The 54,923-nt window shown below is 59.0% G+C and carries 60 protein-coding genes and 10 pseudogenes; 38 read left to right on the plus strand and 32 right to left on the minus strand.

Annotated features, from left to right (window positions below; genetic code table 11):
• The first annotated feature begins 866 nt into the window (after window positions 1-866).
• From H0241_RS31445 to H0241_RS31455, 4 genes and pseudogenes are all read left to right on the plus strand, one after another.
• The gene (locus H0241_RS31445) at window positions 867-1,304 is read left to right on the plus strand and encodes a terminase small subunit (RefSeq protein WP_328824924.1); all 438 of its coding nucleotides are present in this window, start codon (window positions 867-869) and stop codon (window positions 1,302-1,304) included.
• 210 nt (window positions 1,305-1,514) lie between these two features.
• A pseudogene (locus H0241_RS35910) lies at window positions 1,515-1,684 on the plus strand (PilZ domain-containing protein); the annotation flags it as partial.
• Between the two features lie 93 nt (window positions 1,685-1,777).
• Window positions 1,778-2,032 (plus strand): hypothetical protein, encoded by a 255-nt coding sequence (locus H0241_RS31450; RefSeq protein WP_181061655.1) that lies wholly within the window; start codon window positions 1,778-1,780, stop codon window positions 2,030-2,032.
• 54 nt (window positions 2,033-2,086) lie between these two features.
• A complete protein-coding gene (locus H0241_RS31455; protein WP_181061656.1) occupies window positions 2,087-2,284 on the plus strand; it encodes a hypothetical protein in 198 nt (65 codons plus the stop codon).
• Window positions 2,285-2,640: 356 nt separating this feature from the next.
• Here H0241_RS31455 and H0241_RS36610 read toward each other — a convergent pair whose 3' ends face one another.
• The 4 genes and pseudogenes from H0241_RS36610 to H0241_RS31470 all read right to left on the minus strand — a co-directional run bounded on the left by H0241_RS36610 (window position 2,641) and on the right by H0241_RS31470 (window position 5,738).
• Window positions 2,641-3,390 carry an IS3 family transposase gene (locus H0241_RS36610; protein ID WP_456238139.1) on the minus strand — a complete coding sequence of 250 codons (750 nt, stop codon included), beginning with the start codon at window positions 3,388-3,390 and terminating at the stop codon, window positions 2,641-2,643.
• Window positions 3,391-3,679: 289 nt separating this feature from the next.
• Window positions 3,680-3,820 (minus strand): annotated as a pseudogene (locus tag H0241_RS35925) (Crp/Fnr family transcriptional regulator); the annotation flags it as partial.
• Window positions 3,821-4,736: 916 nt separating this feature from the next.
• A complete protein-coding gene (locus tag H0241_RS31465) occupies window positions 4,737-4,919 on the minus strand; it encodes a hypothetical protein (RefSeq protein ID WP_235984585.1) in 183 nt (60 codons plus the stop codon).
• Window positions 4,920-5,495: 576 nt separating this feature from the next.
• Complete coding sequence (locus H0241_RS31470) at window positions 5,496-5,738, minus strand: hypothetical protein (RefSeq protein ID WP_181061657.1); 243 nt, start codon at window positions 5,736-5,738, stop codon at window positions 5,496-5,498.
• A 207-nt stretch (window positions 5,739-5,945) separates the two neighbouring features.
• On the opposite strand from H0241_RS31470, the pseudogene H0241_RS31475 reads away from it, so the two are divergent.
• Together H0241_RS31475 and H0241_RS31480 are read left to right on the plus strand one after the other, a co-directional pair.
• Window positions 5,946-6,200: pseudogene (locus tag H0241_RS31475) on the plus strand (ArsR/SmtB family transcription factor); the annotation flags it as partial.
• A gap of 653 nt (window positions 6,201-6,853) precedes the next feature.
• Window positions 6,854-7,941: pseudogene (locus H0241_RS31480) on the plus strand (DUF4158 domain-containing protein); the annotation flags it as partial.
• Between the two features lie 1,208 nt (window positions 7,942-9,149).
• Here H0241_RS31480 and H0241_RS31485 read toward each other — a convergent pair.
• Window positions 9,150-10,079, minus strand: a complete 930-nt coding sequence (locus H0241_RS31485) for a hypothetical protein (RefSeq protein ID WP_181061658.1) — start codon at window positions 10,077-10,079, stop codon at window positions 9,150-9,152.
• 335 nt (window positions 10,080-10,414) lie between these two features.
• Entirely contained in the window at window positions 10,415-10,840 is a 426-nt protein-coding gene (locus H0241_RS31490; protein WP_328824918.1) for a cupin domain-containing protein, read from the minus strand.
• Window positions 10,841-10,842: 2 nt separating this feature from the next.
• Between H0241_RS31490 and H0241_RS31495 the strand changes: the two genes are divergently transcribed.
• Window positions 10,843-11,322, plus strand: coding sequence for a hypothetical protein (locus H0241_RS31495; protein WP_235984593.1), 480 nt, complete (start codon window positions 10,843-10,845; stop codon window positions 11,320-11,322).
• A gap of 434 nt (window positions 11,323-11,756) precedes the next feature.
• On the opposite strand, the gene H0241_RS31500 is transcribed toward H0241_RS31495, so the two are convergent.
• Window positions 11,757-11,963: a hypothetical protein gene (locus H0241_RS31500; RefSeq protein ID WP_181061660.1), complete on the minus strand. Its 207-nt coding sequence runs from the start codon at window positions 11,961-11,963 to the stop codon at window positions 11,757-11,759.
• A gap of 103 nt (window positions 11,964-12,066) precedes the next feature.
• Window positions 12,067-13,068 carry a YihY/virulence factor BrkB family protein gene (locus tag H0241_RS31505; protein ID WP_181061661.1) on the minus strand — a complete coding sequence of 334 codons (1,002 nt, stop codon included), beginning with the start codon at window positions 13,066-13,068 and terminating at the stop codon, window positions 12,067-12,069.
• A 401-nt stretch (window positions 13,069-13,469) separates the two neighbouring features.
• Here H0241_RS31505 and H0241_RS31510 point away from each other — a divergent pair, with 401 nt between their 5' ends.
• Complete coding sequence (locus H0241_RS31510) at window positions 13,470-13,658, plus strand: hypothetical protein (protein WP_181061662.1); 189 nt, start codon at window positions 13,470-13,472, stop codon at window positions 13,656-13,658.
• Window positions 13,659-13,673: 15 nt separating this feature from the next.
• On the opposite strand, the gene H0241_RS31515 is transcribed toward H0241_RS31510, so the two are convergent.
• The 4 genes from H0241_RS31515 to H0241_RS31530 are packed head-to-tail and all read right to left on the minus strand — an operon-like array spanning window position 13,674 to window position 15,992.
• On the minus strand, window positions 13,674-14,012 hold the full coding sequence (locus H0241_RS31515) for a hypothetical protein (RefSeq protein WP_181061663.1): 339 nt from the start codon (window positions 14,010-14,012) through the stop codon (window positions 13,674-13,676).
• 2 nt (window positions 14,013-14,014) lie between these two features.
• Entirely contained in the window at window positions 14,015-14,374 is a 360-nt protein-coding gene (locus H0241_RS31520; RefSeq protein WP_181061664.1) for a hypothetical protein, read from the minus strand.
• A complete protein-coding gene (locus tag H0241_RS31525; RefSeq protein ID WP_181061665.1) occupies window positions 14,374-15,594 on the minus strand; it encodes an NRAMP family divalent metal transporter in 1,221 nt (406 codons plus the stop codon). Before H0241_RS31525 ends, H0241_RS31520 begins: the two co-directional genes overlap by 1 nt.
• Complete coding sequence (locus tag H0241_RS31530; protein ID WP_181061666.1) at window positions 15,591-15,992, minus strand: hypothetical protein; 402 nt, start codon at window positions 15,990-15,992, stop codon at window positions 15,591-15,593. Before H0241_RS31530 ends, H0241_RS31525 begins: the two co-directional genes overlap by 4 nt.
• Window positions 15,993-16,320: 328 nt before the next feature.
• Between H0241_RS31530 and H0241_RS31535 the strand changes: the two genes are divergently transcribed.
• The 5 genes from H0241_RS31535 (at window position 16,321) to H0241_RS31555 (ending at window position 19,512) form a co-directional block, all read left to right on the plus strand.
• Window positions 16,321-16,524 carry a CsbD family protein gene (locus H0241_RS31535; RefSeq protein ID WP_181061667.1) on the plus strand — a complete coding sequence of 68 codons (204 nt, stop codon included), beginning with the start codon at window positions 16,321-16,323 and terminating at the stop codon, window positions 16,522-16,524.
• 5 nt (window positions 16,525-16,529) lie between these two features.
• Complete coding sequence (gene ku / locus H0241_RS31540; RefSeq protein WP_456238140.1) at window positions 16,530-17,357, plus strand: non-homologous end joining protein Ku; 828 nt, start codon at window positions 16,530-16,532, stop codon at window positions 17,355-17,357.
• A gap of 468 nt (window positions 17,358-17,825) precedes the next feature.
• Complete coding sequence (locus tag H0241_RS31545; RefSeq protein ID WP_181061669.1) at window positions 17,826-18,068, plus strand: hypothetical protein; 243 nt, start codon at window positions 17,826-17,828, stop codon at window positions 18,066-18,068.
• A gap of 80 nt (window positions 18,069-18,148) precedes the next feature.
• Entirely contained in the window at window positions 18,149-18,892 is a 744-nt protein-coding gene (locus H0241_RS31550) for a DUF4142 domain-containing protein (RefSeq protein ID WP_181061670.1), read from the plus strand.
• Between the two features lie 20 nt (window positions 18,893-18,912).
• Window positions 18,913-19,512 carry a general stress protein gene (locus H0241_RS31555; protein WP_181061671.1) on the plus strand — a complete coding sequence of 200 codons (600 nt, stop codon included), beginning with the start codon at window positions 18,913-18,915 and terminating at the stop codon, window positions 19,510-19,512.
• Window positions 19,513-19,805: 293 nt separating this feature from the next.
• Here the strand turns inward: H0241_RS31555 and H0241_RS31560 are convergent, their stop codons facing one another.
• Complete coding sequence (locus H0241_RS31560; RefSeq protein ID WP_181061672.1) at window positions 19,806-20,069, minus strand: hypothetical protein; 264 nt, start codon at window positions 20,067-20,069, stop codon at window positions 19,806-19,808.
• Window positions 20,070-20,769: 700 nt separating this feature from the next.
• Entirely contained in the window at window positions 20,770-20,979 is a 210-nt protein-coding gene (locus H0241_RS35930) for an alpha/beta fold hydrolase (protein WP_235984586.1), read from the minus strand.
• 133 nt (window positions 20,980-21,112) lie between these two features.
• Between H0241_RS35930 and H0241_RS31570 the strand changes: the two are divergent.
• Window positions 21,113-21,747, plus strand: a pseudogene (locus H0241_RS31570) (thiamine pyrophosphate-dependent enzyme); the annotation flags it as partial.
• 314 nt (window positions 21,748-22,061) lie between these two features.
• Here the strand turns inward: H0241_RS31570 and H0241_RS31575 are convergent.
• Entirely contained in the window at window positions 22,062-22,376 is a 315-nt protein-coding gene (locus H0241_RS31575) for a hypothetical protein (protein ID WP_181061673.1), read from the minus strand.
• Between the two features lie 165 nt (window positions 22,377-22,541).
• Between H0241_RS31575 and H0241_RS35935 the strand changes: the two are divergent.
• A pseudogene (locus H0241_RS35935) lies at window positions 22,542-22,694 on the plus strand (DUF2934 domain-containing protein); the annotation flags it as partial.
• A gap of 194 nt (window positions 22,695-22,888) precedes the next feature.
• Here the strand turns inward: H0241_RS35935 and H0241_RS31585 are convergent.
• The 5 genes and pseudogenes from H0241_RS31585 to H0241_RS31595 form a co-directional block, all read right to left on the minus strand.
• Complete coding sequence (locus H0241_RS31585; protein ID WP_181061674.1) at window positions 22,889-23,491, minus strand: diguanylate cyclase; 603 nt, start codon at window positions 23,489-23,491, stop codon at window positions 22,889-22,891.
• On the minus strand, window positions 23,492-23,857 hold the full coding sequence (locus H0241_RS31590; protein WP_235984587.1) for a response regulator: 366 nt from the start codon (window positions 23,855-23,857) through the stop codon (window positions 23,492-23,494).
• A gap of 14 nt (window positions 23,858-23,871) precedes the next feature.
• Window positions 23,872-24,381 carry a sensor histidine kinase gene (locus H0241_RS35940; protein ID WP_328824925.1) on the minus strand — a complete coding sequence of 170 codons (510 nt, stop codon included), beginning with the start codon at window positions 24,379-24,381 and terminating at the stop codon, window positions 23,872-23,874.
• Window positions 24,382-24,509: 128 nt separating this feature from the next.
• Window positions 24,510-24,626 (minus strand): annotated as a pseudogene (locus H0241_RS35945) (hypothetical protein); the annotation flags it as partial.
• Window positions 24,623-26,200: pseudogene (locus tag H0241_RS31595) on the minus strand (CheR family methyltransferase); the annotation flags it as partial. The pseudogenes H0241_RS35945 and H0241_RS31595, both read right to left, overlap by 4 nt.
• Here H0241_RS31595 and H0241_RS31600 point away from each other — a divergent pair.
• Window positions 26,127-26,549, plus strand: coding sequence for a response regulator (locus H0241_RS31600; protein ID WP_181061676.1), 423 nt, complete (start codon window positions 26,127-26,129; stop codon window positions 26,547-26,549). The pseudogene H0241_RS31595 and the gene H0241_RS31600 overlap by 74 nt on opposite strands.
• A gap of 72 nt (window positions 26,550-26,621) precedes the next feature.
• On the opposite strand, the gene H0241_RS31605 is transcribed toward H0241_RS31600, so the two are convergent.
• Entirely contained in the window at window positions 26,622-27,056 is a 435-nt protein-coding gene (locus H0241_RS31605; protein WP_181061677.1) for a hypothetical protein, read from the minus strand.
• 791 nt (window positions 27,057-27,847) lie between these two features.
• Between H0241_RS31605 and H0241_RS31610 the strand changes: the two genes are divergently transcribed.
• Entirely contained in the window at window positions 27,848-28,024 is a 177-nt protein-coding gene (locus tag H0241_RS31610) for a hypothetical protein (protein WP_181061678.1), read from the plus strand.
• A gap of 11 nt (window positions 28,025-28,035) precedes the next feature.
• Here H0241_RS31610 and H0241_RS31615 read toward each other — a convergent pair whose 3' ends face one another.
• A complete protein-coding gene (locus H0241_RS31615; RefSeq protein WP_181061679.1) occupies window positions 28,036-28,620 on the minus strand; it encodes a sigma-70 family RNA polymerase sigma factor in 585 nt (194 codons plus the stop codon).
• 480 nt (window positions 28,621-29,100) lie between these two features.
• Between H0241_RS31615 and H0241_RS31620 the strand changes: the two genes are divergently transcribed.
• The 8 genes from H0241_RS31620 to H0241_RS31655 are packed head-to-tail and all read left to right on the plus strand — an operon-like array spanning window position 29,101 to window position 37,178.
• The gene (locus H0241_RS31620) at window positions 29,101-31,497 is read left to right on the plus strand and encodes an FdhF/YdeP family oxidoreductase (protein WP_181061680.1); all 2,397 of its coding nucleotides are present in this window, start codon (window positions 29,101-29,103) and stop codon (window positions 31,495-31,497) included.
• An 18-nt stretch (window positions 31,498-31,515) separates the two neighbouring features.
• Window positions 31,516-32,112, plus strand: coding sequence for a c-type cytochrome (locus H0241_RS31625; RefSeq protein ID WP_181061681.1), 597 nt, complete (start codon window positions 31,516-31,518; stop codon window positions 32,110-32,112).
• A complete protein-coding gene (gene coxB / locus H0241_RS31630) occupies window positions 32,109-33,101 on the plus strand; it encodes a cytochrome c oxidase subunit II (protein ID WP_181061682.1) in 993 nt (330 codons plus the stop codon). Before H0241_RS31625 ends, coxB begins: the two co-directional genes overlap by 4 nt.
• Window positions 33,098-35,008: a cytochrome c oxidase subunit I gene (gene ctaD, locus H0241_RS31635; RefSeq protein ID WP_181061683.1), complete on the plus strand. Its 1,911-nt coding sequence runs from the start codon at window positions 33,098-33,100 to the stop codon at window positions 35,006-35,008. Before coxB ends, ctaD begins: the two co-directional genes overlap by 4 nt.
• Window positions 35,005-35,607 carry a cytochrome c oxidase subunit 3 gene (locus H0241_RS31640; protein WP_181061684.1) on the plus strand — a complete coding sequence of 201 codons (603 nt, stop codon included), beginning with the start codon at window positions 35,005-35,007 and terminating at the stop codon, window positions 35,605-35,607. Before ctaD ends, H0241_RS31640 begins: the two co-directional genes overlap by 4 nt.
• On the plus strand, window positions 35,604-35,912 hold the full coding sequence (locus H0241_RS31645; RefSeq protein ID WP_181061685.1) for a hypothetical protein: 309 nt from the start codon (window positions 35,604-35,606) through the stop codon (window positions 35,910-35,912). Before H0241_RS31640 ends, H0241_RS31645 begins: the two co-directional genes overlap by 4 nt.
• Window positions 35,900-36,769, plus strand: a complete 870-nt coding sequence (locus H0241_RS31650) for a cytochrome c oxidase assembly protein (RefSeq protein ID WP_181061686.1) — start codon at window positions 35,900-35,902, stop codon at window positions 36,767-36,769. Before H0241_RS31645 ends, H0241_RS31650 begins: the two co-directional genes overlap by 13 nt.
• Window positions 36,762-37,178 (plus strand): c-type cytochrome, encoded by a 417-nt coding sequence (locus H0241_RS31655; protein WP_181061687.1) that lies wholly within the window; start codon window positions 36,762-36,764, stop codon window positions 37,176-37,178. Before H0241_RS31650 ends, H0241_RS31655 begins: the two co-directional genes overlap by 8 nt.
• 2 nt (window positions 37,179-37,180) lie before the next feature.
• On the opposite strand, the gene H0241_RS31660 is transcribed toward H0241_RS31655, so the two are convergent.
• Window positions 37,181-38,101 carry a c-type cytochrome gene (locus H0241_RS31660; protein WP_181061688.1) on the minus strand — a complete coding sequence of 307 codons (921 nt, stop codon included), beginning with the start codon at window positions 38,099-38,101 and terminating at the stop codon, window positions 37,181-37,183.
• 42 nt (window positions 38,102-38,143) lie between these two features.
• Window positions 38,144-39,037: an SDR family oxidoreductase gene (locus H0241_RS31665; RefSeq protein WP_181061726.1), complete on the minus strand. Its 894-nt coding sequence runs from the start codon at window positions 39,035-39,037 to the stop codon at window positions 38,144-38,146.
• A gap of 324 nt (window positions 39,038-39,361) precedes the next feature.
• On the opposite strand from H0241_RS31665, the gene H0241_RS31670 reads away from it, so the two are divergent.
• From H0241_RS31670 to H0241_RS31680, 3 genes are all read left to right on the plus strand, one after another.
• The gene (locus H0241_RS31670; RefSeq protein ID WP_181061689.1) at window positions 39,362-39,883 is read left to right on the plus strand and encodes a YciE/YciF ferroxidase family protein; all 522 of its coding nucleotides are present in this window, start codon (window positions 39,362-39,364) and stop codon (window positions 39,881-39,883) included.
• Window positions 39,884-40,201: 318 nt separating this feature from the next.
• Window positions 40,202-42,013 carry a PAS domain S-box protein gene (locus tag H0241_RS31675; protein WP_181061690.1) on the plus strand — a complete coding sequence of 604 codons (1,812 nt, stop codon included), beginning with the start codon at window positions 40,202-40,204 and terminating at the stop codon, window positions 42,011-42,013.
• Between the two features lie 115 nt (window positions 42,014-42,128).
• Entirely contained in the window at window positions 42,129-42,422 is a 294-nt protein-coding gene (locus tag H0241_RS31680; RefSeq protein ID WP_181061691.1) for a hypothetical protein, read from the plus strand.
• A 45-nt stretch (window positions 42,423-42,467) separates the two neighbouring features.
• On the opposite strand, the gene H0241_RS31685 is transcribed toward H0241_RS31680, so the two are convergent.
• From H0241_RS31685 to H0241_RS35950, 4 genes and pseudogenes are all read right to left on the minus strand, one after another.
• Window positions 42,468-43,361, minus strand: coding sequence for a hypothetical protein (locus H0241_RS31685; RefSeq protein ID WP_181061692.1), 894 nt, complete (start codon window positions 43,359-43,361; stop codon window positions 42,468-42,470).
• A gap of 106 nt (window positions 43,362-43,467) precedes the next feature.
• On the minus strand, window positions 43,468-44,868 hold the full coding sequence (locus H0241_RS31690; RefSeq protein WP_181061693.1) for a phospholipase D family protein: 1,401 nt from the start codon (window positions 44,866-44,868) through the stop codon (window positions 43,468-43,470).
• Between the two features lie 145 nt (window positions 44,869-45,013).
• Complete coding sequence (locus H0241_RS31695; RefSeq protein ID WP_181061694.1) at window positions 45,014-45,181, minus strand: hypothetical protein; 168 nt, start codon at window positions 45,179-45,181, stop codon at window positions 45,014-45,016.
• 206 nt (window positions 45,182-45,387) lie between these two features.
• Window positions 45,388-45,552: pseudogene (locus H0241_RS35950) on the minus strand (Hsp20/alpha crystallin family protein); the annotation flags it as partial.
• Between the two features lie 109 nt (window positions 45,553-45,661).
• Here H0241_RS35950 and H0241_RS31700 point away from each other — a divergent pair.
• Window positions 45,662-46,039 carry a hypothetical protein gene (locus H0241_RS31700; RefSeq protein WP_181061695.1) on the plus strand — a complete coding sequence of 126 codons (378 nt, stop codon included), beginning with the start codon at window positions 45,662-45,664 and terminating at the stop codon, window positions 46,037-46,039.
• Between the two features lie 10 nt (window positions 46,040-46,049).
• Here the strand turns inward: H0241_RS31700 and H0241_RS31705 are convergent, their stop codons facing one another.
• The gene (locus tag H0241_RS31705; protein WP_181061696.1) at window positions 46,050-46,334 is read right to left on the minus strand and encodes a DUF982 domain-containing protein; all 285 of its coding nucleotides are present in this window, start codon (window positions 46,332-46,334) and stop codon (window positions 46,050-46,052) included.
• Between the two features lie 133 nt (window positions 46,335-46,467).
• On the opposite strand from H0241_RS31705, the gene H0241_RS31710 reads away from it, so the two are divergent.
• The 5 genes and pseudogenes from H0241_RS31710 to H0241_RS31725 all read left to right on the plus strand — a co-directional run bounded on the left by H0241_RS31710 (window position 46,468) and on the right by H0241_RS31725 (window position 49,246).
• Entirely contained in the window at window positions 46,468-46,629 is a 162-nt protein-coding gene (locus H0241_RS31710) for a hypothetical protein (RefSeq protein WP_181061729.1), read from the plus strand.
• Window positions 46,630-47,035: 406 nt separating this feature from the next.
• Entirely contained in the window at window positions 47,036-47,389 is a 354-nt protein-coding gene (locus H0241_RS36290; RefSeq protein WP_328824919.1) for a cyclic nucleotide-binding domain-containing protein, read from the plus strand.
• 7 nt (window positions 47,390-47,396) lie between these two features.
• Window positions 47,397-47,954 (plus strand): Crp/Fnr family transcriptional regulator, encoded by a 558-nt coding sequence (locus H0241_RS36295; RefSeq protein WP_328824920.1) that lies wholly within the window; start codon window positions 47,397-47,399, stop codon window positions 47,952-47,954.
• Window positions 47,955-48,016: 62 nt separating this feature from the next.
• Entirely contained in the window at window positions 48,017-48,649 is a 633-nt protein-coding gene (locus H0241_RS36505; RefSeq protein ID WP_181061697.1) for a BA14K family protein, read from the plus strand.
• Between the two features lie 218 nt (window positions 48,650-48,867).
• A pseudogene (locus tag H0241_RS31725) lies at window positions 48,868-49,246 on the plus strand (DUF2934 domain-containing protein).
• Window positions 49,247-50,355: 1,109 nt separating this feature from the next.
• Here the strand turns inward: H0241_RS31725 and H0241_RS31730 are convergent.
• Window positions 50,356-50,661 carry a hypothetical protein gene (locus H0241_RS31730; RefSeq protein ID WP_181061698.1) on the minus strand — a complete coding sequence of 102 codons (306 nt, stop codon included), beginning with the start codon at window positions 50,659-50,661 and terminating at the stop codon, window positions 50,356-50,358.
• Window positions 50,662-50,734: 73 nt separating this feature from the next.
• The gene (locus H0241_RS31735) at window positions 50,735-51,598 is read right to left on the minus strand and encodes an ATP-dependent DNA ligase (protein ID WP_181061699.1); all 864 of its coding nucleotides are present in this window, start codon (window positions 51,596-51,598) and stop codon (window positions 50,735-50,737) included.
• A 289-nt stretch (window positions 51,599-51,887) separates the two neighbouring features.
• Between H0241_RS31735 and H0241_RS31740 the strand changes: the two genes are divergently transcribed.
• The 4 genes from H0241_RS31740 to H0241_RS31755 all read left to right on the plus strand — a co-directional run bounded on the left by H0241_RS31740 (window position 51,888) and on the right by H0241_RS31755 (window position 54,139).
• Window positions 51,888-52,082: a DUF3606 domain-containing protein gene (locus H0241_RS31740; protein WP_181061700.1), complete on the plus strand. Its 195-nt coding sequence runs from the start codon at window positions 51,888-51,890 to the stop codon at window positions 52,080-52,082.
• 645 nt (window positions 52,083-52,727) lie between these two features.
• On the plus strand, window positions 52,728-53,453 hold the full coding sequence (locus H0241_RS31745; RefSeq protein ID WP_181061701.1) for a Crp/Fnr family transcriptional regulator: 726 nt from the start codon (window positions 52,728-52,730) through the stop codon (window positions 53,451-53,453).
• A 6-nt stretch (window positions 53,454-53,459) separates the two neighbouring features.
• A complete protein-coding gene (locus H0241_RS31750) occupies window positions 53,460-53,711 on the plus strand; it encodes a DUF6894 family protein (protein ID WP_328824922.1) in 252 nt (83 codons plus the stop codon).
• Between the two features lie 125 nt (window positions 53,712-53,836).
• On the plus strand, window positions 53,837-54,139 hold the full coding sequence (locus H0241_RS31755) for a hypothetical protein (RefSeq protein ID WP_181061702.1): 303 nt from the start codon (window positions 53,837-53,839) through the stop codon (window positions 54,137-54,139).
• 382 nt (window positions 54,140-54,521) lie between these two features.
• Here the strand turns inward: H0241_RS31755 and H0241_RS31760 are convergent, their stop codons facing one another.
• Window positions 54,522-54,800 carry a hypothetical protein gene (locus H0241_RS31760; protein ID WP_181061703.1) on the minus strand — a complete coding sequence of 93 codons (279 nt, stop codon included), beginning with the start codon at window positions 54,798-54,800 and terminating at the stop codon, window positions 54,522-54,524.
• Window positions 54,801-54,923: the final 123 nt, after the last annotated feature.

Consider the following 54,923-nt stretch of genomic DNA (forward strand, 5'->3'; position numbering starts at 1 on the left):
CGCTCAGGCGTTGGCGATCAATCGGCGAAACGGTGAGGAATATTCCTGTGCGCATGCGCCAAACTCGCATGCGCACTCGCGAAAGGGAATCCCAAGCCGGACTCTTATGTTAAACGGAAACCACTAGACGGATTATGAATTGGCAACTGTCACTGGCGACAGTCATGGGCATCGATGATTGAGAGTTTGCTGTGCTCCCGCCCTTGAGGCGTTGCGATGCTACGGGTTCCGCTAAGACAATTCCTGGGACCAAACGACTAGGCCTTTTGCCAGCGCGTGTTCGATGAGATATACGCCGATGCCGGTTGGGATCATGCCTCAGTTGAAGCCGAAGGTTGGTTCTTGATTGAACAACTAACCTCCGAATTTTGTATTCCGGTAATAATCGCCGCGCCTTTCAGCACACGCTGGCGATGCTGGCGACGGTTTTCATCAGAGGGGAGGATTTGGTGACATACATTTTGTCCGCGAAGCTTTTGCCCGTCCAAGCTCCTAAACCTAGCGTCTTGCTTTCATGAGTAACAGCGCACGAAGACGCAGATCGTGGTCCATTCAGCAAGCGCCTTTCGACAACCAGTTCAGCAGGCAACTACCTACTCGACCTCAAACATCCCCTTTACAGTGGCAATCGCCTCATCGAATGTTTTGTGGGGAGTGGTTATTCCGGTCTCGCCCAAACCTGGCAGCACTATGAACAGCAGCCAACCCGTATCGGTGCGCTCCAGTTTGACTGACGAATTCACGGGTAGCGGAGGTTTCTTTCTCAATGCCGAATTGCCTTGGTTTGCCGGTGACTTAACGGCGATTGGCCCGCTCTGTTCCAATCAAATCACCTTAGCACACCCGCTCAGACCGGGGAGACCATCATCCATGCCAGCAACGCCACACAGGCGGCAAAGCGGGCCGGGTACCGGGACTTGGCAATCCAGGTGCAGGGATCGCGCCTATTATCGAAGGTTATGGTTGCTGAGGCCATCGCTACAAGGCAGGCGGCAATTGCTCCACAAGCTTGGTGTCACCCAACAACGCATTGTGACCGAGCTGGCCAAGATGCCTTTGCTGACATCCGCAAGTCGGTGCAGTGGGGCCGCAGCCCGATCGACACGGAGCCGGAAAACGCCAAGCCGAACGGTGTCGGCAATCCGGTCGAGCTAGTGCCAAGCGAGATGATCGACGACGACACGGCCGGAGCGGTCTCCGAGGCCCAGCTTGCTCAGACAGGCATCCCGATCAAGATGCATGACAAGAAATCGGCGCTAGTCTGCGCCGTAAGCAAGGGGCACCCTCCACTTGATCTCTGGTGAGAGCCGGATTCATCCCAAGCCCGCTGGCTCGCGCCGGCGGGCTTTTTTGTTTCCGGTGGAACATCAAAATCGCTGGCTAGTAGAGCAAACAGCGCTCATCCTCACGGGCGCTGCTTGACCAGGCCCGGAACCCTGGTCGGCCCGCGCTTTTGTTCCCTCGAAGCGCGGGCCATTGATATGAGGCGCCATTTTTGGTCCCTGAGTGATGATGGGGGTGCGGAATTGCGGGTAGCCGCCGATATAAGGGTGCCGGAGCACTATCTGCTATACATGCCAACCACGGAATTGCCTACCGTTGCGAGGTTCGCTGGCGGCGTAATGATCGGATCGGTGTGAAGTTTACCGGCACCGAGCCAAAACCAAAGCTCCATTACGGCTAAGCCGACCGACGATAAAGCTTCTCCCATCTACCGCTTCGGGAGCAACTCGATTGCGGGCATTGATGGTCTCCCCGGTCTAAACGGGTGCGAGGCATGGAACTTTATGAGCTTCTGGAAATTAGGACTAATGTTCCGGGGATGAGGTTTGTTGTGATCATGGATCCAGCCGACCAATGGTTGGTCTACGATGAGGTGGTTGGGGTGCCTACCGAAAGAGATGGAGAGGTTCTAGTCGCGCTGTCGCGGGAGGCTGCGGAACGTTTGGCATCAGAAGCGAATTTTTCCTGCGCGGTAGGAATGTTGGTTCGGCAGATGGAACCGGCTGGTTCGTACGATTTCGAACGTTGATCGGCGACGCCGGCCGTGATTGGTTTTCATCTCCGATCTGTGGGAAGCAGCGCGGTGGATGACCATCCGAAAAACATTGTCTCGATTGAGCAGCTAAACGGCCGATGGGCTGTGCAGGTCATGGAAGACGGCGCGGTCACCCAGCATCTTTTCGAGACCGAAGACTTCGCGAGAAATTTTGCAGCTGGTCAATGGATAAGGCTTAATCCCAAACCGGCCCTGCCGAAGAGCAGGCGAAAGCCAAAAGTGTAATCTCGGTCAGCCATTGTTACTTGCCGCCACGGCGGAACAGGTTGTCAGCAGGCACGTTGCTTCAAGGCGTAACCTTGGAGAACACAAATGGACGACGATCTCCGCAGGAGACTTAGGGAACTCAGCGTCACTTTGCAAAATCGTGCGACAGGGCTCTCGTTAACCGGTTCTAGCGGCGACACAGCCATCCTCATGTCAGGAGTCGCGATCATCCTTGAGGCTTTGCTCGTCGTAGCCGACGAGGCCCGGACCCCACGCTCCGGCCCATCCGTCGCGCCCGACGCCGGATAAACATCTCCTAGGCCTGGAGAGGTTCAACCGCGACAGTGCATTGCTCTTGATGATTGTGGACAGGATCAGAGCGCCGAGTGCTTACCTCTCACCAGCAAATCGCTCGCCGGGAATTGGCTTTGTTGGCCTGCTGCCGGTTTTTCGGACACGAGGTTTAAGCTAACATAGCTTGTTCCTCGAACTCCACGGGGCTCAGATAGCCCAGTGTGGAGTGCCTTCGCCGAGGATTGTAGAAGCGCTCGATGTAGTCGAACACATCTGCCCTGGCGGCAGCTCTCGTCCTGTAGACCTTGCGGGCTACTGCGTTCGGTTTTTAACGACGAGAAGAAGCTCTCCATCGCAGCATTGTCCAGACGTTGCCCGACCGGCTCATCGAACACGTAATGCCGTGGTCGGCCATCAGGCGTTTGGAACTGGTCGCTCGTATATTGCGATCCCTGGTCGGAGTGATGCAGCAGGCTGTCGGACTTACCCCGGCGCCAGATCGCCATGATGAGGGCGTCGGTGACGAGTTGGGCTGTCATCTCGGCCTTCATAGCCCAACCGACGACCCGCCGGGAGAACAGGTCGACCACGGCGGCAACGTAAAGCCAACCTTCCGCGGTCCAGATGTAGGTGAAGTCGGCGATCCACTTCTGGTTCGGTGCCGATGCCTCGAAGGCGCGGTCGAGGAGGTTGTCCGACACTGCCGCTCGCTCGCCGGTGTCCTTCGGCAGCCCACGACGCCTCGGCCGGGCACGCAGCCCGTTCTCCCGCATGAGCGGCTCGATACGATGCAGCTCGCAGGAAAGCCCCTCGGCCAGAACGCGTGCCAGACGCGCCTGGCGCCATAGGTGCGGTCGCTGCTCTTGAAGCTGCGGTCGATCCTGGAAATGAGAACCTCATCGTGCTGGGAGCGAGCGCTGGGGCTGCGGTTGAGCCAGGCATGGAAGCCGACCGGGACGCGTCCAGCGCACTGCACAGCCATGCCACCGGCCATATGTTCCGGTGCCTCGCGATGAAAGCGAACCTCATGTCACGTCCCTCGCGAAGTAGGCTGCGGCCTTTTTAGGATGTCGCGCTCCGCCTTCAGCTCCGCCACTTCCTTGCGCAGCGGTCGATCGCTTGCGTCAGCGGCAGACGGAAACTCAGGCTGGTTGTGCAATTCACTACCTTCAATCGAACGTAAAGTTCGCAAATCAGATGGGCCAGATGAGAGATCTTCGATCGGCGCCCCATAGCGACGATCCATTCCCGGTGGATCGCCCGAAATCACCGCGCCGCGAGCGGCTAGCGGACTGGCTTCGTTGCCGACGCCACGCCGGAATCAATCGCGGTCCGCGGTGGCCGTAGTCGACACGGTGGCGACTGTGCTCGAGCGGGAATGGTGGCGCTGCTTCCCTGAGAGTCGCGACGAATCAGCGCCGCCGACGGGCTACATATTGCTGCAGGGCCGGGTTGGCGGCCGAGGTTTGAAAGCCACCGCCCGACGCTTCCTCGGCCAGTTGGCTGTGACAGGCAGATCCGCCAGAGAAGTCTTGATGATGGGTATGGTTGGTGTGGTCGCGCGCCGTTTCAGCAAAGCTGCAGACATCTTTGCCACAAGGTCTCTAACTTCCATAGCTGGCGTCTCCTCCCGAGAAACGCCCTCCCGCTCATTGTCCATAGCACGGTTGCGAACCCCTCGCATTTAATTCTGACTTTTGGGGCATCTTGGCGCTTTCGCGCGCGGTGGACCTCGGTTCCAAATTTGGCACAACGGCAAAACGCGAGTTCCGCGCTCCTACAGGGATGAGACCGCCTCCCCACCCCAGATGACGAGGCAGACCTACCAGCAGCGGCCTGGAGGAAGCATCGCATGAGAGTAGTCCGACTGCATCAGACCTGCCGAGCCGTTTCGATTTCACAGCCCGAGCGTTTGGCCCCGTTTGCAGATGGATGAAAGCCGCGAGGAAATTGCTGATAACCGCCTCGTTGAACGCATTGACGGCAGAGCCGCGGACAACATCAACCAGCACGGCGGCCGCGGCTTCAACCTTGTCGGATGATCAAGCCGATCCATGCGCTTCACAACGCGATCGCCGGGCGGAATGGTAGACCACGCTGCGCTTGTAACCGTTCGTATCAAGTGGTTCGAACAGCATTGTCATGCGGGCAAATCCTCAGCGAATCGGGACCAGCTTCAACAGCCGCCGTCTGGCAGCTTTCGCCCGCGCTTGCCCGGCTCGTATCCGGCTGCAGAGTGCAAGACTGATCGCAATCCGTGATTCTCGTTGAGCATTTTTTCTGCACGCTTGAGCGAGAGTTCGGCTCGCTTCGCGCGTTGTCGGGCGATCGCCATTTCCAAGTTCCAAAGTTCAACCATTCCTCGGCATCCTCGATTCTCATCCTTTTCGTTAGCAAACCATCATTTTCCGCTTTGGTTCCGATTGCTGTGAGCGGGGATGCATGACCGACCCGCTCGACATCCTCGCCGATCATCTGCAAGGCCTCGCCGATCAGGTAGCAGCTGCTCTACAGGATGCGCGGGGAATGCAAGCCCAACGCGATGGGTCACGCGTCGCAAAGAGTGCAAAAGTGGCGGGTCCGCTTGTCGAGCCCCGAAAGGCGAGAGGATGACGAGGCTATAGGCCCTGACGTCGAACCGAGCGCAGATTTGAAGAGCGTGATCTTGTGACGCCGCATATCGCTGAACTGCGCACTGGTATCGCCTAGATGTCAAAACTCTGCCGCGTGCGCGAGGTGCGGCCTTATGTGCACTCCAGTAGTCCGGCTTACTTGGTGAGATGCGACACATGCCGAGCAAGCCGGGCTACGACCCTGCTTTCTGTATGTGGCCGGGCGATGGGAAAATTACCGCGCACTCGGTGCGTCGCAACTACGACCGAAGTCCCTGTCCGGCTCGCAAAGGTCTGAAGTCGGAAACATAGGACGTCGTCATTCATTGTGAAATGACCGCCGGCTTTATGAGTCCCTTGATCGTCGGGTTAAAGTGCTCACCCGCACGCTGGCTTGGCGTGGCGGATGAGTCATTTACGGAGAATGCATGCAACCGGGTAAGATCATAGCTGATGCGTTCGCTGCCGGTTTCCTGATCTGCATATTGGCAATTGTATTCATGCTTTTTGGCAAGCCACTTTGGCCGGAACGACACGTGCGAATGGTGATTTTCCCGCCCGCCCATAGAATGACCACCGCTGCCATTAAGACGACGACGCCCGAACTGCCAACCAACTTTGATCTGAGCAGGGCGGCCCCGAGACCTCCTACAAATTCGGGCGGGCCTTTTTAGCTAGCGTTAATATTCCATTTACTGTGCGCGCGCATGTTCAGATGGCGTGGCTAAGTTTTCTCGCAGGCAACAACTCGTCGCTCCTGAACCTTTGGGAGCGAACTTTCGGTCGGTATCCTTGCCGAGAAAGTTCAACTCAGCCAATCGGCCCTGTCGCAGCATCTTGCCAAGCTCCGCGCCTTCGGCGTTGTCGACACTCGTCGCGACCGCCAGATGGTCTACTATTCCTGCTCGTCCGGTGCGGCGCGCGAACTGCTTGCCATGCTGGATAGTTTCCTGGCGACCGAAAGATCGCTCACGGGGCCGGGGCCGCATTACGTCGCCGAAAGACTGCGCCGGGCGCGAGCAGCCTGAGAACAGGAACCGGGTTTAAGGCGAGCCGGCTCATTTCATTCCGCTAGGGAAGAACGCAAGCTGTACCCATCAAGAATGAGCGTTCTCCAGCCTCTTGAAGTCCGAAAGTCCTAACGATCCGCTGGCCTTCCGCAAAGGCCAATGCGAACGTTCCATCTCGAGTGGCAAAGTCCCCATCGCGATTCGCCAGGAGGCGAAAGGGCACCTCTTTTCGAAATGCAAGGGACTGCTAATATACCTTGAGGGAGAGCGGGTGATAAAGCGGAATCTCAGAAGTCCAAGAAGGCCTATCCGAATAGCGATCGGTTCGCAGAGGACGGCAAGCGCCGCGACAGCGCCTATGATGCTGCAAAGACGACCATGGTTGCCGAGGCGGCGAAGTCCGCCTTCATCGCAGCGGCCTTAAAGGGGAAGAAGCCGATCCCTCGCGTCAAACTGCGGCGCCGTTCAATGCTCATAAGCGGCGCCTCCCTCGCTGCCGTTTTGGGTTTGTTGATGTACTTGCTAAGCACGAGCTAAATTAAGAGCCGGCCCGACACACCCGCCGGAGCGATTCCACGCATCAATAGCCGGCCCGCGCTTCCCTTTCCTCGCCTACGAAAAATTGTCCTGCCTGGAACATTTTGCCGCCGACAAAATTTAGCTGATGTCCCCAGCTCGGATTTGCCGTTCAGCTCTGCCTGATGCGATATCCAGGCAGGGTGTTGGGACCGACGAAACTCCGCCTCGCGCAATGCTAAAGTACATTGCTGAGCAGATTGGCGCCGACGCTGGAAAGTTTGCGCTCTATGCACGCCGTGAAGAAACGCGTCGCGATCACATTGCTCGCTTGATGGTTTATCTGGCCGCGCGGAGCGCGACGGGGCACTGCGCTGTTAGCTGCAATTCAGGCGGCCACGATGTCCGACGACGGAGGCGCGATAGCGAGTGCCACTGTCGCCATATTTCATGAACGCGGATCTCTTCTGCCAGCAATCGACACGATCGAACGGATCGGTCTTGCCGCCCGCGCCATTGCCCGTCGGCGGGCGGAGAGAACGCTGATCGAAGAAATTTCGGTCGATACGCTTCGATCATTGGACAAGCTGTTGGAGGTTGACGCGGCCATCGGTCAGACGCGCTTTCATTGGCTGCGATCAGCGCCGGATGCGCCAGGTGCGTCAAACCTGGTCGGGCTGACCGAACGGATTGTTCCTGCGCAAGCTAGATATCGATCCGGAATTGCAGATGCGCATATCATCTGGACGGTGGGATCAGATGATCCGTGAGGGCAACGCCACACCAGTGGGCTGGCCAACGACTTCAATGCCAGCCGTCGACACGCGCTGATCGTGGCGCAGATAATCAAGCTCGGCCAAAAGCTCACGGACGATGCAGTGTCGATGTTCATCAAGCTGATAGGTCGGCTGTTCTCGCAAGCCAATAACCGCAAGAAGCAGCGGCATGCAGGTCGGATACCGCCAAAGCGCTACGCATGTTCCTGGATACGATCACAGCGCTGCAGTCCGCAAACGATTATGGTCGGAACGCGTTGGAGGTTATCGGTCAGGAAGTTGAATGGCACCGGTTGCTTCGGATGAAGCCCGAGCTTGGGTCGATGGTCGAGGACAACGAGGCGTCGCCGTTAACCTTAGCAGCGGAGCAATATGCGACCGTCAACAAGTATGCCGGCGCGTTCCTGCAGGCGTTCACGTTCCGCTCAGCGCGCCGCCACGATCCCCCTATTGCGGCGATTTCGTTGCATGAAGAGCGAAGTTCTCACGCGCCACTCACGCGGCCTACACCGAACGGCTCTTGTCATCCGTGCCGGAAATGGATCTGGACTGGCTTAGAAGGCTGCTGGCCAGCCGGAATATCTGACTGAGGGCGGCCAGGGTCACGGCCCTGCTGCTTATCGGATGTCAAACGTGGCTAGCAGTGATGCAACTTCTGGAACCGGATTCGGCTCACGACCAAGATCTCAGGAAATGGCCGGCGTGCCGGCATCGGAGCCGAAGGCACCGATAGGATTCCTGGCTCTTCTCGCTGATTTGATGACGACTCCATGCCTGTAGAAAAAGGAACGGCCCGGCTTCGCTCGGATCCATCGCGCCGGCAGTCACATTTTCGGCTCGCCTTATCAGCCGCTAGATGGCAACAAGCCGAATACAACCAGCAGGACAACGAAAATAGCAAAGGCAAACACCACCCCCCACATTAGCACCCGTCTCGTACCGCGCTGCGCTTCACTGCGAGATAAGTCTTTCGCCATAGCTCAGATCCTCGCTTCGGCTGAACTAGCAACGGGATTGCCGCTTTGAGGTTCCCCAGCTAGTTCGACAAGCAATCTTTCGGCGGTGGCGCGCCGCCGATCGTGTCGGTTGGCGGCAGGGCACGTGCTTCGCTTTCGGATAGGAGCGCACGCCACTCTTTCTCTTGCGACATACATAGCGCAAGGGTTAGGAACGGCGCACGCAATATGCTGCCGTTGACAGCGGTGCCGACACACTACGGCGGTGTCAAACGGCGGCACCCGGGGCGAGTAATTCCGCCACCCGCCGATCTCTCTCGAGCGAGCGAAGAACCTCGCCGAGCATCCGCTACTGGACGCGCGTGGGCTGCAGTCTATTCCAATGATGGTCGTCGCTTTGTCCATGTGAGGATCCCTAGTAAGGCGTGACAGCTCGATACCGAATGGCACGGGGCGAAGTTTTGAGTATCCCCACCGATGGCTTCAAAGTCGACGATACCCGCTCTTTACCTTTGAATTTTCCGGATCATAAAATTGCCCCCCCCCAAGGTCGGTGAGCTGATCCGATCGTCCAGGCTGCTCGGGGTTGCGCACTTGCGGTTCAGCGGGTTGGGGTTCAGGCGCGGTTCTTGAGAAGCGGCCGGCAGCCCGTTGTCTGAACGCTGTGGTGATCCTCCTGTCGAAGCCTGCTTCTAGGAAAGACACTAAGATCTCGATGATTAGCGAGATGGCGAACGCTGAACGTTGCGAACAAACAGCGCCTCCTCTTCGTCTCTCTGCTTGCCACCCAGCGCCCCAGCAACGCTTGCTATGAACGCGCCTATCACCAACGACAGGGCACCCAGGAGCGCAAAGGTGGCACTCGCTTTCCGGGCGGTGTCGGCCGCCGCTTTGGCCTTGTTTTTGGCAGCGTCAACGTTGGCAAGCACAGTGTCGACCCTAGCTTTAGCATCCGCCTCTGACAGACCGGTGCGGGAAGCGACCAGTCGCGCCAGATAGGTTTTATCATCGGCTGAAACCTCGCCATTCGCGGCGCTGGCGATCAGGATGCGTGTTGCCTGCCCAGTCGTGGCAGCATCGTTTTGGTCAGCTGCGGCCACAGTCCCGGTATTGGTTGGCCGAAACAGCGTATCGACAAAGTAGCCGAGAAAATTGTCAGTTGAGCGAGCCCCGTTGCTCGCCGCGGCGGAGGAGGCCCCTACCGCGGCGCCAGAGGCCACGGTGGAGGCTGCTTGCACACCCGAACCCAGTGCTGAGGAAAGCGCCGAGCCGAGAACGCCAGCAACCAACAAGGTCGCCAACGCCCAGGCGAGAAACCCATGAGCGGTATCACGAAAATAGACTTCGTCGGTGTGAACGTTCACCCATGTGGTGCGCAGCCGACCGGTAAGATAGCCGCCAACTCCGGCTGACAGCCACTGCACCACGACGAGCCAGGCGGCGGCCGAAACCGTGAAGGTTGTGGCGGAGGCGCTCGATCCGGTCCAGGGCGAAACCATTGTCAGCCCAAGACCTGAACCGACCAGCAGAAGGACAACTGACAGGGTCGATGCCGCAAAGGCGCCAGCGACAATCGGGCCCCAGCTGACCGCCGATGAGGAAGATTCAGTAACCGACGAAACGTCCGTTGGTGAGAGGGCGGTTTGCATTTGCCCCCCCTAACGCGCAAAGAGCATGAGCAGAATGATGATGGGGATCGGAACCCCGAGCAACCACAGCAAGATACCGCGTCCCATGAGATCCTCCTAATAAAGCGCTGCGACGAAGTAACAATTGTTGGAAGTCCCTTTCGTTCCATGAGGGTTTAGAATCTGATTTGCCTCCCCCTGTCGGGGCCGCCGGTGCCACCAACGCCAATCGGAAAAGCAGCCGCAAGCGCGGTGTTTTCGCCTCATGCCCAAGCGCGTTGTCCATTTGCTGCCGAAGCGGCATCCCGGCAGCGGCTGCGCCAAGGGCAGTACAACCCGTGTTGATCTGCGATTCCTCAAGTCTTCTTCCAACTTTGCAAAAGTTGGCCTTTACTCCCATAAACGGGATCCCTTTTCGGACGGCCAACCTTTCGGATCGTGGCGAGCGCGCCGCTATGCTGCTTAGCAGTCGTGCATTCGTCATAGGTCCCAAATGGAGGATATGCGCCGACGACCAGAAAATCGTCGGATACCGACAGGCATTGGTGGCCGGTGCCAGCCGGCAAAACCACGACATCGCCGGCCTTGATGGATAGTGTTCGGCCCTTTTTGCCTCCAAACTGAACCACGGCCGTTCCGCACGCGACGCCGAGCACCTCATGGATTCGCGAATGGTAGTGAACGTAGTCGTAGATGCCATTCCGCCAGCTATGCCCCCATCCATTGGCTTGGAACAGTTCCTCCATGACGGCCGCGGGATCGAATTCGTCGGGCGGCTTCACGGATGATTAGGCACCAAGCCATCATCCTTGAACCGAAACTCATTCGGTTTTCTCCGCTTTACACATTTGGCAACTTCTTGCTTTGCCGGTCTTGCGATCCCCGTGACCTGCTCGACGCCTTTTTTCAGACTATGCAAGATGTTCATGGCTGGGCCTTCCAAAAGCGACTGGAAGGATTGCCTGCCAGCCGAGCTGTTATCGTCTCGTTCACCTCAAACAAGCACTTGCTGGCTTTGTTCCGGTCAGTGGCGAAAGGCCAGCATGCTGATAATTCATGCACCAGCGACCACGATGAGCTGTTATCGTCTAGCGCGGCCAGAAAAGTCCATGGTGAATTGCGTGGAGCAATCGCATTCGCGGACCGTTTTCCCACCATTGAGCGCGACGCCGTATTTGGCGAGGCCAATCGAGTTTCAGGCGGTGGTGACGAAAAGGAGAGCCACCATTCCCGCCATCCAGCCAAGAAGGGCGGCAAAAGTTGAATCGAAGGCGCGCGCCCTTGCCCGATACTTCCCTTGCGAGACCCCCGAAAATGATCCGCTGGGGTTAGATCTGATGCCTAAAAATCGACGGCCACTAGCCAGCCCAGAACAAAAACCGTGGAACTGCCAAGGGCGCCTCCGAAGAGGATTTCAATCGCACAATGAAGAAAGTCATCAAGGAGGCTAAACCTAGGGACAAGGCCCCGCCGCTGCCGATCAAGAAGGTGGCGAAGTCACCGCCACGGGCGAGGTAGATCGCATGCTCAGCGGCCGAATCCCTATGCCCTTGAGCGCCAGGCGGGAACCTCTGGATCGCCAGAGGGCCGTCGGGGCCTAAGTCTGCTTCAGGGGTCCAAGGCTGTCGTCCCGCACAGATGGCCCCATTCCCGAAATGATCTATGTCTGCGCGTTTGCTTGGCATAGGGGCGAAAAGATTAAGCGTTGGGGCCTGGCACCTGATGACAGGGTGAGGTCAACAAGACGCCAAGCCTGACCGGCGTCTCGCGCCAAGTCGGGAAGTTCTCTGCAAAAATGGCGTGGCGTTCGGTTGCCGCAGATGCTTTGGCGATTTCCAGCTCGGCAATGTACCGGTTCGCGGATTCGAGTCGACCAGCGAGGTCGATTTCGACTGAACTCTGCATGTCGGCTTTCTCCTTTTATGCCACCACTCGCCATTCGAATGAGCGGGCACATAACGCGCATGTTCCCCTCCCTTAGGCCAGACCAGGTCAGGGCTAACGGTGCCTACGGACGGCGAAGGCCCAGAACGAGGGCGGTCATCGTTGCGCTTGCGCACGCCACCGCCAGCAGGGCGACAACGCCTGCCGAATTGGACTCTGCCTCTGTGCGAAATGGGACCTGTTTTGCAGGCCAAGGATTGTCAACCAGTGCGTTCAGATCCGACCTGCTGCCGTGTCGAACCGAATAGGCGCGCGTAAATTCGGCACCGAGAAGGAAAATTTCCGATGAGTAATAAACCCACAGCAGAACGACGAGCAGGCTACCGGCGGCACCATATGAGGATGCGACCGCGCTGGTCCCGATATACCAGCCGATAAGTGATTTTCCAAGCGTGAACAGGGCTGCGGTCACAACAGCACCAATCCCGACATCGCGCCATTCGAGCGACCGATCCGGCAAAACTTTGTAGATTGCGGCGAACATGACCGAGATCAGGACGAAGGAAACGACCGCATTGATCATGGTAAGCACGATCGTGCCGAAAGGCAGGTGCGCGTTGATGATGTTTCCCAGTGCCGAGATCGCTGCGCTCCCAACGAGCGACACGAGCAACATGAAGCCGAGGGCTGCGACCAAGCCGAGACTTGCGGCACGGGCGCGGACTAGGCGCGACAACGAACTTCCCTGAGGTTCAACCTTCCATATCATGTTCAGCGATTGCTGCATTTCGCCAAAGACGCCCGACGCAGCCACCAGCAAGGTGATTATTCCGATCATCGCGGCCCAGCTTCCGGATAACCTGCTCGATGCGCTCTCCAGCGCGGCTTGAAGGAGATTTGCGCTCTCTGGCCCCATCAGCCCCGAAATCTGAGCGGACAACGCCAATTGGGCAGCGTCGTGACCAAAAACGAGACCTGCAATTGCGACCACGATCAGCAAAATAGGTGCCAGGGATGTGGTGGCGTAAAAAGCCATTGCCGCGCCATGACTAAGAGCGTTATCGTTGACGAACCCGACCACGCTTTCTTTGACCAGATCCCAGACATTCGTGATCGAGCGTCGCATCTCTTGAATCCGTCGGCATTTGCAATGGCGTCCATCACCAATGCCCCAGAACTCGCGATGTTCCGATCGCGCGCCGGGTAGCGTCCCAGTTTGAAATTTGAAATATGCGAAAGCGCCTATCCCGGTTTGCCCGGATAGGCGAAAGGGACTATATGCTTAGCGTAAAGCATCGAGAAGGCGTGTCCCAAGAGCGTGACGTGCGTGTGTGGCGCCAGGCTGGGACCTGGGGGAGTTAGGGCGCGCCAATTGACCCGGCAATTCTTTGGTTAAAAACGTACAGTGAATCCTCATTGAAGCCGCCGTTGAGCGGATTAAAATCCCTGTGTCACTGGCTATTGGTTGACGGCGCACCGGTGCTTGAGAGTAACGCTAAGCTCCCGCCCTGATGGGAGGTTGGCATCATGTCCCAGCCAGGTAATCTGGTATCGGCGTTCGACTGCGACATCCTGCGCAGCGCCTTTATAAAATGCGTCATCGAAAAGAAAATTCCAGAGGACAAATGGCGGGCTGAGGCCGAGCTTTTGATCGGGCACTATACCGATAACGATGACATCGAGCCCGGCTTGCTGGAATGGATTGTGCGAAAATAATCGGTCGCTGAAATTTCAAACTGAGACACTACCCTCGGTCGACATCTTCATCTCAGAAAGCTCGGCTATCGGACACAACAGTCGCGGCCGCCCCGGGTCTGAGATATCGAGCTTGTCCCAAGGAATGCGGTACAAGACGTCGCGATGGCGGAGCCGGAAAAGATCAAGCAGCGCGATGCCGATGGTGGAAGCTGAAAGACGCTCAAACACAGCATAGATACCGACGTGGAATTCCGTGATGATCACGCCCTTGCCATGCCGTTTGGCGCATATTTCCTCGATGTGACCGATGCTTTTGCCCCGTTGCGAAAGAACGCGTCGCCCCACCAGGTGTTCGAGGTTCACTGTGGTCATCGTCACGCTCCAGGAATGCGCCCGATGACATGATCGCGTAGCCAATCCTGCCAGGCGAATATCGAGGTCTCGCGCACATCGATGTCCAATTCGATGTCTATGCCGATATCTCGCACCTTGCCCCATGCGATCCGATGCGGCCGTGCATGCCGCTTGCCGCCCAGCTTTGCCGCGAGTCCAGCCATCAGGTGCCCAGGCCGTTGACCAAGGCGACGCGCCAAAGTGATGGATCCGAGTTCGATCGAAACGATCATGGGCGGCTTGCCCGGGCGCAACTCTGCCACCAGCCCGTCTACCTTGCCGATCTTGACATGATTGCGGTCTAGGACTTGCTTGTCCAGGATATCACGCAGCAATTTCATCACGTGCCTCCGAGTATCTGCAGCGGAATTGTGACCAGAGCGAGCACGAAGCCCAGCGCGATAATAAAGATCACCGCGGCGTTCGAAATGAAGCCATTGCGGTGCTCGCCGACATAGCGCTCGTCGTTCAGCAAAAACAGGAATGGGACGACCGTTAGTGGCAGGCTGGCCGCCGTCAGCGCCATGGAAAAGATGGTGAGCTTTAGCGGGTCGATCCCGAGCGTGATCGGGACGGCGGCGAGGAGCAATGAAAGTGTGTAGACGGCGCTGAAACCCGGATCGTCGCGTGGCTTGCGATCCTCGCCCCATGCCCAGCCGAACCCTTGGGCCACCAGATAAGCCTGTTGCAGCCCCACCTCGAGTGCGGCCCCGAAACAGGCAATGGCGAGAGATGCAACGAACAGGATGAAGCCCCAGAAGCCGAATATCGGAATCAGCATCAATGGCAATTGGTGATAGTCATTCACCTGATCGATACCGTGCGTCGCGAGCACGAGAGCGGCCACGATCAACACGCCAATCGAGATCGTGCCCCCGAAGGTCATACCCATTCCCGCAATGGCCCTATTGGTTCCGAGATAGCTTTCGTCCCAGTGATCCTCGATAGCGCCCGAGGAGTAAAACATGAACAGGTAAGGCGATATCGATGCACCGAGAATGCTGACCGCCATGAACCAGTAATTTGCACCATCATGGGCCGGTAGCGAGGGGACGGCGGCGGTCGCGACGGCTTTCCAGTCGGGCTTCAACATCACCGCTCCAACGACAAAACACAGCGTCACCAGACCGAGGATCGACACACCTTTTTCGATAAAGCCGAACGTGCCTTTCCAGAGCAAAAGCCATGCCAGCAAAGCCGCCGGAAGTGCCCACCATTGGAAACCTATCCCGGTGGCAAATTCGAGTGCGATGGCGACGCCGCCGATCTCGGCGGATAGAACCATGAAATTGACGAGCAGCGCGGCGAGAAAAGGCCACAGAAAAACATTGAACCCAAATCTCTCCCGGATGCCATCGGAGATCGTATGATGGCTCATGGCAGCGAACCGACCGGCCATCTCGACCAGAAAGATGATGCAGATGGTGCCGAGAACCACAGCCCAGATCAGCTGGAAACCAAAAGTTGCGCCAGCTTGTGCGGCCGTCGCCATTGATCCGACTTCGAGGAAGCCGCCGACGCTGGTGACAATGCCAAGCGATATTTCCAGGAGTTTCTTCATGGCATTGGCCCGAAATATTTGGCATGCGCAACGGCCATCGCGCGGAGAGCCGCTCGAAGATATCGTTGCGCTTTTTGTACTTCCGCGCGATTTCCGACTCGCAGTCCGGCCTCGGCATGCGCTACCGAGGTCGACAGATCCTTGACGACTGTCGATAGAGCAAGTTGAGCAAGTTGCGTGTCCGATTGAGCTGACGCGTCTGTTCGGATTTGCGTCTCGACGTCGACCAATATCTCTCCGACCGCATGCACCGTGTCGGTGGCATAGCGCGTTGGTGCCGATCCGGCTAACCACGTATCAAGCGTCATCGATACAGACTGTGCTGCCGAGGTGGCACTGCGCAACTGCTGCTTAAGCTGATCGGCCGGCGAGCATGCTGTCAAAAGACCCAGTAGCATCAATCCGATGAGTCGGCAGAATCTGAGAGGATGGCCTTGCAAGGGTACAGCCGCTTGGTACACCACAGGATTGTCTTCCCGCGAAACTGTGGTCTGATTTAGAGCGCTCGACAGATCCGTCAATCAGGCTGGCAAGGCATCCCAACGCCGATTAGGACCTCATTGCGGGCGCAGTAAGCGCGCATTCATCCGACCCGGGGCCGAACCAGTTGTTGGCACCGTTGTTCCGAAGTGGGATGGGCGCCGGGCGCGACGGGAACTGCCGCCTGTATGGAACCTGTCCAGACTTCCGGCGTTTCAGAAGCTCTGCCATCAGGAGGCCAAAGCCATGGATTGGAACCGCGTTGAAGGAAACTGGAAACAGGTAAAGGGGAAGGTGAAGGAACAGTGGGGCAAGCTCACTGACGACGACCTCGATCGCATTGCCGGCAAGCGAGATCAACTCGAAGGCAAGATTCAGGAGAGATACGGCATCGAGAGGGACCTGGTCCGGCGCGATGTCGATGACTGGTACCGGCAGCAGGGGTGGTAGACTTGGTGGCGCCGCGTGCCGTCTGGAAAGGTTTTTTGAAGGTCGGTTCGGTTGCCTGCAGCGTAAAAATTATCGGCGCCACCAGCGAATCTTCGAAGATCCACTTCAAGATACTCAACCGCGCCGACGGGTTGCCGGTCAAAAGCGCCTATATCGACGAGGAAACGGGTGAAACCGTTGAATTCGAGAACCAAGTGAAAGGCTTTGAGCTCGACAAAGATGATTTCATTCAGGTCGAGCCGGACGAGATAAAAAAATTGAAGCTGACGTCTCAGCACACGCTCGAAGTCGGCGAATTTGTATCGCTGGACGATGTCGATACGCGCTACCTCGAAAAGCCCTATTACCTGATACCGTCGGACGGCGTCGCCGCCGAGCCGTTCGAAGTCATTCGAAAAGCGATGGAAAAGAAGAAGGTGGCCGCGCGGTCATGCGTGGTGCTCTACCAGCGCGGACGAGAAGTGCTCATCCAGCCCTTTGAAAAAGGCATGCTGCTGACCGAACTTCGGACCCCCAACGAGATGACGTCTGAAGGCAGCGTCTTCAAGGACATCAAGAAGACGGACTACGACCCCGAGTTGCTCGAGATCGCCGGCATGCTGATCGACAAGAAGGTCACCAAATTCGATCCGTCCAAATTCGAGGACACCTATGAAGATGCTCTGATCGCGATGATAGATGCGAAACGAAAGGGTAAAGCCCCACCGAAACCCGCGCCGAAGCCGAAAGAAAATGTCGTCAATCTTGCCGAGATTCTCCGCAAGAGCCTAGCACATGAAGGCGGCGGAGCGCCAAAATCCAAGGCTGGTTCATCGAAGCGCAAATCTGCATAGGGTCGCCTGTCCGGTCGGCGGCGAGCTGCTACTGAACGGTGAGCGATACCGCCAGCTGACGACGCATTGGTTTGCCGACGAATTTGCGGCATTAAAGCCTTGAGGTCGGCAACGATGAAGGCTTCGTCCTCCAGAATTAGGGCCAAGGGTTTTCCATGGTTGCCTCCCTTTGGCGAAGCCTCGACAGCCGCTCGCCAATTGCCGGCAGAGCACGGCATTGGCGGCCAGAATCACTTTCAAATCTTTCCGTGGCTGGCGTGAGGAAAAACCACTTTTCGAACCGTGCCTAACAAAGCAACTTCTTGCGGCCTGGCCCCATTAGGCGACCAGATCATCCCGCCGCTGCAACGCATCTTCGCGGACTTCGCGCAAAAAAGCGGGGGGCCATGGATCATTTTGCCGTGTCGCTAGTTAGGCGCCAACATCTCCAAAAGCGTCGGGCCGCAGAACACTGGGCAAGAAGGTCGAATGGGCAAGGTCAAGCTGACATCCGAACACAAGAGACATCAGCGGATAGGTGCGGGAATTGTTTCCGAGGCGAACTATTTTGCCCGCAGGTGCGGCTTGAGCACGGAAGAAGCGGTGGCGCTGATGACCGCGGATCACGGTTCTTACGAAACCCAGATCACCCCGATTAAGAACAAGCGTGGTCGAAAAAGTGCCGCGAAAAACAAACCCCTGCGAGCCGGCAAGCGCAGCCGAACGAAGTAACCCGAAAGAACGGGTTCGCTCGGGAACAAAGCTGACCGCCGGTTGTTCGGCCACCCGATTAAGCAAAGGAGCTTGGAATCATGAACACACGCACATTGCTTGCGCCGCTGACACTCGCCTTGGGTGTGGTGCTCGCCCTGCCCGCGTTCGCGGCCCACGACGCACAGACATTCGTCAACAAGGCAGCCATTGGCGGCCTATTCGAAGTCGAGTCCAGCAAGATCGCGCAGGACAAAGCCAAGGATCAAAAGGTCAAGGACTTCGCCCAGAAGATGATCAGCGATCACGGCGCCGCCAATGCCAAGCTGCAATCGATCGCCGGCGAGCAGAAACTGCAGGTGCCGGGCGAGCCCGACGCGGCACATAAGAGCGACCTGGAAAAGCTGCAGAACACCGGAGATGGCTTCGACCAGCCTTACGTCGAGATGCAGCGCAGCGCGCATACCGATGCCATCACCCTTTTTCAGTCCTACGCCAAGGATGGTGACAATGCGACGCTGAAGGCCTTCGCGGCGGAGACGCTGCCGACGCTCAAGATGCATGAAGAAATGGTCGAGAAAATCGCTTCGGGGATGCCGGCGGCAGCCGATGCCGGGATGCCGGCTGTCAAGTCAGCCTCGAGTCCGAAACCGGCAGGCCCGGTTCCAGGCGCCAACAGCTTCACCGAGACGCAAGCCATGAGCCGTATCCAGAATGCCGGCTACAGCGACGTTTCATCACTCGCCAAGGACGATAACGGCATATGGCGCGGCCAGGCGAAGAAGGACGGCAAGAACACGTCCGTCGCGCTCGACTACCAGGGCAACGTCTTCGGCGGCCAATAACTCAACAAGGAGTGCACGAGATGCAAACAATCACCGCGCTGTTCGACGACTATGAGGACGCGTCAGACGCTGTAAGCGAACTCGAGGCGATGGGCATGCCCATTTCCGACATCAGCATCGTTGCAAACAACGCCGATAGCCGGCACCACAATGTCGCTTCCCCAGCCGCCGAGGACGCAGCCACTGGCGCCGGCATCGGCGCCGTCGTCGGTGGTGCCGGAGGCCTGGCGACCGGCTTGGGTGCGATGGCCATTCCAGGGCTCGGTCCAGTCGTTGCTGCCGGGTGGCTGGCTGCGATGGCCGCCGGCGCAGTCGCCGGCGCCGTGGCCGGCGGTGCGGCCGGCGGCATCATCGGCGGGCTGACCGATGCGGGAGTGCCCGAAAATGACGCGCATGTCTATGCCGAAGGAGTTCGCCGCGGCGGCACGCTGGTGACGGCACGCGTCGACGAGGATGTAGCCCTTCAGGTGCGTGAAATCCTGAGCAGCTCCAGATCCGTCGACATCGGTGAGCGCCGCAGCGAATACGAGGCCGGCGGATGGGCCGCGTTCGACCCCGCTGCCGGAACCTATTCCGTCGACGACATCGAACGCGATGCCGCACGCCGGCGCGGCCTTTGATTTCTGCAGCCAGCGGCCGGCCTTGTCCGGCCGCTACGCCAACCAAGCCGGGGCACGGAATGAAACGCGCGCTGTTGTCGTTCTAATGGCCACGTGATTCTGGTGCTGTGCTACTAGGCTTTCTCTATGGTGGCACTGGCTGGCCGACGTCGCCTCTGAAGCGGGGCACCGGAGTAAAACCAGGGCGGCAACGCGCCACCGGGTATTCGCCGACAGCGGGTATCCACAAGCTTCCGCAAGGCAAGAATGAAATGCCCGGCAATCAATGATCAAACCGGGCACGTGGGTTTCCCTCAATTGCGCTCGACAAATCTGTTGGTAAGGCTGGTGGTGCCGCTCTCCGTCAAATCCTGATGCAGAAAAGCCAAATTGTTTCCGTCCAATATGCGGAAAAACTCATCCCATGCGACAGGCTGTAGCTGCTCGTCATCCTGTCCAAAATCGACCCGGAGAATGGCCCCTTTTCCCGAATCCCGAACCACCGCAGGCCTGCCTTCACGCGCTTCTATCCAGGCTCGGATCACTTCGTGATTTGTGGTTTTCAGTGCTTCGCTCATAGCGTCTCTCCTCGCTGCAATGGTGACTATCCGAAGGAAACCGCGCGCCCATCCTATTGTTCCTGGGCCGCTTGGACCTGGTGGCAGCACACCGACAAAAAGGCCCGTTGCCGAGGGCAACATTCCCGCCTCCTTCAGGATGGCTTGGGTGGATGCCAGGTCCCAACCATCTACAAGGGAGGAATGTTCCCGAACGATTGGCCGATCGCCTAATCTCTCGACGAGCGTCATGCTTTTGCTCTGTGCTCTGCTTCCAACCGGCCGGATTCGCCGCAGCCGTTTTGCTGTGCGAGGCCGGACCGACCGCAGGAAATCATTCGGACTCCTCGTGAACGCTGTCGCATCTTGCGAACGCATTCAGAAATTTTTCGAGCACCTGCTGCACCAGCTCCGGCGCCTCGCGTGTCGGGAAATGTCCGACGCCGGGCAGCAGCTGCCGGTCATAGCCGGCTTTGAAATAGGGCGCTCCTTGCCTCGGAGGATTTGGCGGGCACAACGCGATCATCCTCGCCGTGGAGCAAAAGGGTCGGCACCGCAATGTTTGGGGCTTCTATCTGCTTGCGCGCCAGTTCGGCGTAACGCGGATCGGGTTCGGCCTCGCCCCACCGCACCCGATAGGAATGCAGCGTTGCGTCTGCCCAGTCGCGAAGGCGCGACCGTCTTGTCGCACGCTCTCCTCGCCGCGTTTCGTGGCCATGAACTACTGGTACCAAAAGGCTTTCGCCTGTTCCAAAGGAGGTGTCGGCGGTTTGCCGGGCTGCCATCCGAGCGACATCGCGGCACAGCACGCGAGGCGCTCGGGACGGACCGAGGCGAGCAGATAGGCGATGCGTGCGCCCCAATCGTGGCCTACGACGGCAAACCGCTCAAGCCCGAGCGCGTCGGCGAAATCGAGCGCGTCCTGCGCCATCGCCGCGATCTCACCTGAACTGATTGTTCCATCGGAGAGGAAGGCCGTCGAGCCGAACCCCGTAGCCAGGGCGCGAAGGTGCGAAAGCCGGCCCCGTGCAGGAAAGGCGCAACGTCTGCAAACGCAGTGGCGAGGCGAGCGGCTGGCCGACAACGCCCTGCTTGCCACCGATTCAGGCCAGAACACTGAATTGGCCGCACGACATGTCGACCTGCGCCACGGTCAGGCCTTCGGCGTTTCCGGCGCGCTGGCCTCGATGGCGTGCGGCCTGAGCTATGCGATCGCCGCCGGCATTGCCTTCCCGGGCCGACCCGTCGCTGCGATTGTCGGCGACGGCGGGCTTGCCATGCAGTTGGCGAATTTTCGACGGCTGTCCGCTATCGCATCCCGCTGAAACTTCTGGTCATCAAGAACAACATGTTGAACCAAATTGCCTGGGAGCAAATGATGTTCCTCGGCAACCCGCAATTCGGCTGCGAATTGCAGCCGATCGATTTCGCCAAGGCGGCGGAAGCGATGGGCGGCAAAGGTTTCAGCATCGAACGCGCCGATCAGGTAGAGCAAGTGCTCGACGACGCTTTCGCCACGCAGGGGCCGGTCGTCATCCAAGCGCTGGTAGACGCCTATGAGCCAATGATGCCACCGAAGATGCCGAAGGATTATGCAATAAATTTCCGCAAGGCGTTGCCGGAAACGCCTGGCCACGAGCGCATCGCGGACAATGTCGCTCGCGAGCCGGCCAAGACGATGATGGAGGCCGGCGAATAGGCAGCCGACGCTCCACCGGTGGCGCAGGCATGCCAGGGAGGCATTCCCAAGGAGTAAGGCTGGATCTCGCCTGTGAACGCCGTCGAATGGTCGACATTCATCCCGGCCGGCTCGGCATCGCCGACCGCGAAGTCCTGGCAGCCATGCGGGAGGTGCCGCGCGAAGCTTTCGTCGACCCAGGCCTCGAGTAATTCGCTCCGTTCCCTTGATCGGCGACCACGGCTGGCAGGAAGCCATCGACACAGGACCGGCCGACGCATCCGCGCGCGGGCCTAATGTTGCCGGGGACGACGCGGGCGATCGCCCCCACTTACTCAATCCTTTACATAGGCTCCAGGCTGGCGACCGGTCTTGGGTGCCTTAGCATCCTTGGAATGCTCGGCGATCGATGGACCGGCACCGGAGGTCTTTTGCGTAGCCGCGCTCGGCGTCGCGTGGCCCGGAGGGTTGTGACCGTCTGACTGATGGGTCTTATCCTCGACATCGCCTTGCTTGCGGGTGAGCCCCATTCCGCCAGCGGGCTTTTGGTTGCTTGCCGCATCCTGCGAGAATTGATCGGATGGGTCGGGATCGGTATTGGCAGGGTATTTCCTGGCGCCCGTCTCGCGGCGGTTTTCCTGATCGCTCATGACGTATCTCCGGTTTGGCTTCGATGAATAACAACCCTGCCGCGGCAAGAGCGTTCCGCGCCAAGGCCAGCTTCACGCCGTCGATATCGAACAGGGAGCGTCAAGGAGATCGATCCTGGACAGGAAGAACGCATCAGGCGCCGCGCCCACGAAATCTGAGTACGCGAAGAGCATCCCGAGGGACGCCAGGAGGAACATTGGGACCAGGCGGTGCAGGAGGTCGAATCCGAAGATTCGGAAACCGAGCGCAGTCCGGTCGAGCCTGACCTGACGGTCGGCTTCGACTCCGACCCGGCCATCAACAAACCCGGCGGCTAGAGGCCAGGCGCAGAGCGAAAGAAAAACCAGCCGTGGCTCAAGCTATCTCATGGACAGTGGTTATTTTGGTCGTGGTGGTCAGCATCTGGCTCTGGTTCGATCGCCACAAGGGACGCCCTGATGGCGGCGCCCAGCAACCTGCACCCCATGCGATCGACCAAGGCAGTTAAATCGTCTAGCGCTGCGCGGCAAAGCTAGCGTAGCGTGGTATCGCCGGGTTCGTGCCGCCTTGCCTTTGGCGGCGCCAGTCGGCCTGAATGGGCGCGCCAGCCCCTGACGAATTCCTCCAGATAGAGCAGGAATTCAAACAGCAGGATCACGATCATCACCGTCGCGATATAGCTCACCGGCAATTGCTGCTGTTTCCAGGCGATGTCGTAACGCGCCGGCTCGCTGCCGAAGCCGAACAGCGCTAGGAACTGGCCCCAATGCAGCGAGACGACGCTGATGATGCCCATCAACGGGATCATCTCGAGAAAACTGTGAACGTGCTGTTCGACTGGCCCGACCGTTCGTGCCGAAGTAGCATAGCGAACGTCCCACATTGCCGTTGCCTCATGGATGAAAAAGGCGACGATCATCACGGCTATGACGAGCGCGTTGACCTCGAGGAACATGGCCGCTAGCAATGGCACGCCCACTTCCGCGAACATCAGCAAATGGATGAGCGATTCCTTCGCGCCGGTGGTGGTCTCGATATGCGTCGCGCGGTGGCAGAGCCAGTCGGCAAAGCCGGCGGCCAGCCAGACCGGCAACACGAAATACATCAGGATCAGCACCATCGGATCGGCAAGCATTCACTCGCCTTCCGGTTCCAGCCGTTCCCCGGCAAGCGCCGCGACTGCGGCGCTGAGGCCTTCGGCAGCCACCGGCTTCTGCAACACCGATGCGGTGGCGAATCTGGCGGGGATCTCGGACGTCACGTGACCGGTGACGAAGGCGAAGGGAATACTCTTCTCCTGCAGGGATTCAGCGACCCGGTAACTAGTTTCCCCGTTCAGCTGTATGTCGAGCAGCGCGGCATCGATCTCTTCCTGCGCGATCCGATCGAGAGCCGCCTGCACGGAAGGAACAGGCCCGACGACACGATGGCCTGCGCTTCTCAGGCGCGCAGCGTGGTCCTCGGCGATCAGCCACTCGTCTTCCACGATCAAGATGCGCAATGCGGCTGCCAAACTCAGGTCTTTCGATCGAGCGGAATGGAGATGCTTACTGTCAAACCCGTAGGATCGAAAAAGGTTTCCGCGGTGCCGCCGAGCCGGTACTCGATTTCGCCCTTCACCAGCGAAAGACCAAAGCCGCCATGTTTCGGTTCGACGATGGGCGGCCCGTCAATTTCCCTCCAGGCAAGGCCCAAACACTGATCGCGAACCGACCATCCGATGTCGACTTTGCCGCCCTGTTTGCTGAGGGCGCCGTATTTGGCCGCGTTGGTCGTCAGTTCGTGCATCACCATGCCGAGCGACAACGCTTGCTGCGGCCTAAGCTTGACCGGCGGGCCGGCGATGGAAAAGCGTTGCGGGTCGAAAGGCGCCGCTTCCTGGGTGACCAGTTCCTCGATTGAAACCTCCGTCCAGTTCTCGCGCGACAGCACGCCATAGGCCCGCGACATGGCATGGAGGCGGCCGAGCAGCGCCGTCGCGAACTCTTCTTTGGTCGAAGAGGTCTCGACGGTGCGGTTGGTGATGTGGTGATGACGGCCAGCATGTTCTTGACGCGGTGGTTCAACTCCGAGATCAGCACCTTCTGGTGCTCCTCGGCTTCGGTCAGCGGCGTGACGTCGACCAGCGTCACCACCACGCCCTGGATGCGCGTGCCCTTGTCGCGATACGGAATGAGCCGGACCATGTGGTAATGGCCTTGCGCATCGCGTGCCAGATGGTGAATGATCGGCTCGCCGTTCTCGAAAACCTTCTCGATCTGGCCGCGCATTTCCGGATAGTCGAGTTGCTGGAAAGCTCGGTGAGCGGCCGCCCGACGTCTGATGCGCGCAGATTGAAGAAGGACGAAGCTGCCGGCGTGAAGCTGCGGATCACTAGTTCGCGATCGAGAAACACCGTTGCGATGTCGGTGCTCTCGAACAGGTTCTTCAGGTCGCTGTTGGCGTGGTCGAGCTCGTCGATCTTGCCGGAAAGCTCTGCGTTGATCGTGTTCAGCTCCTCGTTGAGGGACTGCATCTCCTCCTTCGAGGCCTCCAGCTCCTCATTGGTCGACTGCGCCTCCTCATTGACGGAGACCAGCTCCTCATTGGAGGATTTCACCTCTTCCAACGCCGTCTCGTACTCCTCGATAGTCGATTGCAGGCGCTCGCGCGTTTCTCGCAGGTCGCGCTCGAGATGGGCTATGTCATCGGGAGAGCCGCTGCCGCGCTCCGCTTCCGATTTGTCGCGGGACGCCCCCACCGGCTGGAACAGAACGAGGTAGAACGGCTCGCCGCTGCTGCGATCCGGCAGCGGCTCGACGGTTATGGTGACGAGTTGCACGCGATCTTCCTCACCGTCGACGACGACGTTCTCGCGCAGCACGATCTGATGCGTCGTCACGGCTTCGCGCAGCGACGCGCGCAGGTCGAGCCGAAGGCCGCGCCGCGCCATGCCGAGCAGGTTGCGGCTGGGCGCCCCCTGCGGCGGTTCGAGATAACGTCCGGTTCGCGCCGAATAGTAGACGACGTCGCCTTCTGAATTGACCACTACATGCGGCGGTGCGTGGCGTTCGAGGACCTGGGATTCAACGGATTGCCTCAGCGGATAACCGGCAATCTCGCCTATCCGGCCTTGTCGCCCATCGGACAGGAATGGTACGCCCCGGCCGCTTTCGCTGACCAGCAACGGGAGACGCGACTTCGGCAAGACGTCCTCGCGCGCCCTGAAGACGCGCTGCTTCTTGTCGACGGTCACGAACAGATCCGTGTGCTGGCCGAGGCTTTCGGAGGTGCCGAGGAAGAGATAGCCGGAGGGCTTCAGCGCATAGTGAAAGATCGGGATGACCCGGTTTTGGATATCGGGGCCGAAATAGATCAGGAGATTGCGGCACGAGACCATGTCCATGCGCGAAAAGGGCGGGTCCTTGATAACGCTGTGCGGCGAGAAGATGCACAGTTCGCGCACTTCGCTGCTCAGCACGAAGCTCTCGCTTTCATTGGTGAAGAACCGCTGCCGACGCTCGGCGGAGACACCATCGTGCATGCTGACGGGATAGCGTGCCGAGCGCGCGACCGTGAGTGCGGGCTCGTCGATGTCCGTGGCGAAGATCTGTATCCTCGGTACGGCCGACAATGTGTCCATATGCTCGCGCAATAGCATGCCGATGGAATAAACTTCCTCGCCGGTGGCGCAGCCCGGCACCCAGATCCTGATCGTATCGGACGCGGTCTTGCCCTCGGTCGCTACCGTCGCCCAGGCGCAATCCCTGGTCGAGCGTGCCGACGCGGCCGTGTTGGACATCGACCTCAACGGCGCATCTGTGTTCCCGATCGCCGATCGCCTTTCGGAGCGCGGCATTCCCATCGTCTTCTTCAGCGCCTACGACCGGAACGTCATTCCCTCCCGGCTCGACCATGTCGCCAACCTGATGAAGCCGATCGACCGGCGGAAAATCATCGCGGCGCTTTTTCCCGACAACGACCGGCAGGAGCCCTGGGACGAACCGCTTAATGTGATGGCACTGCTGCCGAAATTTCGGCTGGCGGCGCGCCTGATGCTGCCGGATGCCGGCGCTGCCGACCGGTTGGTCGAAATGGCGCTGGAACTCGCTATTCGCGAAGTTGCCGACCGCCCTGATGAAATATCCACAGAGCAATGGTTGAACTCCATCCTGAAACGGATCGCAAGCGGTTCTGCCGCTTTGCTCCATTGAGTGTCAGCCAGGTCGCGCAGCCAACGCAATCCTCCGACCGGAGCGGCATACTTCAAGCGCAAGCGTTATATTTCAGTGTGGCATGAATCCTTTTCTCAACCAGGCCAATATCTTGCTCCCATTGATAATCCTGCGGACACGTCCGGCGGCCCAGCCAGCCTGCATGGTGGCCCCGGCATGGCAACTGCAGACGATCTCATGCAACTGCCAATCGGAGAGTTCGAAGAAGCGTGTGGCTTCCCCGTAGGTGTCCGATTGCATACCCGACGCACGCAGCAGCGGATCGTCGAAGGCGACAGTGATTGCAGATTCGGCGGCTCGCGCTTCTCCGCGGACAGAGGGATGCAAATGCTCGGTGCCGGTGAGAGCGACAAGGCAGCGCTTCGGATTTCGGTCGAGCAGTTCCGCCCACCGCTCTATCCGTTGCGCCCTTGTAGCCATCAGAGCTGGCGATAGCGGACTGATGTCCGCGACTGACTGGAGTTGATCGAGTGTCTGGTGCTTCATGACTGCCTCCTGTTGGTCGTTCCAATCCCTTAGCCCTTTGGCTGCAGGGTGGGCTCACGCGCACGCCCGCTTCGTAAAGGAGCCGCGGCCGATTAGGTGTTGCTACCGATCATGCACAGGCACCACGCGGCACCTGCAGCGACACCAAACTGTATTCCTTCGCCAATGTTCCAGCGGGATGAAAAAACTGTGTGGCCGACCGATCCGACGGACCGGCTGGCGCGCGGGATCGGGATGATCTGCCCGATGGGAACATCCTGGTCCGGCCGCGGTTTGGAGAGCCCCGCCGCCGCAGGAGCATCATCATGAACGTTGAACGTACCCCCGCCGAAAACAGAGGCGACATCCCGTCCACGACAGAGGACAAGACGCCGGGGTTCGACCCGGCGGCGGCGCCTCAGGAAACCGATGCCGAAGCTGCAGACACCGCACCGTGCCGGTGCCTGCCGCGACAGGCACGCCGGCTTTTGCCAATCAGGCAAGCTTCGCCAATGCGATGCGGTCGCCGGACGATGAGCGCACCCCACCCCGACCAAAGCCGGCCCGGTGCTGTGCATTGTCGCGCTCGTCGCCTTTGCGGCCGTCGTTTTCGTTTTCGCTGCGATGCTGGGGCGATAGGAAGCGTTAGCGATCCCGCGCTTGCGCCACGCCCACAAGGCGGCTCGGCAACGAGGCTGCGTCGTAATCGCGCCGGCACAGATCGGCCCTGTTGCCGACAGCGCATTTGCAAACGCCGCCCGTCTGTGGTGACAGTGGCGCGAAGAGACTTTCATTTGTTAAGAGAAAACACCATGTCTCGCACCGGCCCACCCAATCTCGCTTCCCAGGCCAGCCTGGGCGTGGATCGCGAGATTGCATCCTTGTTGAGTGCTATCGAGCACGAGAAGGTTCCTGATCGCCTGACGCAACTCGCAATCGAATTGCAAAATGAACTTATCCAAAAGCGGCGGCACGAAACAACGAATTGACATCCATCCGGTTACCTCCCTCCGCCCGGTTCCGAATCCCAGTGATTCTCAGCCAGCGGATGACATCTCTCCACCAATGCTTGCGATGATGTCTCTCCCAGAAACTCCAGCACGCCGGCCCGCGCACGATTGAGCCGACTTTTTACGGTTCCGACCGCGCAGCCGCAAATATCGGCCGTCTCTTCATAGCTGACACCGAGCACGCCGATCAGCATCAGCACCTCGCGCTGGTGTTCCGGGAGCTTTTGGATCGCTTGGTGAACTTCCCTGCTCTGGACGGACCAGTCTTGTGACGCTTCCGACACTGGACGGCTGGAGGCGCAGTCGAGCAGACCGGGCGCCTCTCGCGCCGCAGCCTTGATGCGCGTGTAGTGCGTGTTGCGCATGATGGTGAAAAGCCAGGATTTCATGCGCGTTCCCGGCGTAAATTTGTCGAGATTGGCAAGACCTTTGGCCAGGGTCTCCTGGACGAGGTCATCGGCATCGTCCGGCACGCGGCAGAATGTGCGCGCAAAGGCGCGCAATGCCGGAATGAGATCGACGACAGAAAGGCTGTCGGCTTGGTGGCTCGCGGTTGCTTGATCTGTGGGTAACAATGTCTGGCCCCGGCAAAAGCAGGTTGGATGCAGATGACGAGGAATGCACGAAAATGGGGAACGTTCCTCCCCGACACAAACTCAGTTCAGAGTCCGCCGACCGGACCGCAACGCGACCGGCATGCGAAGAATTCTTCCCCCTCGACTGATCCTGTCAAACCATTCCACTGTGCCGAGGAGATGCTGCCCACAGGAATGCAGAACTATCATGCGACCGGGAAGTTCTTGCCGCCGCGTCGAAGCAGAAGGTGCGCGGCATCGCCGTAAAAGCTTGATCCAAACCGAACGGCCTTCCGCGTGGAACCGTCAGCCGGGTTCCAAGTTCTACATTCCGTGGAAACGTTGACTGATCCGCATCTGGCCCATCATGTCTTGGCCGGCTTTAGTGGCCGGCGGTGGAAAAGGGCGCGAAGCTTGGCGATTGGGGCAGCATGAAACAGCGAGACGGCAGCGAATCTCGCTTGGGCAAACGAGGCAGCAATGACTTCGAAAACAATAACGCCGACCGTCAAGCCGTATGAAGGCCCTGCCGGCGGCTGGGACTCGGCGAAATCCGTAGCCGGTGTGCTCTTTAAAGAACACGTCCCCTTGAAGGGAAGCAGGTTGCTTTCGACGCAAAACAAGCCCGAAGGATACATGTGTGTGAGTTGCGCTTGGGCCAAACCGGCCCAGCCGCACCCGCTGGAATTCTGCGAGAACGGCGCCAAGGCAACGGCCTGGGAGACCACTTCACGACGCGCTGACTCGGCTTTCTTCAGCGGGCACACGCTAGGCGAGCTCGAGCAATGGGCGGACCACGATCTTGAGGAGAAAGGCCGCCTAACGCATCCCATGCGTTGGGACGCTGCCAGCGATAAATATGTCCCCGTCGCGTGGTCGGATGCATTCCAAGAAATTGGCAGGGAGTTGCGTGCGCTGGACCCGCATCAAGTCGACCTTTACACCTCCGGGCGCGCGTCGCTCGAGGCGAGCTATATCTACCAGTTGTTTGCGCGCATGTACGGCAGCAACAACATGCCCGACAGTTCGAACATGTGCCATGAAAGCTCTTCAGTGGCGCTTCCCGAGAGCATCGGCGCATCTGTCGGCACCGCGATTTTGTCCGATTTCGAAAACACCGACTGTATTTTCTACATTGCCCAGAATGTAGGAACGTCTTCGCCGCGTCTTCTCCACGACCTCCAGGATGCCATCAACCGAGGCGTGAAGATTGTTACCTTCAACCTGCTGCGGGAGCGCGGACTGGAGCGCTTCGTTAACCCGCAATCGCCCGTCCAGATGCTGACCGGGAAAGAGACACCGATTTCGTCGGAATATTATCAAGTCAAAAATGGCGGCGATATCGCAGCATTGTTCGGCGTCTGCAAGGCGCTCATCGAGGCTGACGACGTTCTGAAGGCTTCCGGTCAGAACCCTGTGGCCGGACGGGATGCGACGCCAAAAGACCCGGACAATGCCGCCATGATTGCTTTTGCGGCATCGATGGCATCGGCTGACAAGAAGCACGTTCTTGATCACGATTTCATCAAGGAACACACGACCGGCTTCGAGGAATTCGCAGCCGCCGCGCGCGCCCATCAATGGAACGAGCTTGAGCATGTATCGGGGCTGACACGTGCCGAAATGAAGAAGGCCGCTGCAACTTATGCCAACTCCAACGCAGTGATGATGGTTTACGGCATGGGCCTGACACAGCACCTCATGGGCGTCGAAAACGTTCACATGGTCTGCAACCTGGCCCTTCTGCGCGGCAACATCGGCAAACCCGGAGCGAACATCTGCGCCGTGCGCGGCCATTCCAACGTGCAGGGTCAGCGAACCGTCGGGATTACCGAAAAACCCGGTCTTGCGCCGCTGGACAAGCTATCCGAACTCTATGATTTTGAGCCGCCGCGATGGACGGGCCGATCGACGGTCGAAACGTGCGAAGCGATAATGAGCGGCCAATCCCGCGCCTTCGTCAGCCTTGGCGGCAACTTCCTGAGAGCGGTGCCGGACACCGCCGCCATGGAAGCGGGATGGCGCAAATTGCGTCTAAGCGTGCAGATAGCCACCAAACTCAATCGCAGCCACGTCTTGCATGGAGAAGTGGCATATCTGCTGCCGTGCCTTGGCCGCATCGAACTCGATCAGCAGACGAGCGGACCACAGGCCGTATCCGTGGAAAGCTCGATCGCTCATTTCCACGGCTCACGCGGCAAGGCGAAACCGGCAAGCCCAGAGCTTCTTTCTGAACCCGCTATTATTGCCGGCATTGCCAAGGCTACGCTCGGGCAGACGAAGATTCCATGGGACGCCTGGGTTGGCAATTACGCCGAGATCCGCAATGCCATTGAGCGGACCTACCCCGAAACCTTCAAGGATTTCAACGAACGGCTTTTTAAACCGGGCGGTTTCGCACGACCGCTGCCAGCGCGCGAACGCAAATGGGTAACGAAAACCGGAAAGGCGAACTTCATTACGCCGGGCAAGCTTTTTCCCGACTTTTCAACCGCCGACAGATCGGATGTCCTGCATCTTGCGACGCTGCGATCAAACGACCAATTCAACACCACCATCTACGGCTACAGCGACCGCTTCCGTGGTGTTGAAGGGACACGTCGGATTGTGTTCATGAATGGAGAAGACATCGCGCGACTGGGCTTTGTCGACGGTGAAATCGTCGACATGACGACGGCAATCGATGACAACAGCGTCCGCAACGTCGGCGGTCTCAGGATCGTGCAGTACAACATTCCCAAGGGCTGCTGCGCGGCGTACTATCCCGAGACAAATCCGCTGTTTCCCTTGGCTCACCACGACCCGAAGTCGAAGACCCCTTCCTACAAGCTTTTGCCAGTGCGTCTTAGCCGATCAACCCTGACTCAGGATGATTGAACCCTTTGTAGGCGAATGATGAAGAGGGAGATTAGCCACTCGAATGTCGCCTTTGCGGCTGCGGCCATAGCGATTGGCATTACGAGCGCCGCCCTGGGATGGCTTCGCGAGCCTCGAGAGCTTCGGTTAGATCCGCCTGTTGCATCTGGTCTTGACGGGCTTCGGCTGATGCCAAACGGCATCAGCGGAACGCCGCCCGAGAGCTACTTTGCATTGGGCAAGCCCTACGAAACGGACGCCTACAATCTCAGCCAGGGAAAGCGTCTTTACGCCTGGTTCGGCTGCCCAGCGTGCCATGGTGACGGTCGCGGCGGCGCAGGTCCGTCATTCCTGGATGGCTGGTGGCTCTACGGACCTGAGATCGTTTCCATAGTTGCGTCCATCCGCGACGGCCGGCCGCATGGCATGCCCCCCTTTCGCGACCGGATGACGATCGAGCAGATATGGCAGCTTGCGGGCTATGTTCAAACGATTGGCGCCTATACTCCTAAAGTCGCGGCGCCCGGTCGCGACGATGACAAACAGACCCGCCCGGCCGAAAATCGCGGGCCTGCAAAAATCCTCTTCGACCAGGGGCCGGTGGGGGTTCATCCCGACCAGGGGCCGTCACCTTGAAAGCCGCGCGCGTCGTTGCGTTGGGGCTTGGTGCCATCGCGTGCGGCTGCAGCGGAAACCAGTCCGCGCTTCACCCCTACGGCGCTCCCGCCATCCATGTGGAACACCTGATCGTCGGCATCGTTGCGCTGTGCACGGTGGTCTGGGTCCTGGTGATGGCCACCCTCGGTGCCGCGCTGTGGCGCAGACGACAGAAAAAGGTCGAGACCGAAATCTCGCAACAGTGGCTGACCATGACCGTGACCGCGGCGCTCGCTCTGACAGTGATCCTCATTGCCGGCATGACGATTGCGAGTTTCTACACCACTCGCGCCATTGGCCTTCCAGCGAAAGCCGCTTTGACGATTACGCTTAAGGCGCAGCAATGGTGGTGGCAGGTCACCTACGCCGGTTCCGCCGCAATGCCGGGGTTTCAGACTGCCAATGAAATTCACATCCCGGTCGGCCAGGATGTTCAGATTCTGCTTGAAAGTGCGGATGTCATTCACTCGTTTTGGGTGCCCAGCCTTGCCGGCAAGCAGGATCTCGTTCCGGGCCGGTCCAACAGCCTGCTGCTGCGGGCCGAAAAGCCAGGCGTCTACCGGGGCCAGTGCGCTGAGTTCTGCGGCCTGCAGCACAGCCATATGGCGGTGCTGGTCATCGCCGAGGCGCCCGCCGACTATACACGCTGGGCCGTGTCGCAAAGTGCCGATGCGATCATGCCGGCCGGTCCCGACGCCGCCGCCGGGCGGACGGCTTTCCTGGCAAAACCGTGCGCCGCCTGCCATACCGTCCGCGGAACGGCCGCCACCGGCACCTCCGGGCCTGACCTTACCCATGTCGGGAGCCGTCAGACCATCGCGGCCGGGCTCGTGGAGACCACGCGCGGTTCGCTGGCCGCCTGGATCGCCGATCCGCAAACGCTAAAGCCCGGAAACAACATGCCGATGGTGCCGCTGACCAGCTTCGAGCTCCAGGATATCTCCGCCTATATGGAGAGCCTGAAATGACCCGCTCGAAGGATGGTGAGCTCAGGGACACGGCATTGAGCGACAGGGAGCTCAAGCGCGCCCTCGCCGTGACCTGGTCAGCGCCGCCGGGCCTGTGGGGCGCACTGTCGACGGTCGATCACAAGGTGATCGGCCGGCGCTATGTGGCGACAGCTTTTGTCTTCCTGGCGCTTGGAGGGGTGCTGTCGATGCTGATGCGGCTGCAGCTGGCACAGCCTGAAGCGAGGTTCATCGGCCCGGACCGCTACAACCAGATCTTCACCATGCACGGATCGAACATGATGTTCCTGTTCGCCGTCCCTGTCATGCAGGCGATGGCCATCTATTTCGTGCCGTTGATGGTGGGCACTCGCAACATCGCATTCCCGCGCCTCAACGCTTTTTCTTACTGGATCTACCTCGCCGGCGGCTTGCTGTTGTGGATAGCCTTCGTCGTCGACACCGGCCCGGACGTCGGATGGTTTGCCTACGTACCCCTGTCGGGACCGCAATATGGCGCCGGGAAGCGCGCCGATGTCTGGGCACAGATGATCACCTTCACCGAGGTCTCCGCGCTCGCCATCGCCGTTGAAATCGTCGTGACCGTGTTCAAGCAGCGCGCGCCGGGAATGTCGCTGGACAGGCTCCCGCTGTTCGTCTGGTCTATGGTGGTGACATCGTTTCTTGTCATCATGGCCATGCCGGCGATCATGATCGCAAGCACCAGCCTTATCCTCGATCGGCTTGTCGGCACACATTTCTTCAATCCTGCCGAAGGCGGCGACGCGTTGCTATGGCAGCATCTGTTCTGGTTCTTCGGTCACCCCGAGGTCTACATCATCTTCCTGCCGGCGGTGGGCATGGTATCGACCATTGTCGCAACGTTCACGGGCCGTCCTGTGTTTGGCTATCTGGCCACGGTGATGGCTTTGATCGCGACGGGTATCCTGGCCTTCGGCCTATGGGTGCATCATATGTTCGTCGCCGGCCTGCCACGGCTGGGAGAAAGTTTTTTTACCGCATCCAGCATGGCTATCGCCGTTCCGGCGGGGCTGCAGATATTCTGCTGGCTCGCCACGATCTGGGCCGGCAGGCCGGTGTTCAAGACACCGTTTCTGTTTGTTATCGGGTTCATGGTGATTTTCGTCATTGGCGGCCTGACCGGTGTCATGGTGGCATCGGTTCCGTTCGACACCCAAGTCCACGACACCTATTTCGTTGTCGCCCATTTTCATTATGTCCTGGTCGGCGGTGCGGTTTTTCCGCTGCTTGGCGCGATCTACTACTGGTTCCCGAAGCTGACGGGCCGCACGATGAGCGAACCCTTCGGCCGCTGGGTGTTCGGCCTGATCTTTGTCGGCTTCAACCTGACCTTTTTCCCAATGCATATTCTTGGGCTGCAGGGCATGCCACGTCGAATCTATACCTACCAGCCCGAGATGCCTTGGTCTGGGCTCAACATGTTCATCAGCCTCAGCGCGATTATCCTCGCCGCTGGTTTCCTCTTGTTTTTCATCGATGCCATTCGTAGCGCAAGGTCAGGCGCCGTCGCGACAGCAAACCCCTGGGGCGCCTCGACGCTTGAATGGGCGACGGCGTCGCCGCCGCCACCTTACAATTTTGCCCGGCTGCCCGTCGTCGACAGCCGCGAACCGCTGTGGACTGAACCCGCAGAGCTACGCGTCGCTGCCGGGCTGGGAGTCGACCGTCGAGAGCTGTTGATCACGAGCGTCGCCGAAGCCGTTCCGGAGGCCCGAGAGTCGTCGGTCGGCAATTCGATCTGGCCGCTCTTGGCGGCCCTCGCCACCACCGTAGCGCTGGTCTGGTCCATATTCAGCCCGTGGGCGGTCGTCTGGGGTTCCATTCCCGTCGCGGTCTCACTCATTGGCTGGTTCTGGCCAAAGGGCGTGCCGGAGGACGAGTCATGAAAGCAAACACCGTCCTTGACCTAACGAAGCTTCCCGCGCACGGCCTTGGCACTGTAAGCCCGTCATGGTGGGGAACGCTCGCCTTCATGCTCATCGAAGGGACAGGCTTTGCTCTCACGATCGTGATCTATCTTTACCTGATGAGCCTGGCGCCGCGATGGCCTTTGGGCACAACGCCGCCAGATCTGCTCGCCGGTACAACGCTGACAGTCCTTTTGCTGGCGAGTCTCGTTCCCAACATCCTGGTGGGACGCTGGGCGCGCGGACAGGATTTGCGAAAGGTCCGCCTCGGCTTGATCGTCATGGCCGCGCTCGGCATAGCTCCGCTGATCCTGCGTGCCTTCGAGTTTCCGGCGATGCATATCAAGTGGGATCAAAATGCCTACGGCTCAATTGTATGGTTCATGCTGGGTCTTCACACCACCCACATTTTGACCGACGTGATCGAGACGTTGGTTCTGACGTGCCTGATGTTTTCCCGGCATGGCGACACACCGCGCCGTTTCGGCGACGTCACCGACAATGCGATGTACTGGAACTTCGTGGTTGCAACGTGGTTGCCTATGTACGCCTGCCTTTACTGGATACCACGGCTTTGAGAACAAGATGGCTGCAATGGATCGGACTTGGTGTCGCGCCGCTTGCCTGGGCGCTCAGCACCGAGCTTAGCCAGATCACACCCTATATTGACTGCCGACAGAATATTCCCTGGAGCGCCGTGTTCTGTGGCGCCACCCTTTTTGTTTCGGTCGCCGGCATTGCTGCAGCACGCGCGGTGTCCCCGGGCCGGGTTCAGACCAAGCGCTTTGTCGTTGATGTGGGATTTCTGATCGCGTTGGCTTTTGTCTTTGCGCTGTTGTTGCAGGAGGCGGCCACGATGCTGCTGGATGCATGCCAACGCTGATCTGCGCCCTGCTCATGGCTGGGCCGGCAATGGCGCATGTTGACGACGATCATGGCCTGGAGCCTGCATGGACGTTCGATCCATGGATTGCAGTGCCGCTTGGGACGCTGGCTGTTCTGTATTGCGTGGGGATGGGCAGGCTGGCTCGGCGCAGCAGACGACCAGGCGGCATGCGCGAAGGCATTTGCCTTTACAGCGCCGGAATCCTGACGCTGGGGGGCGCGCTGCTGTGGCCGCTTCACGAGCTTGGCAAACACCTTTTTACATTTCATATGATCGAGCACGAGATCGTCATGGCTGTGTCGGCGCCCTTGATCGTGCTGGCCCGGCCGATTGGCATCCTGCTGTGGGGACTGCCCGGCACGGCCCGTCAGGTCGCGGGATTGCTGATGCGCGCGCCTTCGATGCGCAGGCTGTGGGACGGGTGCACGGGTGCGACGAGCGCAACCATCCTCCATGGTGTAGCGATCTGGGCATGGCACGTGCCCATTCTGTTCGACGCCGCGGTGACAATTCCTGCGCTGCATCGTTTGCAGCATCTCAGTTTCCTCGTCACGGCAATATTGTTCTGGTGGGCACTTGTTTGGCGAAGTGATTATGGTTCGTCAGCCTGGCATCTGTTTTTGACAATGGTCCACACAAGCATTCTTGGCGCGTTGATGGCGCTTGCTCCCCGCGTTTTGTACAGCGCGCAGACACAAACCGCGATGGCTTGGGGCTTGACGCCGCTGGAAGACCAACAACTGGCAGGCATGATCATGTGGGTTCCTGCTGGCACCATCTATGCATCTGCGGCACTAACGATGCTGGCGCTTTGGATCAGAGGCTCGAGCGGCAGAAAGGCGCAGAATGGCTAATCGGCTCGCATCGGCCCCCGGTCGGGTCGCCTTGACGATGGTGCTCGTTGTCGGAGCCTCCGCCGCGTTCGTCACGGCCAGTGTCGTACGTGACAAGCATACCAAGGCCGCCACTGCCAGGATGATGACCGGAGGCGATCCAGACCGGGCGCCGGCGATCTTTCGCCGTTATGGCTGCTCCGGATGTCACACAATCTCCGGCATTCCCGGGGCGGACGGTCAGGCTGGCGCGCCACTAACGGAACTGTCGAAGCGCGTCTATATCGCTGGTGTCCTAGAAAACCGTCCCGACAATCTGGTCGCCTGGATCGTTTCGCCGCGCAGCTTCTCCCCGCAGACGGCGATGCCGCAATCCGGGATTTCCGAACAGGAAGCCAGAGATCTTGCAGCTTACCTCTATGCCCAGTGAGGTTATGGGTTTGGGGTGTCGACCGGTGCAAGCTCTTTGATGTAGCGCGCGATCGCCTGGCGATCGCTGTCAGGCAGCACGGCGGTATTTGTCACCACGTCGGCCATGGACGACCCCACTCGACCGTGGCTGGGCGTCTCTCCGGTCCTTAACATCATCGCAATGTCGGTCTCTGTCCACGCGCCCAATCGTTCTCGCGTAATATTGGGCACGAAGCCGGTGCCCTGCGGGTCGATGCCGCCGGCAAACACCGTATCGGACCGGATTGCTCCGAACGCATTACGGCTGGAATGGCACTCCGCGCAATGGGAAACGGTCTCGACGAGGTAGGCGCCGCGATCAAGCACGGTTTTGCCGTCAACATTCGCGACCGACCGGCCCTGCCGAAAAAACAGCAGCTTCCAAAACCCGACGGATCGACGAACGCCGAACAGGATTGCGGGGTCGTGCGCCGGCGCGCGTCCAGACACTTTTGGGAGTGTCATGAGATAGGCGTAGAGATCGTTGATATCAGCGCCGGTCATGCCGGTGAAGCTGGTGTAGGGAAAAGACGGGTAATAGTGTGCACGCTTGGGAGAAACCCCGCCGATCAGGGCATTTGCAAGATCGGCAGCGCTCCACCTGCCTATGCCATCAACCGGATCCGGCGAGATGTTAGGGGGCCGAAAGGTGCCGAATGGCGAGGCGAGCGCCATACCGCCTCCAAGTTTCAGTCGATCGGATTGTCCGGGGGTCGCGTGGCAGGAGGCGCAATCTCCCGCCGCGAAGACCAGCTTGCCGCGCACCACGTCGCCCCTCCCTCCAAATTGCGGATCGTCTTGGGAGAATGGCGGATCAGCCGAAGTCATGAAAAAAGTGGCTGTCGCAGCAGCCACTGCGGTCAGAAGGATGGCGACAGAAAACTTGTATACAATCCGCCCCATGACACCCTTAAGGGCTGTGCGAAGCTTGACGTGTGTATAGAGTCAGGCGACTCCCTTGCCGCCGGTGACGCCATAAACTTCGCCATTGATGAAACTGGCTTCCTGCGAGGCCAGCAGCACATAGACCGGCGCGAGTTCGACCGGCTGTCCGGGACGGCCGAAATCGCTGTCTTTGCCGAACTGCTGGACCTTCTCATCGGGCTGGCCGCCGCTTGGCTGCAGCGCAGTCCAGACGGGGCCGGGGGCGACCACATTGACCCGGATACCCCGCTTGATCAATTGCTTGGCGAGCGCCTTGCTGTAAGCGACGATGCCGGCTTTGGTGGTGGCATAGTCGAGCAGAATTGCTGAAGGCTGGTAGGCCTGGATTGACGCCGTGGTGATGATGGATGCGCCTGCCTGCAAGTGTGGCACGGCTGCTTGCGCGATCCAGTGAAGAGCGTAAAGGTTGGTCTTCATCGTCTTGTCGAAGTCGTCTGTCGTCAACTCTTCGATTTTCTCGCGATATTGCTGCCTTCCGGCATTGATCACAAGGATGTCCAGGCCACCGAGGGCGGAGACCGCCTTCTCCACCAAATCACGACACCAGGGCTCATCCCTGACATCGCCAGGCAGCGCCATCGCTTTCCTCCCGGCGGCTTCGATGACTGCGATGACGTCCTTGGCGTCCACCTCCTCTTCGGGGAGATAAGAGATGGCGACATCGGCCCCTTCCCTCGCAAAGGCGATGGCCACGGCGCGCCCTATCCCGGAATCGCCTCCTGTCACCAGCGCCTTGCGACCTGCGAGCTTCGCAGAGCCGCGATAGCTTTTCTCGCCGTGGTCGGGGATGGGATCCATCTTTTTGGCGAGGCCCGGCATGATCTGCGGCTGCTTTGGAAAGGGCGGCGCGGGATACTCCTTGCGGGGATCTCGAAGTAAGACACGATCACTCACGGTTAAGCCTCCATTGCCACGCTGCCGTTGCCGCAACGCGGAGAACAACCCTTTGTTCCGCTGGAGAGCTGGCTAGCCAAGACAGGCACAAAGCCGCACGGCAGATTTCTCCAGCACAGCTGGCGTTGGTTGACGTCCGGCCGCGCGTCAAGCTGAAATAGTTGACCGTCGACCTTGCCGGATGTGGCGACGGTCGGTCGAGACCGCATGCCGGTTTTATGTCAGGCAGCTCCACAGACATGTTGCTGTTTCGGCCGGAACCCGCAGTCCACTTCCGAGTTAACCAACACCCAAACCGGGTAATCCAAACCAAGGAGACGGGAAATGGCAGCTACCAAGAAAACCAGCACCAAGGGCCTTGAGGATTTGTTCCTCGATGGACTGAAAGACATGTATTACGCCGAGAAGAAAATTCTCAAAGCGCTGCCGAAAATGGCCAAGGGCGCCGAAGACCAGCAGGTTTCTGCAGCCTTCGAAAAGCACCTCGCTGAAACCGAGGATCAGGTCGAGCGACTTGAAGAAGTTTTTGACATCCTGGGCGTTGCCGCCCGCGGCAAGACGTGTCCCGCCATCGACGGCATTCTCGAGGAGGGGTCCGAAATTCTCGACGAATACAAGGGGTCCAAACCGCTGGACGCCGGCTTGGTCGCGGCGGCGCAGGCGGTCGAGCACTACGAGATAGCTCGGTACGGCACCCTGATCGCATGGGCTACGTCGCTCGGGCGCGACGATATCGTCGAGCTTCTGAATGCCACTCTTGCGGAAGAAAAAGCAACCGACGACGCGCTCACTTCACTGGGTGAATCCGGCGTGAACGACAAGGCGGTCGAAAAGCAAGCCGCGTGATCGCCATGCCCTGAATGGGCCCCGGTGTCGCCACCGGGGCCATTCATGCGGGGAGCAGGTCTTGACCGGGCGGATTAGAGCCGCATCTGGAGCCCTTCCAAAAAAAGTGAGCCTCCACCTTTAGGGCGAAGTGCAGATCGCTATGAGAGACGGCGCTGACCTACGGAAACTGGCTGTCGGAGATTCTTGATGCCGGAACCGCCCGCTGGTCTTGAGCCGCTGCCTGTGGCCTTAGCCAAGACGACGATGGAACCAAGCTTGGTCCTAGGCGTTCGATAGGCTTGCGCCACGATGTAGCGCCTTGGGGAATGTCGCGACATGGTTCAATTCGTTGCGCAAAAGAACGGGCTCCGTTCCAGGCAAGAGCCGGCCGTCGACTATGAAGACTTCTTCGAAAACGGTGGCATCGGTTTGCATATGGTAGATACCGACGGTCGTATCCTCCATGTCAACAATGCCGAATTGAAACTTCTGGGATATACGGCCGCTGACTATATCGGTCATGACATATCGGACTTTCACACCGACCAACATGTCATCCGCGACATTCTCTTGCGCCTCAAGCAAGGGGAAAGCATCCAGAGATATCCCGCCAGAATGCGCGCTCGCGACGGCTCGATCCGGGATGTGGAAATCAGCTCGAGTGGTCAGTTTGAAGATGGCCAGTTCGTTCAAAGTCGCTGCTTTACTGTCGATGTCACCACGCTCAAGACTGCCGAGCGCGCAATCGGCCAACGAGAGGCTCGCTTCCACCAGACGCTCGAGGCATTGCCGGTAGCAGTGTACACCACCGATGCCGCCGGCAAGATCACCTACTTTAATCGGAAAGCGGCGGAACTCGCTAGTCGAGAGCCTAAGATCGGCGAAGATGAATGGTGGGTTGCGTTTCGCCTGTTCACCGCCGAAGGACAGGAACTGCCCCACAATGTCTCCCCTATGGCGATCACGCTCAACGAGAATCGCCCCGTCCGCAACATCGAAGCCGTTGCCCAACGCCCGGACGGGACTTTCTTCCCATTTTTGCCGTTTCCAACTCCACTGAGAGATGACGACGGCAATTTGGTCGGGGCCGTCAATGTGCTTTTGGATCTCTCGGATCGCAAACGAGGCGAGGACGCTGTCCAGCATCTGTCCGCAATCGTCGAATCCTCATTCGACGCGATTGTGAGCAAGGATCTGAATGGCACCATCAAGAGTTGGAACCAGGGTGCCGAGCGGCTCTTTGGTTTTGATGCTGCCGAGGCCATCGGGCAACACATCAGCATGCTTATTCCTCTCGACCGTCAAGAGGAAGAACCTCGGATCATCGAGCGCATCCGTCGTGGCGAGCGCATCGAAAGCTACGAAACAAGCCGCCTGAAAAAAAACGGTGACAAGGTCCCCGTATCGCTGACGATTTCGCCGGTTCGTAACGCCGCCGGACGCATCGTCGGCGCTTCCAAAATCGCGCGGGACATTACAGCGACCAAGGAAAGCGAACATCGCATACACACGCTCATACGCGAGGTCAATCACCGCGTGAAAAACCAGTACTCGGTGATCCTGTCGATGATCCGGGAGACCAACAAGCGCTCGGACAGTCCTGACCAGTTCGAAAGACAGGTGCGGGAGCGCATCATGGCGCTGTCGAGATCGCACGACCTGTTGGTGTCGGCCGACTGGAAGGGGGCCACGATTGGGGAGCTCGTACTGGCCCAGGCCAAACCCTTTGACCGGGAAGATGCAATCACCATGGCAGGCCCCGCCATAACGCTCAGCCCCAATGCCGTCCAATACCTGGGCATTGCTTTCCATGAACTATGCACGAACTCGGCCAAGTATGGTGTAATGTCAGGTCAACAGGGCATCATCGCCGTGACCTGGGGCGTAGCGGTGGATCAAGGCGTGCAAACCTTCAAGTTGGTGTGGGCAGAGCGGGACGGCCCCCAGATCAAGTCGATCACAAAAAGCGGTTTTGGGAGTGTCGTGCTGAACCGCGTCGCACCGCAGGCAATGAGTGGAACCGGCGAACTGAAGCACGGCTCCAATGACATTGTCTGGACGCTCGAGGCGCCGATTAAGTTCGTCGAGGCCTCACTGTTCGATGATCACGGTGGGGACCATCATTCTGCAGCGAAGGCGCCTCACTAGCCCGGATTGAAGTATCCGACAGCCATTTCCTCTGATGGAGACTGGTGGACGTCAGATTGGGCGGTTGTGGAACACAAGCCGCCGGTCGACATTGCATTGGGGACAGGAGGTCATCATGCCCAGGTTTCGTTTCGAGACGATTGGATTCGACCAGACCACGACAGTCGAGGAAGAACTGGCAGGTGTGGATGTTGTCAGCCCCAGGGCAATCGAGCGAGCCCACGCTGCCCTGATGGCAGGCGCTTCTACGGGCGTTGACCACTCCGGCTCGATCACCAGGGTCTATAATGAAGCCGGATATCTGGTCGCCACCGTCAAATTTTCCGATGTGATTGGCGACAAACCAGAGCTATCACCGCAATCATCTCGGATGGCGACAGAGGAGCCGGGCGTGATGCGCTCTGGATGACGAGGCCGCTCTTACCACGGCGGAGCGCCGATGATCCAAGCAAGCTCAGCGTCGCTTTAGATCGCGGGTCCGCTTTCTACGCTCACCACTTCTCGCATTTCGTCGAGCAACCCTGAGTTCGGCAAGCGTTGGCTGCCACCAGCCTCTGGATAGTTCGCTTGAGCGGGCGGCACGACGGGCAGGCCATGTCTCGATGAGTTCCGCCAGCGTCGCTGAGCGCCAGGATGCCCAGATGTAATCTCGGGCCGCGCTCATATGCGGATAGACGACGGAGAATTTGGACGGTTCCACCAGTTCTCCAGATACTCCCGTAAAGATGACAACACCGTATTGCTCGGTGGCAACGGCGCGCCCGACGGACGGCAGGTCTTCGGCCAACACAGGATAGCGACGGCGGCGGCGTTCGGCAGTCCGCAACCGATCGGATTTTCCCGCCTCGGAATCCCGCTCCGCCTCTCGTCGTCGCCTCCTTGCCTCAGGTTCAGCCCCTTGAGCGGCCTGTTCGATTTTCGACCAGCGGCGTCTCAGCTCTTCATAGGATCTGAATGGAACCCGCCACACGTGCAGCCCATCATCCCAACTGGCCCAGGGGATTTCGCGCAGTTCCTTCAAAACGCTCCTCGAATAGGGCGTCCGAATGCGCAGGTCGTTCGCCACCTCGAGATATGGGCTTGAGATAGGATCGAAGGCGAAGGCGTCGCGCCCTTTGTTGTCTGCGTAGATAGCGACCAGTTCAGCTTCATGCGCAAGCCAACGATCAACCCGCCGCGCCGCTGTCTTGCCCGGGACAAACCAGCTCTTACGCTCATCGCTCCACCTTGCTCGCGGAAAAACCTGGCGAAACCGCTCAATCGTCATTCTGTCATAAGGAAACGTGACGACGGCACCCGAGATGTCCTGCACCGGCGGCTCAGCAAGATCATCGTCAGATTCTTCCACCTCACGGCCTCCGGGTCAGCGCACCGATAACGGCCGAGCCTGCTTCCGATGTTACCCTTGCGCGCCGGAGTCGGACCCTTGGCCTTCAGTCCTGATACTCCGGCACCTAAAGCTGTGACTCGATCGGAAGCCAGCGAACTAGGGCCGCCAGGATGCGGCGGGAAATCCCGGCTTCGGGCTCGTGAGTATAGTTATCCAGCCTGCCTTCATCGCATCCATGCCAGCGCAGCACATTGTTTTTCAGTTCGAGCCGATAGCTCGCTTCCGCTGATATCTCCAATTGGAACCGGCGATGCAGTTCAGCAACCAGTTTCTCATCCTCGAAAAGCACGCCCATTTCCGCGTTCAAAGACACAGACCGTGGATCGAAATTAAAGGAGCCGACGAAGCCGGTCTTGTTGTCAACGCTGAACGCCTTCGTGTGCAGACTGGCACCCTTGGAGCCGAATATTGAGATCGTCGGCCGTCGGCTGAAAGGCTGAAGCTCGAATATCCGGACGCCGTTCCGCAGCAACCGCTTGCGATAGTTTGCATAGGCACCATGGACCGCGGCGACATCCGTGGCTGCCAGGGAATTGGTCAAAACCGTGACCGCCACCCCGCTGCTGACAAGATCGGACAAGAGTGCGGAACCCCGTTTGCCCGGGATGAAATAGGGAGAGACAATTTCCAGGCGACTGCGCGCCGACTGAATGATGGGAAGAAGCTCCTTCGTCAGCCAACTGCGACGTCTCCAGCCACGAACCTTTTCTGGCGGGTCGGAGATCACTCGAACGCGTTCTACCCAATGGACCTCGTTGCTGGCTGCGACGAACTCTGCGATGGACCCTCGATCTCCGATCCCGCCCAAAAGCTTTATCGCCGTTTCCACATCGCTCTCCTCAACGAAATGGGCATGCGTGCTCTGCGCGGCCGAGCCGAGCGCACCAATTGGCCTTGCTTCCTGGCAGGCCCAGAAAGTCTCGAATATTTCAGAGGTTTGCTGCACGGCGGGACCGAGGAGCAGCACGTCGAGATCACGGAAATTGGTTTCTGCCGCATCAAAATAGGCGTCGCCAATATTGCGCCCACCGACAATGGCGACGTTGTCGTCGGCGATCCACGCCTTGTTGTGCATCCTTCGCGTCAATGCGAGAAGTCGTAGCAGAACTTCCACACTGCGCACGATGCCGCGCGCTCTAACGCCGCTCGGGTTGAACAGTTTCAGCTCGATGTTCGGATGACTGCTCAGCGCCAGATAGGCTGAATCGTTCTTGCGCGGATTGACATCATCAAGGAGCATCCGCACACGCACGCCCCGCTGAGCGGCTCGGAACACTTCCTGCAGGAGCAGGCGGCCGGTGCGGTCGTCATGCCAAAGATAGTACATGAGGTCGAGCGTGCGAACAGCACTTCTTGCCGCCAGAACCCGCGCGGCAAAGGCATCATAATTGTCCGAGATCAGCAGCAAGCCGCTCCTGCCCGCTTTGACATAGTCGCCGGCTGTTCGCGCGATGGAGACGTCCATGAATTGTTGCCTTCGGTCGGCGCTCTTCGACTAAAATCTTAGCAAGAACCTTTCAGACGTAATCTGGTTGCATGCGTGCTGTTACGCGCGCCCGGGCCTACGCGAATGCCAGTCGTCGGGGCACCCAAACGAATTCAGTGGCCCTTCAGGACACCTCGATCATCTTGCGCACCCGCTTTTGCCGGCGTGGCGGCTGAGGTTCCTTCGACACCGGGTCGGGAGGAAGCCGTGCTGCCGATGCCTCCAGAAACTGGCGCTGCGCCTTAAGCCGCGCGGTCTTGGCCTCCCTGGCTCGCCGCTCGGCGTCGAGCACCAGCCTGCATTCTCGATCGGCCCTCTCAATCTTTTCTCTGTCAACACGTCGTGCGGTCAAAGCGACCTCCTTTGATCTGACGGCAAAAAAATTGCTGACTGGAGAAAATGTTCCCAACAAATAAGTTGAAACACGCCCTGGAAGATGTGGCGTATTGCGTCGCGGACAGCAGACCTAGTGTCCAGAGCGATGAGCCAGTGGGTGAAGGGCACCTCCGCCGTACCGCGGATTTCCTTCTCGCTGTCGGAGATCTCGACGCTGGGCCAGCGCCCACCATTGGCAGAGGACCTACTCAGAGCCGGCAATCCTCCGTCGAAGCCACGGAAGACATCGTCGAAGAGGCGGTTCACCTCCCGGTGCAGCGACAGGAATCCTTCGTCCGTGGCCGCTTAGGCCCAAGCTCCGACGCCGGCTGCCGTCGTCAGCATCCCCAAGAGAAACCACGGAAAAAACATTGCCCAATCCCCTTCCCCTGAGGGGATGATTAGAACCCGCCGGGCGAAGACCCTCAAACCCGGCGATCCTACAAACCTGATCAGAGTACGCGATCAGGACCGGGGTGAGCCGGCAAACCTGCGCTGCAAGATTGATGCCGACACTCCCGAAATGGCAGAGGCACACGTCGTCGCGTCAATCAGAGATTGGTTCGCAGAGCGCTCTGGGTGGTCATTGATCCCGCCCCTTCAATATTCTGGCTCCCGCAGCAACGAGGCGCGATCGGTGCTGATCATTGTTGACGAGGTCCCGAGCCTGGGCTTCTGTGATGCCTGTTTCCCGCGCGAGGAACCGGACAAGAAAATCCTCTTGTCCCTCCCTATCCCCGCGGTCGCGCCGTTTCTCATCGCCGATGTAGGATGACTTGAGATGCTCAACTGAGTGGGGCAATGGAGCATCGTCCTTTACATACAGATTTCACATTCAGACCAGCTTCCTTGGCTGCCGTCAGAAAGGCACGCCGAGCATTCTCCACGTGTTCGGCTATACTCAGAAGGCCCGTGCAAGCCTGAAGTGCAGCCTGGAATCTTGGCCCGCGCGATTCCGGCCAGCGCTCCATCATAAATATGGCGGCCTCGGATGCGCTGCTCAAAGCGCGAAACTCACCCGTTATTTCCGTTTCAACGATGATCGGAACTGCGAAAAACGCGTCCTGCATGATTACCCCCCTGGTAACACTAGGACCGAACGGCGGAGCAGTGGTTTCGTTCCGGCAGTCGCCAGAAAAGCTCATCGGACCGTGCGTCAACAAGCGTGTAGACGGATCGTCGGGCGATCGATAAACACATCCAATGGACAACAAGCGGCTCGACCACAAACTGGACTGTAAGGCGTGCGGCACGATCCAGATGGACATCCCGGATGGTGCTGAAGAGCACACGCTGATTCATTGCAGTAAGTGCGGTGGCTACTTCGGAGAATGGGGAGCACTGCAGGACGATTTTTACGCCTAGACACGCGGCACTGAAGCCTTTGATCTGAACAACGGCAACATCACCAAGAATTAAAGCCGGAGGTGAGGCCCTGTTCGTCGGCGGCATTCATGGCTTGGTCGCTTCTTAGGGGTTTTCGGCCCAGGGGCAGCCTTGAAAGCGTAATCAGTTCCGACCATCGACCATGCCGGCCAAAAAATTGGCGATGATCCGAGAGGCCAGTCGGTCCGCGACTTAAGATGTTCGAACACCCGCCCCCAGCAACTCGCAACCTAAATCCAGTTCCCTTTAAATTGTACGATTTCGTACCCGAGCCCGTAACCTATTGCTCGCGGTCCGCCTTAGGCGGATATTTGACCATCGCTTGCCGGGCGCAAGCGGCTAGGAGATGATGCATGTGCTCTTGCCCCAACCGGGAGCGGAGAGCATGGCTCAGCTTCAGCAATCGGTTGTTCGCAATCGCCTGCTGGCATCTCTGTCGCCTGACGACTTTGCGCTGGTGCAGCCGCACCTGGAAACCATCACATTTGAGTTGCGGGCACATCTGTTCAGAGCAGATCAAAGGATCAGTCATGTCACTTTCCCCGAACGTGGGATTGCCTCGATCGTCGCCGACACTGCGGAAGGACGGTTCGAGGTCGGCATGGTTGGATCGGAGGGCCTGGTGGGTACAGCTCTCTTGCTCGGCGTCGACCGTACACCCCACACCTGCATGGTACAGGCCACGGGCGAAGCACTCCGCATCGGGGGCCGGCGAGCTACAGGCCGCGATGGAGCATAGCCCCACTTTGCGTGCTCTGCTTCTTCGCTTCGTGCACACCTTCCTCGTACAGGTCAGCCAGACGGCCTATGCCAATGCCGGCTACTCCGTTGAGGAGCGGCTGGCGCGCTGGCTGCTGATGACGCATGACCGGCTGGACCACGACGACATGCCGATCACGCATGAGTTCATGAGCATCATGCTGGGCTCGCGTCGTCCAGGCGTCACAATCGCGGTGCAGACGCTGGAGGGCACCGGTGCGATCAGGGCTACGCGCGGTAACATCACGTTGAGGGATCGCCAGAAGCTGGAACAGATTGCCGGCCAGTCCTACGGCTTCGCCGAGAAGGAATACTCCAACGTGTTCCAATCCCGATCAAGCGAGGCGGATGAGGTGGACGTGCGCTACTTCATGAATATTCGCTGCTGCGGCCGACTGATACCCGATCCAGAAGGCGACGAAGTTTCAGACGAAGAGGCGGTGCACGGCCATGCGCTCGCCACTGCGCGGGATTTAGTATTCGGCACCCGCATGGACACAATCCGCAGCTGGGGCTATTTGCCTTCGGTAGTATCCGTAGGCTGACTCCTCGCTTTCATGGAACCGGATCGAACGGCCTGCATTCTTCCCTGGAGGAGGAGCGCAGGATGAAAGCCTTGTTGGGGATAGTCAGTGGCTTTGCGCTGACGCTCGCCGTCTTCGGTAGCGGCCTGGCCTTTGCCGCCTGGATTCTCGCTGCCAAGCCCGTGCGGCAGGCAACACCCAGCATCAGTGTCGTAGATCTGTGGACTAGAGACGCACGGCCTGTAAAGAGGGCGTCGCAGTCCTTCGAGCGCATTCCGGCCGCTGAGGTACCCGAGGCCTCCGCGATGGCGAAAGGGGCAATCGACCCAATCACGACGTCCGCCGTTCAGCCCTCGACAGGCGATTCTCAGCCCTCAACAGGCGATTCAACGACCGAGTTGCCGGCCGCTCATGTCGGATGGTGCGCGAGTCGGTACCGGTCCTATAATCCAGAGGACAACAGCTATCGGTCCTACGCAGGGCGGCAGCGACAGTGCCGGTCGCCCTACCTCGACGTCGCTAGCGAGCAGCTGACGAATGCCGACTTTGTTGATACAAGCTACTCTTCGATGGATGGAAACGCCTCAACGGACGACGTCCGCCCCCAGCTTTCGGTTGACCATGTCGACTATTGCTTCAGCCGGTACCGCTCCTATCGGCCGGAGGACAACACGTATCAACCCTATTCGGGTGGCCCACGCAGACAGTGCCAATAGGGGAATTGCCCCTAATAGAGCTTCCGCCGATTTCATAGGAACTTCGACGTCGAAAGGGTTGAGACCAGTGACGGCGGAGCATTTGTTTGTCCCTCAACAGCGATGTCGGGTCTCGTAACCCTAATTCGCCGTCACGCCCATCCATCCCAAATCACCATTACGTATGGATCATTCCGCTCTCCTTCGCGTTGAGAGAGAGAATTCACGGAGGGATCACCATGGGCGACGATCGGCACCAAAGAATTCAGCAGCGGGCATACGAGATTTGGGAGCATGAGGGCGGCATACATGGCGTTGACGAATGTCAATGGCATCAAGCCGAAGCCGAAGTTGACCGCGAGGACCAGATGCAGAGAGGCTTGCCTGCCACAGACCCGAGTGCCGTTGGAGCGACCGTGCTATCAGCCAAGACGAGAAAGCCGCGGCGCGATAAGACTGCCAGTTCCGACGTCATGACGGTAGAAGCGCTGGCGATGCGTACCGGCATTACGGGCGACCAGGCCCAAGACCTGATTGATAGGTTGGGCAACGACCCGTGAGGCGATCGAGGAAGCAGCCCGGAGTTTGGCAACCGGACAACAGAATTTCAGCAAATAGGAAATGGCTGTGCTGTCGGCTAATCTAATGCAAATATCCCAAAAGCCACAGAATGATGATAATTGGGATCGGGATTCCGAGGAGCCAGAGTAGTCCGCCTCTTAGCATGATTTCCTCCCTTTGGTTGGCTGGAGGTGGAAACGCTCCTCGATGGGCTTAGTTCCCGCGCGGCGGTCCTGACTAACCGCCCGGCCGGCGCTGATCAGGCAAATCTCCCGTCTGCAGCACCGGCCACATTTTCCGGCCATCATCGCCGCTGCCGCCAGTGCATCGATCCTTATTTTAGTAATCTCTAAATTTCTCAACGATTTGAACGCCAGAGTTAACGCAGCCCGTGCAAAATTGATGGCGACGTTTGTTCTGCGTGGGGTTGGATATGCGAGCCCGGATTATAGTTAGGAACTCGAAGGCTACGGAAGCCTTGGAACTGCGCGTGAAAATCGCATCCTTGGAAGAGGAGCAGAGGCGAAGAGTGGCGAGCTCGGCTGGTATGTTAAAGCTGGCGCAAGTCGGCCAAGAATTAAAGTGGCTTCGGTTTCGTCTGGCCATTCTGGAAGACTGTGTGGCGGCGCTTTCAGCCGAACAAAAATTGCGCCACTAGGTCTGTCCTGCGCAGCCGCCTACGGCTTGGTAGCGCCTAGCGCCCAAGCACCCGCCGCCCCATTCACGGCAGCGGCGGGTTTCGCCCCTAGGGATTATCGGGACTTGCCGGAGCATTGGAAATTCCCCTGCCGCAACGGAAGTTATCAGCATCGATGTTCGGTGACTCTTGCGTGGGCGAAGCATGCGCGCGATGATGGCCGCGCTCAGCGCCTACGCGCTGTTGCTCTGAAAAAAAGCCCGCTGCCGGCAAGCAGCGGGCCTTGTACACAGGATGGCCGGTAGCCAATGGGGGACAAGAGCGCGGCCAGCCCAACAAACGGCCATTGGCCGCTATTGGTTCCACCCTCGCATCGGATGGTTATTTTCGTACAAACTTCGTTGCATCTTTAAGCCCGCGCCTCTCTCTTGCGGACAAGAAGCGCGGGCCGATCGGAGGCCCGATCTTCAGCAAGCGATGGAGGGCACCACCTGCCGCACCACCACCTTTAGAGGCGGCTAATGTTACGTCAAGCCGGCGGTTCATCACTTCGCCTGAAGGTCGGTTTCCAATCGAGGTTGCGAGCCCTGTTAAGGCCCTCATAGTCGGGAATGCAGGTGAAGAACACGGGCCGGCGATCGCGGCCGGCGGCCTTGCACGTCGAGCAAGCGAAGAGCCCGACCAGATCCCAATGCATGGAACCATGATGCGGTCCCAGCCGCTCAATCAATGCCTGGATATCGAGCTTGGTCGACTTGGCGCATATCGGATGCCCGCAATTCACATAGATCGATTCGCGGTCGGCCAGGGTATCGGCGAGGGTCTTTTGAGGCATGGCGATCTCCGTTGAAGGGGGTCGCCGCAACGGAGGATATATTTGTAATCTCGATGGCGATGGCAAGTGCCGGCTATTGCTTCTCCCGGAAATCAAGCAGCTTGGCATGGCGAAGCTTCTCCTCGCCCTTAAGGAATCGCACGCGGCCGACTAGACCAGGCTTCAGCCATTGTGCCTTGTCGCTCTTAAGCCCTTTCGGCGCCGGCCCGCCGATCTTTCCTTGCACGCGGTCCCATAAGCGCTGGCGCTTGTCCGCCTTGAAGGTGACGAAAGCGCCGCCGGCATAGCGGCCCATGTCGGCCATCAGCACCATGGCGGGCTTGCCGGCTTCGCGCTGCACGCCGATGATGTCCATTTCCCTTTCGGCATAGCACTTGATCTTGCGCCAGTTCATCGTTGGCCCGCTGCGATAGGCGCTGTTCCTGCGCTTTGAAACCATGCCTTCAAGCCCCGCCTGGTCTACCAGGTGATAGACAGCATCACCTGTGCCCGGCATCGCCTCGCTGAACTGGATGCGGCCGCCGGTCGGGATAAGCTCCTGAAGGATCTCACGACGATCCTCCACCGGCATATTTCGCAAGTCATGTCCATTCAGATGCAGGAGGTCGAATGCCACCAGGTATAGGTCACGTGACGGTCGGCGTCTGGTGACGGCTGATTGAAGCGCGTGGAAGTCTGAAAGGCCGGCTTCATTGGTGGTGATCGCCTCGCCGTCAATGATGAAGCTCTCCGCTTCGATCGCTTCTGCCTCACCGGCAAGCTGGATATAGCGGCCAGTCCAGTCATAACCGTTCTTGGTGATCAGCCGGATGCCGTCGTCATCCTTGATGACCTGGGTGCGGTAGCCATCGAATTTGATCTCATGAATCCAGTCACCGCCCATGGGTGGCGTGTCGACAAGTTCCGGCTCCATTGGCTTGATGAATTTCAGACGCATGCACTGACTCGCAGGACAGCGATTCAATTAGCGCATGCTTAATTAGTTCCGGAGAATTTTAACGAATCGTTGACCGCGCTGTCCCATTATAGGACGGCGCGGTCAACCCGACCGGACTGCGCAGGCGGCTCCGGCACCCAAGCGCCCGCTCGACTGTCGGAGCCGCCACCTTCACCTGATATACCAGCAATGGTTGAATCAACTGTTATCGCGCACGTTAGCAGTCGCTTAAATATTGTCGGAACTTTCTGTTCCATCCGCTGTTCTGATCGGCAGGAAGGAAATGACGATGACCGACGATAAGACCAAGCACGATTTCCGCGACCGCGACCGGGTAGCGGGGGATGAAGAATACGAGGTCGGCTACCTCGCCAGCAAATTCGAGCTCACCATTCCCGAAGTTCGGGAACTGATCAGGAAGCACGGCAACGACCGTGACACGCTGGAGCGTGAGGCGAAGGCCCTGGGCAACCGGTCGCGGTAGGCAACATGGCAGGAAACACGACGAATTCAGTCGTGAGAATGACGCGGCGGGGATTTGCAAATACCTATGACGAGAATTGCGGATCTTGGACCACCTAAGCCCGGCAAGCCGCACGAGCCGGGGAAGAATGGCCACGACCGCTTTCACGAGTGCCCAATCTGCGGCCAACAGGTCGACCGGCGCGACTTCCGCCAGGTGATGTGGCACGAGCAGCCGGATCACGAACCGCTGGAATTGGATCAATGAAATGGCCATGCCTAGCCGAAAATCAGCAACGATCCGACATCGGACGTTTGCCCCTATGAACTTACCCTCTTCATGGAAGAGCATGGGCTAAGCAGGATGCGGCCGCAGTGATCCTGCACCAACGGTCGCGTGCGCGTTGCGTATGCGGCGGAAGCTTTCCTGCGGTTCGCGAGGCGCCGCTGAAACCGCCGGCCCGAGCATCCGCGCGTGACAAGGACGCGGCTTAGGTGATGCGCAAGCTATCGGATCTTCCTCTTTGAACTGTACGATTTCGTACCCGACCCGTAACCTGTTGCTAGTGGCCCGCCTTAGGAGGATATTTGACCATCGCTTGCTGACTGTAAGGGCGCAAGCGGCTAGGAGATTACCGTGCTCTTGCCCCAACAGGGAGGGGAGAGCATGGCTCAGCTTCAGCAATCAGTTATTCGCAATCGTCTGCTGGCATCTCTGTCGCCTGATGACTTTGCGCTGGTGCAGCCGCACCTAGAAACCGTGACACTTGAGTTGCGCCAACATCTGTTTAGAGCAGATCAAAAGATCAGCCATGTCACTTTCCCCGAGCGTGGCATTGCCTCGATCGTCGCCGACACTGCGGAAGGACGGTTCGAGGTCGGCATGGTTGGATCGGAGGGCGTGGTGGGCACAGCTCTGGTGCTCGGCATTGACCGTACACCTCACACCTGCATGGTACAGGCTGAGGGCGAAGCACTCCGAATCGGGGCCGGCGAGTTACAGGCCGTGATGGAACAAAGCCCAACTTTGCGCGCTCTGCTTCTTCGCTTCGTGCACACCTTCATCGTACAGGTCAGCCAGACGGCCTATGCCAACGCCGGCTACTCCGTAGAGGAGCGACTGGCGCGCTGGCTGCTGATGACGCATGACCGGCTGGACCACGACGACATGCCGATCACGCATGAGTTCATGAGCATCATGCTGGGCTCGCGTCGTCCAGGCGTCACAATCGCGGTGCAGACGCTGGAGGGCACCGGTGCGATCAGGGCCACGCGCGGTAACATCACGCTGAGGGATCGCCAGAAGCTGGAACAGATTGCCGGCCAGTCCTACGGTTTCGCCGAGAAGGAATACTCCAACGTGTTCCAGTTCCCGATCAAGCGAGGCGGATGAGTAGACGTGCGCTACTTCATGAATATTCGCTACCGCGGGCGGCTGATATCCGACCCCGAAGGCGACGAACTTTCAAACGAAGAGGCCGTGCATGGCCATGCGCTTGCCACTGCGCGGGATCTTGTCTTCGGCGCCCGCATGGAGACAATCCGCAGTTGGTTCGATTGCAGTTTCGAGATCACCGATGAAGGCGGCAGAACCGTACTCGTAATGCCTTTCGACGAGGTAGTTCCAGCGTCTCAATTCGGATCGGCCTAGCGTAGTTTGAGGCGATCAAGCGGCTCGAACGGTACGGTTTCCTACCATTTATTGACTCTCCTCGTGGGCAATAATTACATGCATTGAGTAGCAAAATCCGGCCATCCGCAGGGGGAGTGTGCTTGATGCTGACAAGACTTGACCTTTCAGTGTTTTGCCCCGCCGATCTTGCAATCTGCCAAGGCGTGTTTGATCAAATTTGCGCCAAGCGAGCATTCGCGCGGGCAACCAAGGAAGCCGAGTTAACCGCGAACGCAGTGCTGGTATTATTTCAGAACGGATTCATCGAGGAATCCGATCTGTTTGTGGCAGCCATGCGATTCATCGACCGGAACGGTGGCTGGCGCAAAGCTAGCCCTTTCGAAAATCCTGGGAGGCGTGGCGCAGATCTTCCTCGCCGCGCAGGTGTTGGACAGTGGCACCACTAGCCCCGATTTCACCCATTGTGTAGCCGGCCGTGCGCTACGCGAAGTCCATGAGCCGCTCTTGAAGTCGATCGAGAAAATCAAAATGGAGGGGCCCGGGGCAGTCTCAGTAGGAGCGCAGGCTGTCAATGCGGTGCCAGCTCGGCAAGCGACAGGGACAACACCGGAGAACAATAACAAGAGGTTGCCAGGATTCCTGCTACAATCCAGAATCGTTTCGACTTCGGCATGTCAGCCTATTCCGCTACCGCCTTCACGATGCTGCACGGCGTCGGCGATCACCTCGAACACGCTCGTAAAAAAGGCCCGTGCTTAAGGAACGGGCCCAGATACGGCTTGGGAACTACGCCTTTAGAGCTTTCGTTTCCGCGCCACAGGAGATTGTTTAGCCGCCCATCTTCTTCGCCATGGCACAGAAATCCGCGTGCGCCTTGTTGAGCGTGGTGTCGCCGCAGTCTTTCAGCACCGCCTTTTGTTCATCCGGTTTCATGGCCATCCATGCGGTCTTGAAATCCGCTTCCGACCTCAAGGTTTTCATGCCGGCATCGGTGAAGAACGGTGACATTTTTGCCGGATCGTCGAGCGCGGAAGTGTTACCAGCCAGCGCTGAGCACGTCATCATTGCGAGCGCCATCGCGCCCATCGTAAGCATTTTGATGTTCATCTCAATTTTCTCCCTTTAGTTCAACACGCCCAAGGCGCGTGACCTGGAGGAAAAACGTCTGTTTCTGAACTCTGTTCCCGCATATCGCCGATTCTTCTATCCACAGCCGTCTGACGCGGGCCG

The organism is Mesorhizobium neociceri, assembly GCF_013520985.1.
Classification (GTDB): domain Bacteria; phylum Pseudomonadota; class Alphaproteobacteria; order Rhizobiales; family Rhizobiaceae; genus Mesorhizobium; species Mesorhizobium neociceri.

Coding starts and splice junctions, on each gene's coding strand:
- H0241_RS31585 (WP_181061674.1), bottom strand. CDS start 23,491: ATGCTTGCCGATCCGATGGTGCTGATCCTGATGTATTTCGTGTTGCCG.
- H0241_RS31515 (WP_181061663.1), bottom strand. CDS start 14,012: ATGACCACAGTGAACCTCGAACACCTGGTGGGGCGACGCGTTCTTTCG.
- H0241_RS31500 (WP_181061660.1), bottom strand. CDS start 11,963: ATGCAGAGTTCAGTCGAAATCGACCTCGCTGGTCGACTCGAATCCGCG.
- H0241_RS31625 (WP_181061681.1), top strand. CDS start 31,516: ATGAAGAGGGAGATTAGCCACTCGAATGTCGCCTTTGCGGCTGCGGCC.
- H0241_RS31705 (WP_181061696.1), bottom strand. CDS start 46,334: ATGCAGGACGCGTTTTTCGCAGTTCCGATCATCGTTGAAACGGAAATA.
- H0241_RS31520 (WP_181061664.1), bottom strand. CDS start 14,374: ATGAAATTGCTGCGTGATATCCTGGACAAGCAAGTCCTAGACCGCAAT.
- H0241_RS31505 (WP_181061661.1), bottom strand. CDS start 13,068: ATGCGACGCTCGATCACGAATGTCTGGGATCTGGTCAAAGAAAGCGTG.
- H0241_RS31450 (WP_181061655.1), top strand. CDS start 1,778: ATGGAACTTTATGAGCTTCTGGAAATTAGGACTAATGTTCCGGGGATG.
- H0241_RS31660 (WP_181061688.1), bottom strand. CDS start 38,101: ATGGGGCGGATTGTATACAAGTTTTCTGTCGCCATCCTTCTGACCGCA.
- H0241_RS35930 (WP_235984586.1), bottom strand. CDS start 20,979: ATGGCGCAGGACGCGCTCGATTTCGCCGACGCGCTCGGGCTTGAGCGG.
- H0241_RS31675 (WP_181061690.1), top strand. CDS start 40,202: ATGGTTCAATTCGTTGCGCAAAAGAACGGGCTCCGTTCCAGGCAAGAG.
- H0241_RS31700 (WP_181061695.1), top strand. CDS start 45,662: ATGATTAGAACCCGCCGGGCGAAGACCCTCAAACCCGGCGATCCTACA.
- H0241_RS31485 (WP_181061658.1), bottom strand. CDS start 10,079: ATGCAAACCGCCCTCTCACCAACGGACGTTTCGTCGGTTACTGAATCT.
- H0241_RS31555 (WP_181061671.1), top strand. CDS start 18,913: ATGCAAACAATCACCGCGCTGTTCGACGACTATGAGGACGCGTCAGAC.
- H0241_RS31510 (WP_181061662.1), top strand. CDS start 13,470: ATGTCCCAGCCAGGTAATCTGGTATCGGCGTTCGACTGCGACATCCTG.
- H0241_RS31530 (WP_181061666.1), bottom strand. CDS start 15,992: ATGCTACTGGGTCTTTTGACAGCATGCTCGCCGGCCGATCAGCTTAAG.
- H0241_RS31670 (WP_181061689.1), top strand. CDS start 39,362: ATGGCAGCTACCAAGAAAACCAGCACCAAGGGCCTTGAGGATTTGTTC.
- H0241_RS31655 (WP_181061687.1), top strand. CDS start 36,762: ATGGCTAATCGGCTCGCATCGGCCCCCGGTCGGGTCGCCTTGACGATG.
- H0241_RS31710 (WP_181061729.1), top strand. CDS start 46,468: ATGGACAACAAGCGGCTCGACCACAAACTGGACTGTAAGGCGTGCGGC.
- H0241_RS31735 (WP_181061699.1), bottom strand. CDS start 51,598: ATGCGTCTGAAATTCATCAAGCCAATGGAGCCGGAACTTGTCGACACG.
- H0241_RS31495 (WP_235984593.1), top strand. CDS start 10,843: ATGATTAGGCACCAAGCCATCATCCTTGAACCGAAACTCATTCGGTTT.
- H0241_RS31755 (WP_181061702.1), top strand. CDS start 53,837: ATGCTGACAAGACTTGACCTTTCAGTGTTTTGCCCCGCCGATCTTGCA.
- H0241_RS31525 (WP_181061665.1), bottom strand. CDS start 15,594: ATGAAGAAACTCCTGGAAATATCGCTTGGCATTGTCACCAGCGTCGGC.
- H0241_RS36505 (WP_181061697.1), top strand. CDS start 48,017: ATGAAAGCCTTGTTGGGGATAGTCAGTGGCTTTGCGCTGACGCTCGCC.
- H0241_RS31760 (WP_181061703.1), bottom strand. CDS start 54,800: ATGAACATCAAAATGCTTACGATGGGCGCGATGGCGCTCGCAATGATG.
- H0241_RS31640 (WP_181061684.1), top strand. CDS start 35,005: ATGAAAGCAAACACCGTCCTTGACCTAACGAAGCTTCCCGCGCACGGC.
- H0241_RS36290 (WP_328824919.1), top strand. CDS start 47,036: ATGGCTCAGCTTCAGCAATCGGTTGTTCGCAATCGCCTGCTGGCATCT.
- H0241_RS31605 (WP_181061677.1), bottom strand. CDS start 27,056: ATGAAGCACCAGACACTCGATCAACTCCAGTCAGTCGCGGACATCAGT.
- ctaD (WP_181061683.1), top strand. CDS start 33,098: ATGACCCGCTCGAAGGATGGTGAGCTCAGGGACACGGCATTGAGCGAC.
- H0241_RS31545 (WP_181061669.1), top strand. CDS start 17,826: ATGGGCAAGGTCAAGCTGACATCCGAACACAAGAGACATCAGCGGATA.
- H0241_RS31470 (WP_181061657.1), bottom strand. CDS start 5,738: ATGGGCGGGCGGGAAAATCACCATTCGCACGTGTCGTTCCGGCCAAAG.
- H0241_RS31730 (WP_181061698.1), bottom strand. CDS start 50,661: ATGCCTCAAAAGACCCTCGCCGATACCCTGGCCGACCGCGAATCGATC.
- H0241_RS31560 (WP_181061672.1), bottom strand. CDS start 20,069: ATGAGCGAAGCACTGAAAACCACAAATCACGAAGTGATCCGAGCCTGG.
- H0241_RS31575 (WP_181061673.1), bottom strand. CDS start 22,376: ATGAGCGATCAGGAAAACCGCCGCGAGACGGGCGCCAGGAAATACCCT.
- H0241_RS31550 (WP_181061670.1), top strand. CDS start 18,149: ATGAACACACGCACATTGCTTGCGCCGCTGACACTCGCCTTGGGTGTG.
- H0241_RS31740 (WP_181061700.1), top strand. CDS start 51,888: ATGACCGACGATAAGACCAAGCACGATTTCCGCGACCGCGACCGGGTA.
- H0241_RS31620 (WP_181061680.1), top strand. CDS start 29,101: ATGACTTCGAAAACAATAACGCCGACCGTCAAGCCGTATGAAGGCCCT.
- H0241_RS31745 (WP_181061701.1), top strand. CDS start 52,728: ATGGCTCAGCTTCAGCAATCAGTTATTCGCAATCGTCTGCTGGCATCT.
- H0241_RS31680 (WP_181061691.1), top strand. CDS start 42,129: ATGCCCAGGTTTCGTTTCGAGACGATTGGATTCGACCAGACCACGACA.
- H0241_RS31690 (WP_181061693.1), bottom strand. CDS start 44,868: ATGGACGTCTCCATCGCGCGAACAGCCGGCGACTATGTCAAAGCGGGC.
- H0241_RS31465 (WP_235984585.1), bottom strand. CDS start 4,919: ATGGTTGAACTTTGGAACTTGGAAATGGCGATCGCCCGACAACGCGCG.
- H0241_RS31650 (WP_181061686.1), top strand. CDS start 35,900: ATGCCAACGCTGATCTGCGCCCTGCTCATGGCTGGGCCGGCAATGGCG.
- H0241_RS31535 (WP_181061667.1), top strand. CDS start 16,321: ATGGATTGGAACCGCGTTGAAGGAAACTGGAAACAGGTAAAGGGGAAG.
- H0241_RS31610 (WP_181061678.1), top strand. CDS start 27,848: ATGTCTCGCACCGGCCCACCCAATCTCGCTTCCCAGGCCAGCCTGGGC.